Consider the following 57671-nt stretch of genomic DNA (forward strand, 5'->3'; position numbering starts at 1 on the left):
CCAGTTAATCACTAATAAATAATCACTAATGAAATGAAAATGAAGCGTGAAACTTGGAAGACAATCATTCAGATCTTGTTGTCAATCGTAACGGCAGTAGCCGCATCGCTCGGAGTAACGAGCTGCATGTAATAGCAGTAATGTGCTGCATGTAATAGCAGTAATGTGCTGCATGTAATAGCAGTAACGAACTGCATGTAAATTTTGGTTCTTAATATCCTCTCCATTCTGAAAGCCCTCTCCTGTTTCCCCATGTTCAGGAGAGGGCTTTTGCAGGGGCAAACGAAAAAATATCATTTCCTTTTAAGGTATGCCGTGATGGCAAACCAGATATAGGCTACCAATAATACATAGCCGATATAATATAAAGTAAGCACACTGAAGATGATGTAATCCATGGCGCAGACACTAGCCAATCCGCCCAGATACAAGACTCCTTCGCCCCATGGCAACCGATGATACACCTCATCTACGCAAGCCAGTCCTACTATGACAACAGCCCATACAGCAGCAAGGAAGACTCCCAGGATGCGGGGTACGGCAAAAGGATTGAGCGTGGGATGGAAATAGAAATGTCGCCATGTTTCCGGTTCGAAGGTCTGAATGGTGGCATAGAATGCAGCTGAGATTGCTACCAGTATGACCAGTGCCGTAGGATATGGAGAATCTATATCATTGTAATGCACTATATAGATGTTGCTGCAGCTCACCTTGCGTATCAGGTAAGCTATGGCTATCACAACTATAATGACCATGAAAATCAGTAAATGCTCATTACTGAATGTCATGATAAACTCAGATATCGGGTCGGCAGGAACAACCTGTTGCAGCATTTTCGATTCCCGTGTCCAGCCGAATGTATTATCTTCTGTTGCAAGCTGAACCCATACGGAATCGATGGAATCCTTTGGAACCATACGGATATCCGTTACTACCAACAGCATGTCTTTCTTTACTGCAAAAGAATCTACCGGCAATTCACTCATCAGTTCCTCAGGCTGTTGCTTGACAAGTACGAGTGAATCCTTGAATACCATAAAGTTGAATTTATTGGTATAATGGTGCGTCGTAGAAAAGGAAATGGAATCCAGCTGCTTGTTGCTATATTCAATGAGTGCAGCATGCTGCTGATGAGAATTATAACGATGATAGCAGCTACTGAGCATCATTGTGATGCCCAGTAACAGTAAGATGTATATGTGTTTCATTCTCATCATTTTCTATCGTTTATGAATTTAGTCAGAATATATGTTCATCTGACAAACGTTGCACGCAAATTCCAGTCTGAACCTTCTGCCATCGCCCAACTCCAGATAAAGCGGTTCTTTCCATATTGGCTTCCTGCCACCACGCTTTACGCAATAGCCAAGGGAGTAGCGGATGCAATGGCGACACTGCATGATGAGGCAATCATCGGTCTTCGTGCCTTGAATGGAGGTCTTGCTTAATTCGAAGGCTTTCTCCGTATGATTCAGCCCATGCTGCTTGTAAAACTCATGTGCACTCTTGTTGGCAATGTTGTAGAGATAACCATATTTGCCATATTCCCTCTGCCAGACTTTCACTTTGTTATCTCCTTCCGCATTACTCAGATGGCAGGAAACAGTCTTTGCTTCTGATGAAATATCAGCATTCTTTTCGATGTCTTCCATCAGATTTCTGCGCAACTCAGTCAGTACGCTGCTCGGAATGAAATAGTTGTCAGCCTGGTTCTTTATCTCCACTTTCCTGCACTCATAGATGGTACCGCCAAGCTTACTGAGCTGTCTGACGATATTATCATGCTGAGGCTTTTGAGCCGGATTGTGTCCAAAAGCCACAATACCCTTGCCCAGATAGTTGGAATCATCAGAACCCCATCCTATTCCCTGTTCTCTGACATATTGCGCTTCGGCAGAGAATCCGCAGTGACCATCCTCATCATACAGACTGAACGTAATCCTGACAGGAATCTTTCTTTCTGCCGTTTTTCCTGCGAGAATCTTTTCAAAAGCCTGGTCATTGTTACGGTACAAGCCCATTCCCGGACGTAAGTTCATCGGCATTTTCAATGGGTACAGACGGTTGCCCTGTGCACGGTTCACGCGGAAACCTTCCAATTCGTGCTCATCATTGATGAAGCACAAGCCATCACCATTGGTAAAACTGGCGATACTGGCTACATTGAAACTGTTGCCACGGATTTCCTTGACCTTGCCTACAAACTCGCCGATTGCCTTCGGAGTATCGAAACTTGCAATATCCGGCTGGCGTCCTTTCAGGAAATAGTTTGTAAAACCACGATTGAATGTCTTCTTTAAATTGGCTTCAAATTCATATCGTGGACGTCCAAAAGACGGGCGTGCATACTTCTGGGGATGTTTCCTGCAGATTTCATCAAGGCGCTGGCTATAGGCTGAAACAACGTTCTTGACATAACCTGCATCCTTCAATCTTCCTTCTATCTTGAATGAGCAGGCACCCGCATCAGCCAAAGCCTCCAGATTGTCGATTTGGCACATATCCTTTAAGGAAAGGAGATGACGCTGATGTTCTATTTCCTTGTTGTCCGCATCCAGCAAGTTGAACTTCATGCGGCAGAACTGGGCGCATTCGCCACGGTTGGCTGAGCGGCCAAAGCACCTCTCGGAAGCATAGCATACGCCGGAATAGCTTACGCATAATGCACCGTGAACAAACACCTCCAGGTCCATATCCGGAACAGCCTGATGTATGTCGGAGATTTCCTTAACGGACAGTTCTCTTGCCAGGACAGCACGGTTGAATCCCAGAGCCTGAAGCCATTTTACCTTTTCAGCACTTCGCGTATCGCATTGTGTACTAGAGTGTAATTCCCTTGTCCAGGTGAAGTCTACAGCTGAAGGACCCTTACCCTGCAATGCATACAATACTCCCATGTCCTGCAACAGGAGAGCATCAACGCCAGCCTCCTGCAAGTCACGGATCATATCCAGCGTATCATTGAGCTCAGAATCATAAATGATGGTATTGACAGTAACATGCACCCTTGCCTGATATTGATGGGCATAGCGGCATAGCTGTCTGATATCATCCAGAGAATTGCCGGCTGCAGCACGTGCGCCAAATCTTGGTGCACCGATATAAACAGCATCTGCACCATGGTCAATGGCTGCAATTCCACATTCAAGATTCCTGGCAGGTGCCAAAAGTTCCAGTGTTCTCATTATCTATATCTTCTTAAACTTTAGCTTACTTGATATCATCAATATTGTATGGTGTCTCCTGGTAAACGTAATAGTTGATCCAATTGCTGTAAAAGAGATTGGCATGGGCACGCCATGTTACCAATGGTGCCTGCATCGGGTCATCATTATAATAATAATTCTTCGGCAAGTCAACATCATCACGTTTTCCCATATCCCGTTTATACTCCTTGTCAAGCGTATTTGGGGCATATTCCAGATGACCGGTAACAAAAAACTCTCTTCCACCTCGTGCCATCACGATACTGACTCCACTTTCCTGTGATTCAGCAATAATATCGAGTCCCGGAACCTTGATGATATCCTCACGGCGCACTTCAGTATGGCGACTATGCGGCATGTTGAAATAATCATCGAATCCGCGGAAAATAGGAAGAGTAGAATCAAGCGGCTTCTGTGGAAATATACCAAACATCTTTTTATCCAGCTGATATTTTGGAACTCCATAGAAATGGTATAATCCAGCCTGAGCGCCCCAACAGATATACAATGTTGATGTAACGTGGGTGCGTGCCCAATCGAATATTTCCGTGATTTCCTTCCAATACTGCACATCTTCATACTCCATGGTCTCGATAGGTGCACCAGTTACAATCATGCCATCAAACTTCTGTTTAGACAATTCCTGGAAGTCCTTATAGAACATCATCATGTGTTCTATAGGTGTATTCTTTGGAGTATGACTCTTCAGTTTCATGAAATAAACTTCCAACTGGAGTGGCGTATTGGAGAGCAGACGTACAAGGTCTGTTTCCGTTGTAATCTTAAGTGGCATCAAATTGAGCACACAAATCTTCAATGGACGAATTTCCTGGCTATGAGCACGGCTTTCATCCATGACAAATATATTTTCATGCTTCAGCAATTCTATTGCAGGAAGCTTATCTGGTAGTCTTAATGGCATATTCTGTTTTTCCCTTTCTTTTTAATTTGGTGCAAAGTTACTAATTTTAGGCGATTTAAACAAAAAAAGGATGCTAAATTTCTATAGCATCCTTTAATTAATTACGATTTATTCATTTTACCAAAGTTCCAGACGCTCATTCTTAGGAATGAACATCTTGTCGCCCTGCTTTACACCGAATGCCTCATACCAGGCATCAATGTGAGGAAGAGCACCATCTACACGCCACTTGCCAAGCGCATGAGGATCGTTCTTCACACGGTTGCGAATCTCCTTCTCGGTGATGTTCTGACCCCATACACCTGCGTAAGCAAGGAAGAAGCGCTGATCAGCAGTAAAGCCATCCTTGTTCTTCAAAGGCTTCTTGGCTGTCGCATTCTTGAATGCATTGAAAGATACCATCAAACCACCGTGGTCGGCAAGGTTCTCACCCAATGTAAAGCGACCGTTGGCATTCAGGTCTGGCAATACCTTGATGTTGCTGAAGAAATCAGCATACATATCGGCACGCTTGTTGAAGCCCTCTGCATCAGCAGCGGTCCACCAATCCTTCAAGTTACCGCTGGCATCATACTGGCGACCCTGATCGTCGAATCCGTGAGTCATCTCATGACCAATCACTACACCAATAGCACCATAGTTGAATGCCGCGTCTGCCTTGGCATCAAAGAATGGATACTGAAGGATACCTGCAGGGAAGCAGATCTCATTGGTGGTAGGATTATAGTAAGCATTCACAGTCTGTGGAGTCATATACCACTCATCTCTGTTGACTGGCTTACCAGCCTTCTCAGCAATCTCCTTATTGTTGCGGAACTGACGGCAGGCCATCACGTTCTCATAGAAACTCTTGGATGGGTCGATGGTAAGCTTGCTATAGTCGGTCCACTGGTTAGGATAACCAATCTTGACATAGAACTTATCGAGCTTATTGTGGGCAGCAGCCTTGGTCTCTGCACTCATCCACTTCTGAGCATCGATACGCTGACCGAGACTCACCTGGAGATTCTTGACCAAAGTCTCCATCATCTTCTTGGATGACTCAGGGAAGAACTTCTTGCAGTAGATTCTGCCGAGTGCCTCACCCATCTGAGCATCTACCTGAGAGGTAGCACGCTTCCACAATGGATGGTCTTCCTTTCTGCCACTCATGGTCTTGCCGAAGAAATCGAAGTTTGCCTCACGGATCTCATCGGTGAGATAAGCAGAAGAACTGCCGATGACACTCCACTCCATCAATGCCTTCAAGGTCTCAGCATCCTCAGCAGCAGTAATCTTGTCGTAACCAGCCATGAATGCAGGCTGACCCACAATCATCTCCTGGATATATTCACTCTTGATGCCCTCGCCGTTAGCCAATGCCTCGAGAGGGATGTTTGGATAATTCTCCTTGAACTGCTTCAGGCTCATCTTGTTGTAGTTAGCCTGTGGGTCACGGAGTTCGGTACGGCTCTTGGAGATAGTAGCAAGACTGGTCTCGTGGAGGAATACCTTCTGTGCCTTCTTGGCTGCATCGGCAGCAGAGAAGCCATAGAGCTGGAACATCTTTGCCACGTAGGTCTTGAAAGCCTCACGGATAGCTACGGTAGCAGCATCGTTGTTGAGGTAATAATCCTTGGAACCGAGAGTCAAGCCACCCTGCATCACATTGTAGATGTTCATGGTAACGTTCTTCTCGTCAGCACCGAAACCGGTACCGAAACCTACGCCCAAGCCCTGCATGGCATACTTCACCTGCAGTTTCTGGAGCTCAGCCTTGTTCTTGGCAGCTGCAATCTCGTCGAGGAGAGGCTTTACAGGAGCAATGCCCTCCTTGTTGCGGCGGTCGATATCGAGCGCCAACTTGTAGAAGTCGGAAAGCTTCTGCTCGATGGTTCCAGCCTTGTAGGTCTTCTTCTTGAGCTCATCAAGGATAGAGTTGATACGCTTGTTGCTGTTCTCAGCCAACTGATCGAAACTACCATAACGGCTGTAGGCAGCAGGCAGCGGATTGTTCTTCTGCCAGCCACCGGTAGCAAACTGATAGAAATCATCAGCAGGCTTTGCTGTCTTGTCAAGATTGCTCAAGACAAGTCCCGACTTGTTCTGGGCATCAGCAGCCAAAGGCATGGCTGCGAGCATCATCATCGGAAGGATAAACTTCATTTTCATTTTCTCGTTATTTATTATTGATTTAATTATTCAAGTTTTGAAAGTTCAGGAGTTAAAGAAGTTAAAGGAGTTATCGCTCCCTACGGTTGCTGAGGAGTTAAGACATTAGTCTTTTTGGCGTAGTTTTTAAGCTGCAAGACATACGTCTTAACTCCTTAACTTCCTTAACTCCTTTAACTTCCTGATATGCGAATGTTCAGTTAACTATAAATTCTTGATTTCCTCCAGCTCTTCTGAAAGCATCATCCAGTTCTCGTTTTCCTCATCCAGGCTCTTCATCAGCTCGGTATATTCGGTAACGAGTTCCATATTCGTAGCGTTCTCAGGCTTCATCAGGAGGGCATCAATCTCAGCCTTGCGGGTTTCGAGCTTTTCAATCTTCGTCTCGCATTCCTTCACCGCCTTCTCAGCCTTGCGAATCTTCTTCTGCTGCTCCTTGTGCTCGGCATAGCTGAGCTTGCCGGAGGATGCCTCGGAAGAATCTGCAGATGATGATGAAGATGAAGAAGATGGAGATCCGGCAGATGACATATTCTGACTTACGCCCTGACTGGCCAGCGCCTGACTGATGCTCTCGGCATTGTGGGCACGGAGATAATCGTAGATACCGCCCAGATGCTCACGTACCTTTCCACCGGCAAACTCATATACCTTATCTACCAGTCCGTCGAGGAACTCACGGTCGTGGCTCACGATGATAGCGGTGCCGTCGAATGCCTTGATGGCTTCCTTCAACACATCCTTCGACTGCATGTCGAGATGGTTGGTAGGCTCATCGAGAATCAGGAGATTCACCGGTTCGAGCAGGAGCTTGATCATCGCCAGACGACTGCGCTCTCCTCCACTCAACACCTTGACATATTTCTCGGAAGTTTCGCCACCAAACATAAAGGCACCCAGCAGATCGTTCACCTTGAGACGCATCTCGCCGGTAGCCACATTGTCGATGGTCTGGAAGATGGTAAGGTTCTCATCTAGCAGCTGAGCCTGGTTCTGTGCAAAATAACCAATCTGCACGTTATGACCTATCTTGAGATTGCCCGTAAAAGGAATCTCGCCCATGATACACTTCACCAGAGTAGATTTACCCTCGCCGTTCTTACCTACGAATGCCACTTTCTCGCCACGCTTGATGGTAAGGGTCACATGGTCGAAGACGGTATGATCGCCATAATCCTTTCTCACCTCATCGCAGATGACAGGATAATCGCCGCTGCGGAGACAAGGAGGGAACTTGAGATGCATCTGCTTGGTATCCACCTCGTCCACCTCGATAGGAACGATTTTCTCCAACTGCTTGATGCGGCTCTGCACCTGTACAGCCTTGGTTGGCTTATAGCGGAATCGCTCGATGAAGTCCTTGATATCGGCTATTTCCTTCTGCTGGTTTTCGTAAGCGCGGAGCTGCTGCTCACGGCGCTCGGCACGAAGAACCACATACTCATCGTATTTCACCTTGTAATCCTCTACCCTTCCGCAGGTAATCTCCAGGGTGCGGTTGGTTACATTATTGATAAAGGCACGGTCGTGACTTACCAGCACCACCGCCTTGGCACTCTGAGCCAGGAACTGCTCCAGCCACTGGATACTCTCGATATCAAGATGGTTGGTAGGCTCATCGAGGAGGAGTACATCAGGCTTCTGGAGCAGAATCTTTGCCAGCTCGATACGCATACGCCATCCACCGGAGAACTCCCGGGTAGGACGGTCGAAATCTTCACGGGTGAAACCCAGACCGCTCAGGGTTCGCTCAATCTCAGCCTCGTAGTTTTCGCCGCCCATCATCATGTAGCGCTCGTGCTCCTGGGTGAACTTCTCCACCAGCTGGGCATAGCTCTCGCTCTCGTAGTCGGTGCGGTCGGCCATTTCCTGCTGCATCTTGTCGAGGCGCGCCTTCATCTCGGTATTGTGGGCAAAAGCCTTGCGGGTTTCCTGCTTCACGGTGGTATCATCCTGCAGTTTCATCACCTGAGGAAGATAGCCGATAGAGGTTTCATTAGGGATAGCCACCACACCGGAGGTTGGCTTCTGCAAGCCACAGAGAATCTTCAGCATCGTAGATTTGCCGGCACCGTTTTTACCTACCAGGGCAATGCGGTCGCGGTCGTTGATTACGAAGCTTACATCATTGAAAAGTGGCTTTACGCCAAACTCTACTTTCAGTCCTTCTACTGAAATCATACTATTTTACTTTGAACTTTGAATTTTGAACTTTGAACTTTATGATTAGCAGTTCTGTTATTGCTCTGACTTCTTCTCCTTACGGAATGAGCAAGGAGGAATCTCCGTAGCTCAGGAAGCGGAAATCATGAGAGAGGGCATAATCATATACCTTCTTCCAATCACCATGCAGGAAGGCACTCACCAGGAGAAGAAGGGTGCTCTGAGGCTGATGGAAATTGGTTACCAGCATCTTCACAATCTTATAGGTATAACCCGGAGCGATGATGATCTGCGTGCTGGAGTGAAGGGCTTCCAATCCGTTGCGGTCGAGGTAATCGACGATTGCCTGGATAGCCTGCACCGGAGTGATGTCATCCACCAGATTGCCATCTGCCGACAACTCGTATGGATCCCACTGTTTTACATGCAGGTCCTCTTCACTTGCCTCAGGATGCTTGATGAGATGCACGCCCATATAGTAGAGACTCTCGATGGTGCGCACACTGGTGGTTCCCACGGCGATAACCTGGCACTCGTGCTTGATGAGCTTCTCCAGACTGCGACGATGAACCACGATATATTCGGTATGCATCTGATGACCTTCTATCTCAAGACTCTTCACCGGCTTGAAGGTTCCCGCTCCTACATGAAGAGTTACCTCTTCACGGTCGATGCCATGCGCATCCAGGTCCTGGAGCACCGCATCGGTGAAATGCAGACCGGCTGTTGGGGCAGCCACGCTACCCTTGATCTTGGAATATACAGTCTGATAAGTGGTCTTGTCACTTTCTTCTGTCTTGCGGTTCAGATAAGGAGGGATAGGCAACTCTCCCACTACCTCGAGAATCTCGGCAAAGGAAACATGCTCGTTGTCCCAGTCGAAATCCACCCAATAGTTGGTGCCACCACCCTTGGCTACCATGTCTGAAGCCTCTACACTGAGGGCATCTCCACGGCGCATGGTAGCAGAGAGAGTAAGCTGATGACCCTTGATTTCGAAGTCTCGCTTCAGGCTTCCCTCTTTCCATTTCTTCAGGTTACCAATCATACAAAGCCATGAGCAGTGACCCGATGTCTGGAACATCAGCTCATAGTCGGTAGGTGCAGCAGGTTCCATCAGGAACACCTCGATGAGTGCTCCCGTCTCCTTGCGGAAATGCATGCGCGCCTGGATTACCTTGGTATTATTGAATACCATCATGGCACCCTTTGGCAGATAGTCGGGAAGATGGAAGAACACATCGTCGCTTACCTCGCCATGCTTATAGACCAGCAGTTTACTGTGGTCGCGCTGTGAGATAGGAAACTTGGCGATGCGCTCATCAGGCAAATCGTAATTATAATCGCTTATCTTAATATGTTTTGTATCCATTATGTTTTATTATCGAATTCTTTTATGTAGAGTTTGTTAAACGATACCAGCCATGACAACACTTCTTGTCACTACATATACTAATGTGAGCATTAAAATGACCATTGCCTTATCGATATCGTCATGATCATATCCTGTACTTGTATACTGGTTGGAGATATAATTAATCTTTGGAGAAATCCGAAGATAAATCTTGTAATAAAGCAGATAGACCAGAATGCCTACGATGATACCGATAATCATGCCGCAAAGAATATCTGAAGGGTAATGTACACCTAGATATAATCGCGTCCAACAGTTTATGAGAGACCATATTACCAGTGTTATCGTGAGCAATTTACTACGGATAAGTAAGGAGAAGAAAACAGCCAGCGACATCGTATTGGCAGCATGTGCAGAGCAGAAGCTATAACCCTTCAGACGGATATCGTCCACAACCTGCACCATATACTTGAATGTAGGATCATTTGAAGGTCTCCATCTCTCAGCCAGCTGTTTGATGATGCCGTCAACCAGTCCATCAGCAAATAGAACGCAGAAGATTGCGCTTCCCACCACCAGGGCTATCTGCCCCATCGTCTCATTGTTGCGCATAACAACAAAAAAGAGCATGACGTAGAGTGGTATCCACGTCAGGCCCGATGTTAATATCTGTACCATCTGGTCAAGCATGATGTTGTCGCTACCATTGAAGATGCTCAACACCTGCATGTCCATGTCTTGTATTTTACTGAAGTCCATTATATTTCTTCTATATGTTTGGTTTCTATCCAACCTTCTCTGCCATCAGCAACACGAATGCCTCGCCATCCATTTATTGTCTTGTCGGTAATATCCACCCGGGTTCCTTCATGCAGGACAAACAAGTCAGCACTTTGTTTGGCAGGTGTCTTCTTGATATTTACCGATGGTTCCATAATGATGGCACCCGTCCTGTTTATCAGAACCTGTTTCTGCTGATAGGCAAACAGATTACTTATCAGGAAGGAAATCAGGAAGAACAAGCCTCCGAAAAATCCTATCTTACGCATGAAGAGCTGAGGTCCAAAGAGATAAACCAATACGAGTATCAACGCCATGATGATACTGAAGATTCCAATCTTTGCCCAATTGTCTACACTCGTGTAGTTGACAAGCATCCTGTACCATGTGACGAAAAACATTTCTGATGCCGGTGTAATCTTGTCAATGGTCTTGCTTCTTGCAAACTGGAGATTGAAATTGATGTCCTCATCTCCCGGGTCGTATAAGTGAGCACGCTCATAGTTGAGCACAGCCTTCGTGATATTGTCTGTACGGAAATAAGCATTGCCGAGATTATAATAGATGGCAGCAGATGCCCTGGTCTTCAATATCTCCTCGTAATCACGAATAGCTTGCTGATAATTACCTTTCTGATACTCTGTATCTGCATTCTGTTTGGTGATGGCACCAGCCTCAAGAGTGAAGCCAAGCATCATTGCCAGAAGCATGATGAGGGAATATCCGTTGCGATTGGTCTTGCGCTTCTTACGTGCCATATTGATTGCATTCTCTATTTCCATGATTCCTGTTATTGCAGCATTGAATGTATGATTCATATTACCCACTGAATCGCCTGGTGCATAACGCTCGAATTCACACTCATCAATAGCAGTAGTAAACTTCTTGATGGTATCTTCGTCTACGTTGTGAGAAATCATTTTCTCGCGGATGTTCTCACGATTCAGCTTTTCTACAGGTATATTCAGTTTGTAACTGATATATCCCCATAAAGCACGTAATACTTCATCATAAAACTCTCCCTGTTTGTGCTTTACCATCAAGAGATGAGCTTTCTTCAAGCGCTTGGTTGCCATCTTCTTTGCCTTGTTGGAGCGCATCTTGACGATGTCGGCATTTTCCATAGCTCTGCGATGGAAGATGATAATCAATGCGATGAAAGCAAGCAGAGGAATCAACAGACAGATCCAATAGCTTGCGCTGCCATAAAACATGTCGTTGATGTTCTGGTGACAGTCTTTGCCGAGCTTCAGGGTATGAATGTCCTTGTCTTTGTTGAAATCAGCACCTTCATTGCTGTTACTTGAGCCGTCACCCTTATCAACCTTGATGGTGAATGGTTGAGTCTTGATGGTCTTATACCTGGATGATGATGTATCATAATAGGTAAATTCGATGGCTGGTATGGTATACTGACCTTGATTGCGAGGTACCGCAAGGAAGTCGTAAATCATATTGCCCTCCAGACCATTGGCAGTAAGTCGGGTTTTGTCTGTTATTTTTGCATCATACTGATCGAAGTCTTTCGGGAATTCGATAATAGGCTGTTTCAGCAGCTTCAGATTTCCGATACCTCCTACAACCACACGTATATTGATGGGGTCGCCGGCTTTTACTTCTTTCTTGTCTATAGTGGCAGAAATATTAAACTTACCTACTCCACCTGAGAAATCAGCAGGTCGTTGCGGTAATGGGTCAACCGAAATGGTAATACCCGGAGCCTTGATATCCTTGTGAACCTCAATATAACCGGAACCTCCATTAAAGAAAGCTTCCATAGGATCAATATTACGGTTTTGCTGGACAACGATTCCCTTGAAATTGATGGAAGGTATTTCCAGCTTTCCTGTCATCTGTGGATACATGACGTATTGACTCCAGGTCACGCATTTGTATGGTCGGCCGTTGACCATCTCTGTATGGAACTGCTTCTGTTGAGGAAGCGGAACTTCCTGAGTATGAAAACCTTTCAAATCAGGCATCTTACCCTCCAATTGGGTAAGTTCAACCAGAGTATAAACCTTATAAGTCAGCAAGATAGGTTCTTGTTCTGTGACATGTTTCTTGTTGGCAGAAACCTTGATGAAGAGGTCGCTGCCAGAAATGCTGGAACCAGCCTGTCGCATATGAGGTTCATCATTATCATTTCTTCCATGCATCTTGGTAGAACCATTAGGATTACGGGCAGCCTGTCCGGTAACATTAATCTTAACAGCGCGGGATGCCAGTTTCTTTCCCCCTACAAGGACCTGGGAAGAACCGATGGTGAAAACACCATTCTTGGCTGCATAAAGCGTATAAGTAATCGTTACGGAAGAAGATGATGATGTATGTCCGTTTATCATCTGATAACTGGACTGTTGCGATGTGTATGGACCAGCAATGACCTCCAGCCCGTTCGGCACGTTTCCCATGCGGAATTCCTCCACGTCGCATGCATTGATGGTATACGCAACACGGAAGTTTTCACCTGCCGCTACATGGGATGGAGCCGATACTTTCAGGTGTTGGGCAACAGCATTTATGCTGGCGCTCATCAGTATCATCAAGATGATAGTAAACCTACCTATATGTTTCATATTTATTATCTAATTACAAATTATATTCTTTATCTTACAAATGAATATCTAAAGAGACAGAGCTACCAGTTTTTGTCATATACCTTTCGGCGTGGCTGGCTCATTGCCTTCTGCATCTTGCGCTTCGTAGCTTTCTCTTGCTGGATAGCAGCGTTCAAGAGCTGTTCGGCATTGTCGCGACTCATTTTTTCCTGATTCTGCTTGTTCTTGTCAGAATTATTCTTGTCCTGATTCTTGTTTTGCTTATCTTTGTTTTGGTCGTTCTTATTTTGCCCGTCCTTATTTTTGTTCTTGTCGTTCTTCTTGTCCTTGTTTTTATCGTTTTTATTCTTGTCCTTATTGTTCTTGTTATTTTGATTCTGCTGGTTGTTCTTGAGCAACTTTTTGCAGAGGGCAAGATTATAACGAGTCTCATTGTCTTGAGGGTTGCATCTTAAAGCCATCTTGTAATACTCGATGGCCTGTGCATATTCCCGGTGGTTTTGCATCACTACTCCCATATTGTGATAGCTCTTGGAGCGGCGGAAGATATTGCTCTCCAATTGTGCAGCATTACCAAACTGAACCATTGCCAGTGAATCTTTCTGCTGCGCCAGCAAGGCACAGCCAAGGTTATATATCGCCTGTGGATTCTTCTGATTCTTGGAGATAGCCTTGCGATATTGGGTCTCAGCAGCTGCCCACTTCTGGGACTTGAAAGCCCTGTTTCCCTGGCGTATCAAGTTGCGGTCGGTTTGTGCGTCAGCGTTTGTCCCACCTACCAACAGAAAAGCTACCGTTACTATTATATAATGTATATAGTTCATATCTTATATCATTTCTTCAAATCTTTCTTAAAGAACTTGATGTTCCTAAGCATCGGATTCTTCACTTCCATCATGCAGACCTCAACGAGGAGCAAGAGTATAATCAAGATTCCTACAGCCTGGAACTGTTCGTCATAAGCACTGTAGATGACACTGGTCATATCCCCTTTCTGCAATTTTGCCAAGTCATCGTTGAGCGCTTTTTCTACATCGCTAGTATTATCTACATGGATATACTGTCCTTTGCCAGCCTGTGCCAATTCGCGGCACATCTGCTCATTCAAGGCGGTCATTACCGTATTGCCGGCATTATCTGTCAGATAAGAGCCGTCTCCCATAGGGATTGGAGCACCCTTGGCGTTACCGATACCCAGGATAAACACGTTGATGCCTTTCTTGTTGGCCATCTGGGCTGCATCCTGAGCACCCACCTCATGGTTCTCACCATCAGTTATCACGATGATAGCCCTACCGATGTTTTCCTGCTGGGTGAAACTCTTTGAGGCAAGACTGATAGCCTGGGCTATGTTGGTGCCTTGAGTTTGTATCAAGCTTGGCGAAATGTTCTGCAGGAACATCTTGGCAGAAACATAGTCGCTGGTGATAGGCAACTGCACGAAGGCATCGCCAGCAAAGACGATAAGACCAATCTTGTCGTTGCTGAAGTTATCTACCAGATTCTCTATCAGCATCTTGCTCTTGTCGAGACGGGATGGAGCCACATCTTCTGCCAGCATGGAATTGGAAATGTCCAGACAGATCATAGTCTCGATTCCGTTGCGCTTGTCGTGAGAAACCTTGCTACCCATCTGCGGTCGCGCCACCATCACGATAAGTAATGCCAGGGCTGCAAGCATCAGCACGAATTTCACCGTTGGGCGGTATTTGGATATGTCGGGCATCAGCTGTTTGAGCAACTCAGGGTCTCCCAGTCTTCTCAGTTTTGCCCTTCTTTTTCTCCAACCGATAAAGCGTACCAGTATGAGTACCGGGATTATCCATAGAAGCCAGAGAAATATAGGATCTTCAAATCTTAACATTGTTCTATATATTTATGGTATTCTTCTGAGCCAAGTAATGCGCAGCAAAATCTCCAGGAGCAATACCAGGAGTGCTGCCAAGGCAAAAGGCTGATAAGCCTCATAGCGTTTGGCATAATGCTTCACATTGAATTTTGACTTCTCCAGTTTGTCGATATCTTGATAAATCTTCTTCAACTCCGCATTGTTGGTAGCACGATAGAAGTTACCGTCTGTGGTTTGCGCAATGTCGCGCAGGGTCTGCGTGTCAATTTCTACTGGAATATTGACATATTGCACACCACCGGCTACTGGCATTGGGTATGGAGCCACCTTGTTGGTTCCCACGCCGATGGTATAAACACGGATGCCATAGCTCTTGGCAATTTCTGCAGCTGTCATAGGCGATATGTCGCCCATGTTGTTACTGCCATCCGTCAAGAGAATCACCACCTTGCTCTTAGACTTGGAATCCTTCAATCGGCTTACTGCATTTGCCAAACCCATACCTACAGCAGTACCATCATCGATGAGTCCGCGTGCGGCAATGTCAGTTCTTGTATCTTGCAACAGGCGCAGCAGACTGGCATGATCGGTAGTCATTGGACATTGGGTGAATGCTTCACCTGCAAAGATGGTCAAGCCGATATTGTCGGTAGGACGACCTGAGATAAACTCATTTGCCACATCCTTAGCCGCTTCCATTCGGTTTGGCTTCAGGTCTTCAGCAAGCATGGAGGTTGATACGTCCATAGCAAGCATGATGTCAATTCCCTCCACAGTCTTGTTGTCCCAAGAATGATGAGTCTGTGGGCGAGCCATGGCACACACAATGAGCACAAAGGCGATGCATCTCAGTACCATAGGCAGATGGATGAGTCGCACTCGAAGACTCTTTGGCGCATACTGATACATTCGGGTATCGCTCATGCGCATAGTTGGCTCACTTTTCTTTCTCCCAAGAAAATACCATAAGATATAAGGTATCAGCAACAGGAGTAGCAGAAAATATGCTTTACTTGCAAATTCCATTTCTTATAACATTTATAGTTTGCATCACTCTGATGATTTTGTCTATCAGTGATGGTTTTACATCAACAGCATGACAACTTGATAGATGATATAGCCTAAGATAGCAACAGCGCTGAAGCCTCCTATCCAAAGCAGCGTTTTGATGAGGCGGCGTTGCTGCTGAGACTTCTGGTCCTCGCTGCTGAGCGTAGGCACAATTTTCTCTTCCTTAGGCAGCTCATTGGTCTTTGTCTGGTCGATGAAGTTAATTGCATTTACCAGGTTAGCATCATTTTCATTCATCGGAATCTCGTATTTGGCGAACTTGACGAGGTCGGCTGTTGAGAAGAGCATTCTCAATTCGTCAATCATCTTCTGATCGCCAGAAGCACGCAGGTTCTCAATGATTTCAGTACTGGTCATCTCCATGGCATTGAAACCAAACCGATTTACTATATATTCACGCAGCGCATTGGTAAGGTGAGTATAGTACTCCTTCTGTGTTTCCTGGTTCGATGTACTGTGATGCTGTTTGATGTAGTTAATCTCTTTCAATGCCTTCTCATGGGCAGGCACACGTTTGATGATACGGATGCGGGCAATGATAGGCTTATTCTTCTTCAATCGGTTGCGCAGATAGAGCATTGCTCCACAGACGATTAACAGCAGAAAGCTCAACCAAAAGGCGAAGCTCCACTCACTCCAGAGGAAGGGATTCTCCTGCACCGTCTTGGGAGGATAGAACTGATTGGGATGAACCGTATCCACGGGTACTGTGAGCACCTTCAGCGCCAATGGGTTGCCGTGGCAGTTCTTACCGTCTATCTTCACATTGAGTGCCGGGATGGCATACACCTTCTCATCAAAAGATGTGATGGTATAGTCGCGGCTTACCACCATCTGGTTGTCACCTAGATGCATGGTGTCACCCTTGCTCTGCTCCACCACCTCAACACCTGGAACTATCTGGACCTGAGGCTTGAAGGATGGCATCACCACCTTGGCACCCTTTCGGGCTGTAGCCTTAAGGTGCAGGATGGTCTGCTGTCCGATAAGCATCTGCAAAGAATCGATGCGCTGTTCCACTGTCTGGCTGAAAGCCAAACCAGAACAGCCCATAAGAGCCATTGTCAATATGATATTCTTAATTTTCAACATTGTTGCTTTACTTTGAACTTTGAGCTTTGAACTTTAAACTTTATGATTAGTAAAGCCGTAGAATTCTTCACTCTTCACTCAATTTAACCTCTTTGTTTGAACAGTGCCAGGAGCGACTTCGAAAAGTCCTCATTGGTTGCGACTGATGTCCAATCCACCTTGCTTTTGGCAAAGAGCTGGCGCAGGTTGTCCTGGCGTCGGAACCAGTTCTGTGCATGAGCCACTCTCAACTTTTTGGAACTGGTGTCGATATACATCTCATGCCCTGTCTCTGCATCCATTACTTTCAGCAATCCTACGTCAGGCAACTGTTTGGCTCTCGGGTCATATACCTGAATGCCCACCACATCATGTTTCTGGTTGGCAATCTGCAAGGCATGCTGATAATCCTTCTGGTCGTAAAAGTCACTGATTAGGAAAGCCGTACAGTGGCGTTTCATCACGCGTGTGAAGTATTCCAAGGCACAGCCGATGTTGGTACGCTGGCTCTGAGGGTGGAAGTCGAGCATTTCTCTGATGATATAAAGAATATGCTTTCTACCCTTCTTAGGTGGAATATATTTCTCTATTCTGTCGGAAAAGAAGATGACACCTATCTTGTCGTTGTTCTGGATGGCACTGAAAGCCAAGGTGGCAGCTATCTCGGTTGCAAGGTCGCGCTTCATCTGGCGCATCGTACCAAAGTCGAGCGAGCCACTCACATCCACCATCAACATCACGGTAAGCTCTCGTTCCTCTTCGAACACCTTGACGAAAGGACGATGAAAACGTGCCGTGACATTCCAGTCGATATCTCTCACGTCGTCACCATACTGGTATTCGCGCACCTCGGCAAAGGCCATACCCCTGCCCTTGAAGGCAGAATGGTACTGACCGGCAAAGATGTTCTGGCTCAATCCGCGAGTCTTGATCTCAATCTTCCGAACTTTCTTTAAGATATCTTGTGTATCCAACTTATTACTTTGAACTTATTTACTTTGAACTTTGAACTCCTTTACATTGAGCTTTGAACTTTGAACTTTGAACTTTATGATTAGCTAAGCAAATGAATTCTTCACTCTTCGTTCTTCACTCTTCACTTACTTCATCAAGGCACTTCCACCTTGTTGATGATACGGCTTACGATTTCCTCGCTGGTCACTTCGCTAGCCTCAGCCTCGTAAGAAAGACCGATACGATGGCGGAGCACATCGTGAGCCACAGCACGAACATCTTCAGGAATCACGTAACCACGGTGCTTGATGAAAGCATAGGCGCGAGCAGCCTTGGCAAGGGAAATGCTGGCACGAGGACTACCGCCGAAGGTAATCATGTCCTTCAGGTCGCCCAAACCATAACGGTCAGGATAACGGGTAGCGAAGACGATGTCGGCTATATACTGCTCAATCTTCTCATCGATATACACCTCGTTCACGATGCTGCGGGCCTTCAGGATTTCTTCTGCTGTAGTTACAGGAGTAACCGTTGGCAGACCGCCCTGAATATTTTCACGGATGATGAGCTTTTCTTCCTCGATAGTTGGATAGTCAATGATGACCTTGAGAAGGAAACGGTCCACCTGAGCTTCAGGAAGCTGATAGGTTCCCTCCTGTTCTACCGGGTTCTGTGTTGCCATTACCAGGAACGGATTTGGCAATTTAAATGTCTGTTCGCCGATAGTAACCTGATGTTCCTGCATTGCCTCGAGCAAAGCACTCTGTACTTTGGCTGGAGCACGGTTGATTTCATCAGCCAGAACAAAGTTGGCGAACACCGGACCACGCTTTACATGGAAGGCTTCGTCTTTCTGAGAATAAATCTGTGTTCCCACCACGTCGGCAGGCAACAAATCTGGTGTAAACTGTATGCGGCTATAGTCTGCACTTACTAACTGTGACAATGTTTTGATTGCGAGAGTCTTCGCCAAACCAGGCACACCTTCAAGCAAGATGTGGCCGTCAGAGAGAAGACCGATGAGAAGACAGTCAACAAGGTGCTTCTGACCTACGATGACCTTGTTCATGCCCATTACCAAATTGGTAACAAACTGACTCTGTTGTTCAATCCGGATGTTCAACTCACGGATATCAATAGCTTCTGCCATAATTCTTATAATATTATTTTACGTTTTATTCTACTTTTTACGATGAATTAGGGTGCATATCTACACCCTCCCTCTTAAATCAAACGCAAAAGTACTGAATTATGGGGACAAAAGCGAATAATGCTAACTAAATAATATTAAAAATGTTTCACAAAAGCTATTTTTAGAAACTTTTAATGAAACCCTTCCTATATATGGAATCTTTCTTTCAATAAAATGTCATATTTAGGAAGGGCTGGATGATATAAGAAACCTTAGCGATTACGATGTTTCATATACCAGGGATGTACGACGAAATTATACAGGACAAGTGACAGACCTGTAAATATCATGCCTGGAATAAGCACTTCGTGAACGGTTGGGTTGAAGATGACGTTATTGACGCCCGGAACTTGCTTGTAAGCATTTTCCAAAAACATAAAACCTATCGCAATACCTAATGATAGCCCAAATTCCCATGCCAGAAAGAAGGAACTGGTACTGGTGCCGCGCTGACAATGCTTGGCCAGCTTGATGTAGAAAAGCAGAAATCTGCTACCGATCACACCTATTCCCATACCTAGCAGCAAAGGCACAAGCACCTCTACGGCAAAGTCCTGGTCGTTTAATGAAACGAACTCGGCTGCTCCCATTAATACCAAGCCCACGAGAGCCTGACTCTTCAAGTCGGCATCGGCAAAGACATATTTCTCTGCAACAATAGCCATCAGCAGTCCTAACAGAAACATCAGGTAAACCGTCTGGTTATGAGGAATGGCAAAATACATTCCTGCGCCTATCAATATGAGTACAATATTGATGAACAGCGGGATGCCTTGTGGCAGGAAGAAACGATCGTAACTGAAAAGCGGCAAGTGCTCAGAGGGAGCCTTGAAGGGGAACTTTACCAGCGATACAAGTACGAAAGCTCCAAGAGCCAACAGGGAAGCTACCGGAAAGATAAGGTGCATGTCTGAAAAATCATCAACAAGCCAAGCGATAATTGGTCCCGTGGCAATAGATAGTCGGGCGAACCAGGAGGTGATATAATTCGCCTCGGTGCGCTGGAAAGACTCGCAAGTGTCAATTACCAACGTGCTGGTCAGGGCCATTTGTGCCAGTCCTAAGAATGCGCCCTGTACTACTCGTGCTGCTACAAGAACTCCAAAGCCGAACTTGATGTTCCAGAAGGTCTCCAGATAATAGAGTGCAACGAGACTGATTGCCACGCAACAGATAGAAACCAGACATACTCTGTTACGGCGATAGCGTTGCAGGAGATAGGAACAGAAGCCACCCAGAAGGAATAAACCAAATCCGTAAGCACCTACTACAACTCCTATCTGCCAGTGACGATAACCTTCAATGGTCATAAAATAAGGTATGCCGATGATGAGCATGCAGACACTCGTCATCAGAAGCAGGTTGGCAAAACAGAGTCTCCAGAAGTCCCGATGCCATAATTTAATATGTATGGGCGTGTTTTGTGTATCCATAACCAAAAACTTTATGAACTATATGACGCTAAAATGTAGAGAGGAGGCTTAATAGCTCTCCTCTATGCTTGGATATTCTGTACTCTTAACGGCGTCGATGTATGCCTTCACACCCTTCTGCATCTCCTCGCCTACCTGGGCAAAGTGGCGCAGGAACTTTGGCTTGAAGCCTTGGGTCATACCAAGAGCATCAGCATAGACCAGAACCTGTCCGTTGCAACCGTTGCCGGCTCCGATACCGATAGTTACGGCTTTCACCTGTCGTGTTACTTCAGCCGCCAATTTAGCTGGAACCTTTTCCAGGACAATGGCGAATACGCCAGCCTTATCAAGAGCGATAGCATCGCTGATGAGCTTCTGAGCCTCAGCCTCATCCTTGGCACGGATACCATAACCACCAAACTTGTTGACGCTCTGTGGAGTGAGTCCAAGATGACCATGCACAGGAATACCGGCGTCTACCAGAGCCTTGACAATATCAGCAATTTCGATGCCGCCCTCCAGCTTGAGTGCGTCTACTCCTGTCTCCTTCATCATGCGGCAAGCATTGCGAAGAGCCTCTTCCTTGCTGATCTGATAGCTGCCGAAAGGCATATCGCATACCACGAAGGCATGCTTGCAGGCACGAGCCACGCTGCGGGCATGGTAAATCATCTGGTCAACAGTAATTGGCAAAGTATCTGCATTTCCAGCCATTACATTGCTGGCAGAATCGCCAATCAGGATGCTGTCGATGCCAGCGGCATCCAGAATGCCTGCAGTCGTAAAGTCGTAAGCTGTAAGCATTGTAACCTTCTCGCCTGCTGCTTTCATTTCAGCAAACGTCTTGGTTGTAATTTTCTTTTTGTCAGTAGATAAATATCCCATGATTATTATATTATCTTTTTCTGTATTTATTACTTCTTGATTACTTCTTGTTTTCTTCTACAACTTTCACTAAGTCGGCAAATGTAAAGCCAGAGTAATCGGCAATTACATAGTCGCTATATGGCTCAATCGACTCCTTGGAATTGGTAGTGGAAAGTCCGAGGGTGAATGCACCTGCAGCACGTACAGCCTTCAAGCCGTTGAAGCTGTCTTCCAGTCCTACGCACTCTTCCGGCTTGGCATCAAAGCATGCTGCGCCCTTCAGGTAGCAGTCCGGATCCGGTTTGCTCTTGGCGAAGTCTTCGCTGGTCAATACACGGTCAAAGTAGCCTTTGAATTCCGGGTGCTGTCTGTAGACATTCTGCATCTTCTGAACGTTGCTACTCGTTACTACAGCGCACTTTACACCATTCTGCTTCAAGTCTTTGATGAAGTCTTCGAAGCCAGTGATGTAAGGGTACGACATATTCTTCTCAAATTCATTGAGACGAGTAGTAATCTTATCCTGTTCTGACTTTGCATCGGTATAACCTTTGATATGAGCAAAAACAGAATCTTCAGAGAAGTACTTATCATAAATCTGTACTAATGTCTGTCCTTTGATGCGGTACTCGAAATCTGGGATTTCCGGATGATATTCACGTCCAATCATACCCCAGAAGATGGAATACTGTGATTCGGTTTCGAACACTACGCCATCCAGGTCAAATAATGCAGCCTTTATCATATTAACTATTCTATAATATCTGTTATGTTTTACTATCTAATTGAGTCGAACAAGCAGTTTTATGCATTTTTCTGCTCTACAACATCTTTTTTTCGGGTGCAAAGGTACACATTTTTTTAATAAGTTGGGACCAAAATCTAAATAAATATATAAAAAAAGCTATATAATTTTGTTTTGTCCACTAATTGCGTTAACTTTGCACCTTAATATATTAAAAGATTCACTTAAATAAGTAATATAAACGAAAGATAATAGAAGGATGAACATCATAGAGAAATATTTCACCCATCTTACTGATGAGCAGAAAAAGCAGATAGCAGCGCTCGATGAGCTGTATCGCGACTGGAACAACAAGATCAATGTCATCAGCCGTAAGGATATTGACAACCTTTATGAGCACCATGTGCTTCATTCCATGGCAATAGCCAAGGCCATCAATTTCCGTCCTGGTACAGAGATTCTTGACTTCGGATGTGGTGGCGGTTTCCCGGGTATTCCGCTTGCCATTCTCTTCCCAGAATGCCAATTCAAGCTCATCGATGGAACCGGCAAGAAGATTCGCGTGTGCAATGAGGTGGCTTCTGCCATCGGCTTGAAAAATCTTGTGGCTGAGCACTTGCGTGGTGAGGATGAGAAAGGAAAGTATGATTTCGTGGTAAGCCGTGCTGTGATGCAGTTGCCTGACCTGATGAAAATCATCAAGAAGAATTTCAAGAAGAAGGGGCAGAACGCTCTGCCTAATGGCTTGATTTGCCTGAAGGGCGGCAATCTGCAGGAAGAGCTCAAGGATTACCGCAATGTGGCAGAAATCACTCCGCTCAGCACCTTCTTCGAGGAAGAATGGTTCAAGCAAGACAAGCAGCTTATCTATGTTCCGGCGTAGAAGTGAAGAGTGAAGAACGAAGAGTTGTGAAGAGTGAAGGATTCAATAGCCTTTACTAATCATAAAGTTCAATGTTCAAAGCGCAAAGTTCAAAGTAAAGGAGCTCAAAGTTCAAAATAAAGGAATTCAATGTTCAAAGTAAATAAAGTAAAATGTTACATATAGAAAGATTTCAAGTCAACATGTTGCAGGAGAACTGCTATGTTGTAAGTGATGAGACCAAGGAATGCGTCATCATCGACTGTGGAGCGTTCTATCCTGAAGAGCGCAATGCCATCACCCAATATATCCGTAAGAACGAACTGAAGCCGGTTCATCTGCTCGTTACCCATGGCCATCTTGACCACAACTTCGGCAACGACACCATCTATAAGGAGTTTGGCTTGAAGCCGGAAGTGGCTCAGGGCGATGAGAAGCTGATGAAGGGGCTGGCCCATCAGGCAGAGACCTTCTATCAGATGCAGCTGGATACGAAGTTCCCTCCTATCGGTCATTTCTTCGAGGAAGATGAAATCATCAAGTTCGGCAGCCATGAGTTCAAGGTTATTGAGACTCCTGGTCATAGCAACGGTTCCGTCACTTTCTATTGCGAGGCTGAGCATGTTGCGTTTACCGGCGATACCCTCTTCAAGAGTTCTATCGGCCGTACCGATTTCCCTGGTGGCAGTATGTTCCGAATCATCAACAGCCTGCGCCATCTGGGTATGCTCCCTGATGAAACCAAGGTGCTTCCTGGTCATGGCGATGCTACCAGCATTGGAGAGGAACTGGCGCACAATCCTTACATGGACCGATAATTTTAACCAGAGAATCAGAAATTGAAAAAGAATAATACAGAGAAGATCATTCTTGGAATTGACCCGGGAACCAACGTGATGGGCTATGGTGTGATACGCATCATGGGCAATAAGGCTGAGTTGGTGGTGATGGGTGTCATCGACATGCGCAAGGAGAAAGATCCCTATCTGCGACTCGGCAAGATATTCGAGCGGGTTACAGGCATCATCGATTCTTATCTCCCTGACGAGATGGCGATTGAGGCTCCCTTCTTTGGAAAGAACGTGCAGTCGATGCTCAAACTTGGTAGAGCTCAGGGAGTTGCCATCGCTGCTGCCATCCATCACGATGTGCCCATCCATGAATATGCTCCTCTGAAAATCAAGATGGCAATTACCGGACAGGGACAGGCATCCAAGGAACAGGTGGCTGCGATGCTGCAACGCATGCTCAACATCAAGGAGGATGAAATGCCGAAGTTCATGGATGCTACCGATGCACTGGGCGCTGCCTACTGCCATTTCCTGCAAATGGGCAGACCGGAGATCAGCGACAAGCATTATAGCAGCTGGAAGGACTTTGCACAGAAAAACCAGTCGCACATTGGCGGCACCAACGGCATGACTGGGCCACAAGCCAAACTTCTGGCTGCCATCAATCGCACAACACATAAATAAAAATATAAGAGAGATGCAAAAGATTATTAGCATTAAGGATGGCGTGACTCGTATGCCGGAATGGCGTATGGCCGAGCCTGTAAACTTTGAGTCCTGCGAAGGTGAACATATCGCCATCGTTGGACCAAATGGTGGTGGAAAGTCGATGTTTGTTGACATCATTGTCGGCAGACACCCTCTGTTAATGCACGACCCTGATTATGATTTCTCACCTAGCACCAAAAAGATGGTGAGCGACAACATCAAGTATATCACCTTCCGTGATACCTATGGTGGCGACAACGACCGCACATATTTCCTCCAGCAGAGATGGAACCAGCTGGAAATAGATGAGAACACTCCGATTGTGAAGGATAAGCTGGAAGAGGCCTACAACATGGCGGGCGAAGATACTCCGGAGCGACGCAATTTGCAGAAGCATATCTATGAACTCTTCCACATGGAGCATCTGCTCGACAAATACACTATCCTCCTGAGCAGCGGCGAGCTGCGCAAGTTCAAGCTGGCTTCTACCCTCTTCTCAGAACCACGCGTCCTCATCATGGACAATCCGTTCATCGGACTCGATGCCGATACCCGCGACCAGCTGAAGGAACTCCTCAAGACTTTGGCACAGGAGCATGCCCTGCAGATTATCCTCGTATTGAGCAAGAGCGATGACATTCCTGACTTTATCACCCACGTAGTGGAAGTAAAGGACTTGAAGGTTATGCCGAAGTTGGGCAAGGAAGAGTATCTGGCTCAGCGCACTCCAGTCCCAAGCCGGATGTTGAGTGATGAGCTAGAACAGGAAATCATCAATCTGCCGTATAGTGACCGTGAGTATAAGAGCCAGGAAGTGGTCAAGATGAACAAGGTTCGCATTCAATATGGCGAGCGCATCATCTTGAAGGATCTGGACTGGACCGTGAACAATGGTGAGCGTTGGGCGCTGAGCGGACAAAACGGAGCCGGAAAGAGTACCTTGCTGAGTCTGGTATGTGCAGACAACCCTCAGAGTTATGCCTGCAACATCGCCCTCTTCGGTAATCCTCGTGGCAGCGGCGAGAGTATCTGGGACATCAAGAAGCATATCGGTTATGTTTCTCCTGAGCTCCACCGCTCATACCAGCGCGACCTCCCTGCCATCAGAATCGTGGCAAGTGGCTTGATGGATTCCGTAGGACTTTACGTAAAGCCGAAGGATGAAGATATGGATAAGTGCCGCTTCTGGATGAAGGTGTTTGGACTGGAAGGATTGGAGGAGCGTGGCTTCCTTAAACTCTCAAGCGGTGAGCAGCGTCTGGTTCTTCTGGCTCGTGCCTTCGTGAAAGATCCGGAACTTCTTATCCTCGACGAACCTTTGCACGGTCTTGATAATTACAATCGCCGTCTGATTAAGGACGTCATCGAAGCTTTTTGCAAGCGAAACAATAAGACCATGATCATGGTTACGCATTACAAGGAAGAACTTCCTGCATGCATCGACCATAGCATTTTCCTCATTCGTCATGCATGATGAATATCCACTTCTGTGCTCTTGCCTATACGGGTAAGAGCGCAGAAGGCATATAATGAGGACTTGGCATTACACCTTATTATATTAATAAACGAGTTTCTTTCCGTTAATGAAAGTTAACTTTAACAAAGTATTCGGTAATATTTTTCTATGTTCGGAAAATATTCATTACCTTTGCAGATAATTAAGAAAAGAGTTATGCCATGATGGCTCAGTTGGTAGAGCAACGCATTCGTAATGCGTGGGTCGCGGGTTCGAGTCCCGCTCGTGGCTCTCTTGTCATTATGTACGATAAGCTAATTCAAGCGAGATTAGCACATCGGTAGTGCACGGGCTTCCCAAGCCTGTGAGGCGGGTTCGACTCCCGTATCTCGCTCGTTCATCTTTCCAGAAGTTATGGAAAGATTTTTTTGTAAAGTTTCGTAAACCTTTACGCACGTTTTTTCAACATTTCCGATATAATGTACCGATTTTTTTTATACCTTTGCATCAGATTTCAGAAAGATAACAATATTGATTAAAGAAATAGATATGACATCTGGGATGGAACTAATAGTAAAACGAATAACAAACATAATAACAAATCATGAAAGAGCTTAAAGCATTAAACAAGCGCACTGCTCCTAAGAGCGTCGCTCCAGAGACAATTATTCAGTTTGGTGAAGGTAACTTCCTCCGTGCATTCGTTGATTGGATTGTATGGAATATGAATAAGAAAACTGACTTCAACGGTTCTGTTGTTGTCGTTCAGCCATTGCCTGGCGGTATGGTAGACTGGTTGAACGGTCAGGATTGCCTCTATCACGTGAACCTTCAGGGCAAAGAGAACGGTCAGGCTGTCAACACATTGGAGCGTATCGACGTTATCAGCCGTGCATTGAACCCATATTCTCAGAACCAGGCTTTCATGGCTTTGGCTGAGCAGCCAGAGATGCGTTTCATCATCTCTAACACAACTGAGGCTGGTATTGCATTCGATGATTCCTGCAAGTTCACAGATGCTCCAGCTGCTTCTTACCCAGGTAAGTTGGTTCAGTTGCTGTTCCACCGCTACAAGTTCTTCGAGGGCGACCCAACCAAGGGTATGATTTTGATGCCTTGCGAGCTGATCTTCTTGAACGGTCACCACTTGAAGGAGTGCATCTATCAGTATATCGAGCTTTGGAAGGAAGACATGGGTGCTGACTACGAGGGCTTCAAGGAGTGGTTCACCAACCACTGCTATGTTTGCGCTACACTCGTAGACCGTATCGTTCCTGGCTTCCCACGCGACACCATCAAGGAAATCCAGCAGAAGGTTTGCTACAAGGATAACCTCGTAGTAAAGGCTGAGAGCTTCCACCTCTGGGTAATCGAGAAGGCTGAGAACATGACTGTAGAGCAGATGCAGGAAGAGTTCCCTGCTCACAAGGCTGGTCTCCACGTTCTCATCACAGACAACGAGAAGCCATACCACGAGCGTAAGGTTACTCTCCTGAATGGCCCTCACACAGTATTGAGCCCTGTGACATACCTCAGCGGTGTGAACATCGTTCGCGATGCTTGCGAGCACCCAGTATTGGGCAAGTACATCCACAAGGTACAGTTCGAAGAATTGATGCAGACATTGAACCTCCCTATGGACGAGCTTCAGAAGTTCGCTTCTGACGTATTGGAGCGCTTCGAAAACCCATTCGTTGACCACCAGGTAACCAGCATCATGCTGAACTCATTCCCTAAGTTCGAGACTCGCGACCTCCCAGGCGTAAAGATCTACTTGGAGCGTAAGGGTGAGTTGCCACAGGGATTGGTATTCGGTCTTGCTGCCATCATCACTTACTATAAGGGTGGTGTTCGTGAGGACGGTGCTCCTATCCAGCCAAACGACGACCAGAAGATCATGGACAAGCTCACAGAGCTTTGGGCTACTGGCGACACCCAGAAGGTAGCAGAAGGCGTACTCGGCTTCGACTACATCTGGCATGAGAACCTGAACGAGACAGTTCCAGGCTTGACAGAGTTGGTTAAAAAGGACCTCGACCTCATTCAGGAGAAGGGTATGTTGGAGGCTGTGAAGACTATCCTCTAATCTTCAATTGACTAATATAAGGTAAAAAGATATGTAATAGAGTCCGGTAAGATGAAGTGATGCTTCATTCTTGCCGGACTTATTTTGTTGAAGGTGAAAAAGTCACTCGTCACTCGTCACTTTTAATTTTTTGAGATATTGTCTTATTGTTAAAAAGAAGATATCATATTAATATATATATTATATTTCTTGTATAATAATGTACGCGCGAACATTAATATATATATAATTATTATAATCTTTTATTCTTAAGGCTTATCAACCTACTTTTGGAAAAAGAGGAAAAAACAAAAAGTGACGAGTGACGAGTGACTTTATCACTTTTTGTGGAAGAAGGATACTGCTCATCTGCCAGCTGCCGATGGAGCTGAAAATACGTGGCGACGCAGCCGGAACTACATCGGGACGTAGAGGTTGCTACGTCGGGACGCAGTTGAGACCACGTCAGGACGTATTTTTGTCTATCTCTCCATGCTGTTGGACAAGGCATGAAAGACCCGTTGATTTACGACAGATACAGCCAGTAAATAGCAAAGAGAACGGCAATCATGATGACGCCTACTGCCATTTTAATCATGCAGGTGGCTACCTTTTTCAGAATAAACAGGCCCACCACCAGGACTACTAGCGCAAAAGCATAATAAAGGAAATTATCCATTGCGTCCCTCCTTTCTGAATGGTTTGTGGTTTGCATGATTTGGCTTATTGCCAGCATCATAAGGCTTATTGTCTTCCTTCATTGCTCTGATGAACTCATTAGGAATTGGAGTTTCAAACTCCATTGGCTGATGAGTCACCGGATGATAGAAGCAGAGCACATAAGCATGCAGGCAAAGACGGCCGCATGGGTCATCACCGTTTCCGTACTTGATGTCGCCACAGATAGGATGGCCCATATCTGCTGTATGTACACGAATCTGGTTCTTTCTACCCGTCTCCAGCTTATATTCTACCAGGGAATGCTCGGTAGTGCGCTGCAATGTATGAAAGTGGGTTACTGCATATTTGCCGCCATTGTCTGTTTCGCTGGCATAAGTAATATATGCCTTGTTGTCCTTCAACCAGTTGGCAACGGTTCCCTCGTCTTCCTCCATCTCTCCGGAAACCAGGGCAACGTATCGGCGGTCGTATACGTTGTGGTGCCAGTCATCCTCCAGCGCAAGCTCGGTCTGCTTGTCCTTGGCGTAAATCATCAATCCCGAAGTGTCACGGTCAAGACGGTGAACTACGTGAGCCTGACAGTTCTGGCGGGTCTTGTGGAAGTAATCATCCAGTACGGTCTTTACGTTGAGCGTAGAATGTCCGGCAGCCATACTGAGGATGCCCACGTTCTTTTCAACCACGATGACGTAGCGGTCTTCATAAACAATCTTGATGTATCTGCTCTTGAAAACCTCCTGGTTCTTCTTGGTCTTGCTTACGCTCACCTTCATGCCAGGTTTCAGAGCATAGTCGAACTGGGTGATGGTCTTGCCATCCACCTTGATTCCTCTACCCTGCAGCGTCTGCTTCACCTTGGTCTTGCTGGGACCCTTTACGTTCTCCATCAGCCATTCCAACAACTGCGCCGGCTTCTCCACCTTGTAGTGGTCATATTCATTCGGATTGCCATAGCCGTAAGCATTGTTGGTATGCTTATTAAAATAGCCTTTATTATTTTGTTGTTTCATTTTCAATTTGCTGTTTCGTGTTATTTATATCTATTTGTTCTTAACACATATTCAACGGTATTGGGATATCGTTGATGCCTTTTAGCATGCAAAAGTAAGACTTTTCTGCAAAATGACAAAGAAGAGCTGTGTTTTTAACTAAAAAAAAGCAACTTTTACCAATAAATCATTGATATACAAATATTTTTTCGTAACTTTGCACACAAATTAAAGATAAATTCAGAAAAAGATATTTAGTAAACAAGAATGATAACAGTACAAAATCTTGCAATTCAATTCGGTAAGCGAGTGCTTTACAAAGATGTAAACCTCAAGTTCACACATGGTAATATTTATGGCGTAATCGGTGCCAACGGTGCTGGTAAGTCTACCCTCCTCCGTGCCATCAGTGGCGATTTGGAGCCAAACAAGGGTACAGTAGAAATGGGACCAGGAGAGCGTCTTTCCGTTTTGGAGCAGGACCACTTCAAGTATGACGAGTTCCGCGTGATGGACACCGTTCTGATGGGTCATCAGCCATTGTGGGAGAACATGAAGGAGCGCGAGCGCCTCTATGCAAAACCAGAGATGACAGAAGAGGATGGTAACCTCGCTGCTGAGCTGGAACTTAAGTTCGCTGAGATGAACGGTTGGGAAGCTGAGAGTAATGCTGCCCAGTTGCTTCAGAACCTCGGCGTGAAGGAAGATCGTCACGATAAGCTCGTTGGTGAGCTTTCTAATACAGAGAAGGTACGCGTGATGCTGGCGAAGGCTCTCTTCGGTAATCCTGACAACCTCCTCCTCGATGAGCCTACCAACGACCTCGACCTCGACACCGTAGAGTGGTTGGAGGAATATCTCAGCAACATCGAGCAGACAGTTCTCGTGGTTTCTCACGACCGTCACTTCCTCGATGCTGTCAGCACACAGACCGTGGATATCGACTTCGGTAAGGTAACCATGTTTGCCGGCAACTACTCTTTCTGGTACGAGAGTTCTCAGTTGGCTCTCCGTCAGGCTCAGAACCAGAAGATGAAGGCTGAGGAGAAGAAGAAGCAGTTGGAGGAGTTCATCCGCCGATTCTCTGCCAATGTAGCTAAGAGTAAGCAGACCACATCCCGCAAGAAGATGCTGGAGAAGCTGAACGTAGAGGAGATTCGTCCTTCTAGCCGTAAGTATCCAGGAATCATCTTCCAAATGGATCGTGAACCAGGTAACCAGATTCTGGAGGTTGAAGGCCTGAAGGCTTGCGATGAGGACGGAACAGTTCTCTTCGACAATGTAAACTTCAACATCGAGAAGGGCGAGAAGGTGGTATTCCTCTCTCACAACCCTAAGGCTATGACCGCTCTCTTCGAGATTATCAACGGCAACCGCAAGGCTGACGCAGGTGATTACAAGTGGGGCGTTACCATCACAACAGCTTATCTCCCACTCGACAACACCGAGTTCTTCCAGAGCGACATGAACCTCGTAGACTGGTTGAGCCAGTATGGTCCTGGCAATGAGGTGGCAATGAAGGGTTATTTGGGAAGAATGCTCTTCAGCGGCGAGGAAGTACTGAAGAAGGTAAACGTACTCTCCGGAGGTGAGAAGATGAGATGTATGATTGCCCGCATGCAGTTGCAGAATGCAAACTGTCTGATTCTCGATACTCCAACCAACCACTTGGACTTGGAGAGTATCCAGGCATTCAACAACAACCTGGTAGGTTTCAAGGGCAATATCCTTTTTGCCAGCCACGACCATGAGTTCATCAATACCGTGGCTAACCGTATTATCGAGCTCACCCCATCAGGAACCATCGATAAGCTGATGTCTTACGATGAGTACATCTATGATGAGGCTATCAAGGAGCAGAAAGCTAAGATGTACGGTCTGCAGTAATAGAAAATACACCTAAATGAGATAAGTGCCAATTCGATGAGAGTCGAGTTGGCACGCTTTTTGTCAAAACAACCATAAAAAGGAATAATCATGTTTAAAAAATTTAAGACTATGTCAAAAGAAAAGAAGATTAATATAGAGGACGGTAACGCTAAGGAACAGGTTCTCAACGAGAATGCTGAGCAGAACGATACTCAGAATAATGAAGAGCCTAAGGCTGAAGAGACAAATACAGAGGATGCTGACAATAAGGCGGCAGATGCTGACAGTAAGACAGACAATACTGACAATGCGGCAGAATCTGAAGAAGCAGATCCATTGGCAAAGGCTCAGCAGGAAGTAGAAGAATTGAAAAAGCAACTGCTCTATAAGACTGCAGAATTTGAGAATTACCGCAAGCGCACCCTGAAAGAGAAGGCTGATCTGATTCTCAACGGTGGTGAGAAGACTATTGCTGCCATTCTTCCAATTCTTGATGACTTCGAGCGTGCAATCGCAGACAAGAGCGAGGATCCTAAGGCTATCAAGGAAGGTGTTCAGATGATTTTCAACAAGTTCATCAAGACTCTTGAAGGTCTCGGAGTAAAGAAGATTGAGACTGCTGACAAGGATTTCGACGTAGATTTCCATGAGGCAATCGCTATGGTGCCAGGAATGGGTGACGACAAGAAGGGCAAGGTTATCGACTGCGTGCAGACCGGCTATACCCTCAACGACAAGGTAATCCGTCACGCTAAGGTTGCTGTAGGCCAATAAGTCTAATGAAGAATTACGATCAGGAATAAAGAAATAAAAATCCATATTTAACAAATGGCAAAGAGAGACTATTACGAGGTGCTTGGCGTTGATAAGCAGGCATCTGAAGACGAAATAAAGAAGGCTTACCGCAAGATAGCCATCAAATATCATCCAGACCGCAACCCTGGAAACAAGGAGGCTGAAGAAAAGTTCAAGGAGGCTGCAGAGGCATACGAGGTTCTTCATGATCCTCAGAAGCGTCAGCAGTATGATCAGTTCGGATTCGACGGTCCGCAAGGCGGTTTCGGTGGATTCGGTGGTGGAGCCAGCATGGATATGAATGACATCTTCTCTATGTTCGGCGATATCTTTGGAGGTCACGGTGGATTCGGTGGCGGATTCGGCGGTTTTGGCGGCAGCGCCCAGCCACAGCAGTACCAGGGAAGAGATTTGCGAGTACAGGCAAAGCTTACATTGGAAGAGGCTTTTGCGGGTTGCACCAAGAAGTTCAAGATTCGTAAAGACGTAACATGTTCTGCTTGCCATGGCACAGGATGCGAAGGCGGCTCACAGCAGGAGACTTGTCCTACCTGTCATGGTACGGGTTACACAGTCCGTACCGTGCGCTCTATGTTTGGAACCATGCAGACTCAGGCTGCATGTCCTACATGTGGCGGCGAGGGTCACGTGATCAAAAACAAGTGTAAGGCTTGTGGTGGTGAAGGCATTGTTGCTGGCGAAGAAGTTGTAGAAATCAATATTCCTGCAGGTGTGGATGACGGAATGGTCGTTACCGTACCAGGTAAGGGAGGCGCCGGTAAGCACAATGGCGTCAACGGCGACCTTCAGGTTATCGTACGCGTAGAAAAGAGCGATGTCTTCGAACGTAAAGACAAGGACCTCTACTATAATCTCGTACTCGACTTCTCTACAGCTGTTCTTGGCGGTGAAGTGGAAATCCCTACATTGGAGGGAAAGACTACCATCAAGATAGAACCAGGAACCCAGCCAGGTAAGCAGGTTCGCCTGCGTGGTAAAGGTATGCCTGCCATCAAGGGATATGGTTATGGACGAGGCGACATCATCGTGAACATTACCGTCTACATTCCTAAGACCCTCAACAAGGAAGAGAAGGAATTGGTGAAGAAGTTCAAGGAATGCGAGAACTTCCAGGCAGACAATGCCACCAAGAAGTCAATCTTTGACAGCATCAAGAATCTGTTCAACAAATAGATTCCTGAAGATTCTATGGATGAAATCTCATAAAAGATAAAAGTAACAGGCAATCCTGATTATTGGCTCAATGCCAGTATTGGGATTGCCACTTTTTGTACCTACACATTTATAATATATAAGAAATGAATTATCAAGAAACGACAGAATATCTCTTCAATAGTACTCCGGTGTTTGAAAAAATTGGTGCCAAGGCATATAAGCCTGGTCTGCAGACTACCCATGAGCTGGACGAGCACTTCGGTCATCCTCATCGTCAATATAAGACTATACATATTGCCGGTACCAACGGCAAGGGTTCCTGCTCTCATACGATAGCAGCCATCCTTCAAAGCCAGGGTTACAAGGTGGGATTATACACATCCCCTCATCTTGTTGATTTCCGCGAGCGCATCCGTGTGAACGGAGAATGCCTGCCGGAACAGTATGTCATCGACTTTGTAGAAGAGAACCGTGCTTTCTTCGAACCTCTTCATCCGTCTTTCTTCGAGCTGACCACGGCCATGGCATTCAAGTACTTTGCCGAGCAGAAAGTAGACTATGCGGTAATCGAAGTAGGACTTGGAGGAAGACTTGACTGTACCAATATCATCACTCCGGTTCTTTCTGTCATTACCAATATCAGTTTTGACCATACCCAGTTTCTGGGAAACACCCTAGCAAAGATAGCTGGCGAGAAGGCAGGAATCATAAAGCCTGACGTGCCTGTAGTTATCGGTGAATACATCGAAGAGACCCGTCCTGTTTTTGAGAAGGTTGCCGGAGAACGCCATTCTCCTATTCTCTTTGCACAGGATGAAGACACGGCTATGGAGGTAGATATGGAACTGAAAGGTTCCTATCAAGAACGTAACAGAAAGACCATTCTTGCAGCACTCAACGTCTTGCGACAGACGATGACCATCAGCGACGAAGCAATCAGAAACGGTTTCGGGCATGTATGTGAGCTGACAGGGTTGCGAGGTAGATGGGAGAAGCTGGGAGAAGCACCGCTTGTCATCTGTGATACGGGTCACAATCTTGCGGGATGGAAGTATCTTGCCACACAGATTAATGATGTTGACGCTCAGGTCAAGCACATCGTTTTTGGAATGGTGGACGACAAAGATGTTGAGCACGTATTACAACTTCTGAGGGATAAGCTCAAAAATGGGGTAAAATTCTATTGGACGCAGCCTTCTACCAAAAGAGCCATTCCTGTGGAGAAATTGCGAGACACTGCATTAAAGTATAACTTGCATGGTAAGATGTATCATTCTGTAAAAGAAGCATATATGACAGCGAAAGCAAATGCAAAAAATGATGATTTTGTCTTCGTTGGAGGTTCAAGTTATGTAGTCGCTGATTTGCTCTCCTAAAAATTTTTAGTTTTTTTAAATCAAATAATTGCTAAATATTTTGTCATATTCATTTTTTTTTAGTTACTTTGCAGTAGATTACTTTAGAACATAAAGTAGAGTAACTAAAAAAAGATATATTATGAATACAGAACCAGTTAACAAGTGTGGTTTGAAAAGAGAAGATTTTCAGACCACAGTAAATGGAAAGAAGACTGATCTCTTCGTGTTGAGAAACAATCAGGGCAATGAGATTGCAGTGACTAACTACGGTGGTGCTGTTGTTGCTATCATGATGCCAGATAAGGACGGCAACTATGCTAACCTCATCGAGGGTCACGACAACATACAGGATGTCATCAACTCACCTGAGCCTTTCTTGAGCGTCCTCATCGGTCGTTACGGAAATCGTATCAAGGAGGGTAGATTTACCCTTCATGGCAAGGAGTATCAGTTGGCATGCAACGATGGAAAGAACCATTTGCATGGTGGTCCTACCGGATTCCACGCCCACGTTTGGGATGCAACCCGTATGAGTGACAATGCAGTTGTCTTGAAGTACACCAGCCCATACGGCGAGGAAGGCTTCTCTGGAGAATTGACTGTTTGGGTAGCTTACACCTTGACAGACGACAATGAGTTCGTCATCAAGTATCAGGCTACAACTAACAAGATGACCATCTGCAACTTGACTCATCACGCATTCTTCGCAATCCAGGGTATTGCAAATCCTACCCCAACTATTGACAACATCATCTGTGAGGTGAATGCAGACTACTACCTCCCTATCGATAAGGAGTCTATTCCAACAGGTGAAATCCTGAAGGTAGAGGGTACACCTTTCGATTTCCGCACTCCAAAGCCAATCGGCCAGGACATTGATGCCGACAACGAGCAGATCAAGAATGGTCAGGGTTACGATCACAACTATGTTTTAAACAAGAAGGAAGAGGGCGAGTTGAGCTTTGCTGCCCGCATTAAGGACCCTGTTAGCTGCCGTACCATGGAGGTTTATACCACAGAACCAGGTTTGCAGATGTATACAGGTAACTTCCTGGCAGGCATCAAGGGTCAGCATGGTGCAACATTCCCACGCCGCAGCGCAGTTTGCTTCGAGGCACAGAAGTTCCCAGACACACCAAATCATCCATACTTCCCAAGTTGCAGATTGAACCCTGGTGAGACATACACACAGAAGACAATCTATAAGTTTGGCGTAGACAAATAAAATCAGATTAAACCATATAGGAGTTGCTGCCTCTAAGTGCACAATGCTGGGGCAGCCGCTCCTTTTTGCGGTTAAATTAACCAGTGAACAATCATATGGTAACAACCAGCAATACAAGCAAATAACAAATATAACAATAACAAATATCAACTATCAAGATTAAACAATGGAACAAAAAAGTGTAAATAACAACGGTCGTGTCATTGCCATCATCACGATGTGTTTTATCTTTGCAATGATCTCGTTTGTAACTAACATGGGAGCACCTTTTGGCAACATCTGGGGCTTCAAGTACTCTTGGGCAGCCATGATGGGTAACTTCATGAACTTTGCCGCTTACCTCTTCATGGGTATTCCTGCCGGCAAGATGATTGAAAGCAAGGGTTACAAGAAGACAGCATTGATCGCACTCGCTGTCGGTACAATCGGTTTGATGATTCAGTACTTGTCAAGTATCTTTGGTGACGACATTCCAGTATTTAACCTCAGCTCTGGTGCCGTTTGCCTCAACCTTATCATTTATCTGTTGGGTGCTTTCATCTGCGGTTTCTGCGTATGTATGCTTAACACCGTGGTAAACCCAATGTTGAACTTGCTCGGTGGCGGTGGTAACCGCGGTAACCAGCTCATTCAGATTGGTGGTACATTAAACTCTTTGAGTGGTACTCTTACCCCATTGTTGGCAGGTGTACTCGTAGGTACAGTTACAGCTAACACAAGTATGAGCGACGTTGCTCCTCTCCTCTTCATCGGTATGGCGGTGTTCATTGCAGCCTTCTTCATCATCTGGTTTGTTGCTATTCCTGAGCCAAACATCAAGAAGGAGAACGTACAGTACGATCACAGTCCTTGGTCATTCCGTCACTGCGTACTCGGTGTCATCGGTATTTTCTTCTATGTAGGTGTTGAGATTGGTATTCCTGCTCAGCTTATTTTCTACATCAGTAGCATGGACTTCACAGGTGCTGCTTCTGTAGGTGGTGCTTTCGCAGCAGTTTACTGGTTGCTCATGATGTGCGGCCGATTCCTCAGCTCATTTATCAGCGGTGCAGTTTCTACCAAGACACAGATGACAATAGTATCAACAGTAGCTATACTCCTGTTGCTCACAGCCATCTTCTTGCCAGAAACCAACACATTGAACTTCTCTTTGGCTGGTGATTCTGAGATTGCAAACCTTCTCAAGCTCGACGACCACGGTACTGGTCTTGTAGCATTTACTATCCCTACCAAGTGCGTACTCATCGCTATCTGCGGTTTGTGTACTTCTATCATGTGGGGTGGAATCTTCAACCTTGCTGTTGAGGGTCTCGGCAAATACACAGCTCAGGCATCAGGTATCTTCATGATGATGGTAGTTGGTGGTGGCGTAATGCCTCTCATCCAGGACGCTGTTGCTAAGGCTGCTGGTCCTATCGCATCTTATTGGGTTATCATCGCCATGATTGCATACATTCTCTTCTACGCCCTCGTTGGTTGCAAGAATGTAAACAAGGACATTCCAGTAGAGTAATAATGAAACATCTTATTCCCGGGTGAAGCAAAACTTGATTTATCCGGGAACAACTAGTTTATAATCAGATCTTTAATAATAACTTTTAAACAACAACTATTATGGATATCGAAAAAGTAAGAAGCCGTTTCATCAAGCACTTTGATGGCAAAACAGGTAACATCTATATGTCACCAGGTCGTATTAACCTGATTGGCGAGCACACTGATTATAATGGTGGATTCGTATTCCCAGGTGCAGTAGATAAGGGTATTATGGCTGAGATCCGTCCTAACGGAACAGAGACAGTGATGCTCTACTCTATCGACTTGAAGGACCGTGTAGAGTTCAAGGTAAACGACCCAGAGGGTCCTCGCGCATCTTGGGCACGCTACATCTACGGTATCTGCCAGGAGATGAAGGCGCTGGGTGTTGATGTAAAGGGCTTCAATGCAGCATTCTATGGCGATGTGCCTCTCGGTGCAGGTATGTCTTCTTCAGCTGCTCTTGAGAGCTGCTTCGCTTTCGCCTTGAACGATCTCTTCGGTGACAACAAGGTTTCTAAGTGGGATCTCGTTCTCGCTGGTCAGGCTACTGAGCACAAGTACGTAGGTGTTAACTGCGGTATTATGGACCAGTTTGCTTCTGTATTCGGCAAGGAGGGCAAGTTGATGCGTCTCGACTGCAACAGCCGTGAGTTTGAGTACTTCCCATTCGAGCCTAAGGGCTACAAGCTCTGTCTGGTTAACTCTAAGGTTAAGCACGAGTTGGCTGGTTCACCATACAACGACCGTCGTAACTCTTGCGAGAACGTGGTTAAGCACATCGCTGCCAAGCACCCAGAGGCAAAGTTCGAGACTCTCCGCGATTGCACATGGGAGCAGCTGGAAGAGGTTCGCGCAGAGGTAGGCGAAGAGGATTACAGCCGCGCTCACTTCGTATTGGGCGAGAAGGACCGCGTATTGGCAGTCTGCGATGCTCTTGAGAAGGGTGACTACGAGACTGTAGGCCAGAAGATGTATGAGACCCACCACGGTTTGAGCAAGGAATACGAGGTAAGCTGCGAGGAGCTCGACTTCTTGAACGATGTTGCCAAGGAGAACGGTGTTACTGGTAGCCGTATCATGGGTGGTGGCTTCGGTGGCTGCACCATCAACTTGGTTAAGGACGACATCTATGACAAGTTCGTAGAGGATGTTACAGCTAAGTTCACAGCTAAGTATGGTCATGCTCCTGAAATTTACCCAGTAGTTATCTCTGAGGGTTCTCACAAGGTTTGCTAATATACATATTATATAATATAAAGGAACTGCAGTTAGTGTTGGCTAGCTGCAGTTTTTTTTTGCCCAAATTTAGCCAAAAGCAGGCGTAATCATGCAAATAGTGTTAAAAACACACTTTAGAATGAAAAAAGTTAGGGAAAACTATTGCCGTTTCAAAATAAAATTGTAATTTTACACCCAAAATAAAGTAAACAATTAAAAACAGCCTAAAAATGAGTACATTTAAGACCCTTTTCATGGGAGTAGGTTTTGCGGCAATCGCTACCCTCTCTGCTTGTTCATCAAGCAGCAACGCTAGTCTTACACAGTCTGGTTTGAATCCTGCAGATTTCGATTCAACCGTATTGGGAAAGAAGACTGAGTTAGTAACCCTCAAGAATGCCAACGGCATGGAGGTATGTCTCACCAACTATGGTGGGCGTGTGGTTTCAATCTCTGTCCCAGACAAGGACGGCAAGCCAACTGATGTAGTTCTTGGTTATGACAATATCCATCAGTATGCAGATACGCTTAACTCTCCTTCTGATTATGGTTCATCAGTAGGTCGTTACGCTAACCGCATCAAGGATGCCAAGCTTTCACTTGCAGGTTCTACCTATCAGTTGAAGGCAAATGATAATGGCAACTGCCTGCATGGTGGTGGTGCTACAGGATGGTTGAACCAGGTTTACGACATTACAGAGAAGAACGACTCATCCGTTACCTTCACTATCAATGCGAAGGATGGCGAGAATGGTTTCCCTGGCAACGTAACAGCAACAGCTAAATATACAGTCAAGAGTGACAACACACTCGACATCGAGTTTGGCGCTACAACAGACAAAGAGACCGTTGTCAATATGACCAACCACAGTTACTTCAACTTGAATGGCGATCCATCTAAGGAAGGTTTCGATCAGGTAATGTACATCAATGCAGATAAGTTCACTCCTGCAGATTCACTTTACATCCCAACTGGTGAAATCAAGAGTGTCGAGGGAACCCCTATGGATTTCCGTAAACCTGCAGAAATCGGCAAGAAGGTAGATTATAACTTTGACCAGATTAAGAATGCCACAGGTTACGACCACAACTGGTGTTTGAACACATATAAGAATGGTAAGGGCGATGACAAAACAGTTTGCGCAAGCCTCTACTCACCAAAGAGCGGTATCCTTCTTGAAGTATTTACCAACGAGCCAGGCATTCAGGTTTACACCGGTAACTTCCAAGGCACAGGTATTGCCTGCAAGCATGGCATCAAGTATCCTAAACACGTAAGCGTTTGCTTCGAGAGCCAGAAATATCCTGATTCTCCAACCAAGATTGCTCAGGGTGTAAAGGATTGGACAGATGCCACATTGAAGCCAGGAGAGAAATACAATTCTCACCTCGCTTACAAATTCAGCGTTAAAAAGTAAGCGTAAGTTAGTTTAAAAGTTAGCGAACCGGCGGATAAAGTCCGCTGGAACAGCTAACATCCAACAAGAAGTTTTCGCAATGACAAAAAAACGAAATGTGCTGGATAAGAAACTAACATAATAAGCATCCAATAAAAGAAAAGAATAAACAAATAATAATAAACAAACAATCTTATAGTAATTATGAATTGGAATTCAACAGAATTCGTATGGCTTGATTGGGCTATACTCGCCATTGGTGTTATCGGCGTAATTTGGGCTGTTTGGCACGCAATCGTGAAAGACAGAAAGGCTCAGAAAGGTGAAGACTCTTCTGCCTACCTCTTCGGTAAGGGTGAGCCATGGTATGTAATCGGTATGGCTATCTTTGCTGCCAACATTGGTTCTGAGCACCTCGTTGGTTTGGCTGGTACAGGTGCCAAGAGTGGTGTCGGTATGGCACACTGGGAGATGCAGGGCTGGATGATCCTCATCTTGGGTTGGCTGTTCGTACCTTTCTACCAGTTGCTCATCAACAAGATGGGTAAGATCATCACCATGCCTGACTTCCTGAAGTTCCGCTATACCCAGCGCACAGGTTCATGGCTCTCTATCATCACCCTCGTAGCTTACATCCTTACAAAGGTGAGCGTTACAGCCCTTACAGGTGGTATCTTCTTCGAATATCTTTGGGGCTTGAACTTCTGGGCTGGTGCTATCGGTCTGATTATCCTCACCACCATCTTCACCGTATTCGGTGGTATGAAGGGTGTGATGACATTGTCAACTATCCAGACACCTATCCTCGTCATCGGTTCTTTCCTCGTACTCTTCCTCGGTCTCTCTACCCTCGGCGGTGGCAGCATCGCTGCTGGTTGGGCCGACATGATGGATTACTGCGGCAAGTTGAACAACGGCTACGGTACAACCCACATGTTCCACTGGGAGGCAGGTGATTCTATGTATCAGGAGTATCCTGGTTTCGTAGTATTGATCGGTGCAACCATCATCGGTTTCTGGTACTGGTGTACTGACCAGCACATCGTTCAGCGTGTACTCGGTCAGGTTCCTGGCGAGAGTAACGTAGAGGTTATGAAGCGTGCCCGCCGCGGTACTATCGCAGCCGGTTTCTTCAAGGTACTCCCTTGCTTCATGTTCCTCATCCCAGGTATGATTGCAGCAGCCTTGGCTCAGAAGGGTGCCATCCAGATGAACGAGACTGATGCAGCCTTCGCCATCATGGTAAAGACCGTTCTTCCTGCAGGTATCAAGGGTATCGTAACCATCGGTTTCATCTGCGCACTCGTTGCTTCATTGGCAGCATTCTTCAATAGCTGTGCTACCCTCTTCACCGAGGACTTCTACAAGCCATTGAAGAAGGGCATGTCTGAGGCTCACTACGTACTCGTTGGCCGTATCGCTACCGTAGTAGTTGTAGTTCTCGGTTTCGCATGGTTGCCAATCATGATGAAGATGGATACATTGTACAATTATCTCCAGGGTATACAGTCACTTCTGGCTCCAGCCATGGTAGCCGTATTTGCAATGGGTATCTTCTTCAAGAAGATTACTCCAAAGGCAGGTGAATATACCATGATTACAGGTTTCCTCATCGGTATGCTCCGCCTCGTTACCAACGTCATCACTGATACAGGTAAGGCTACAATGGATGGTGCATTCTGGGATTACACCGCATGGTTCTGGCAGACCAACTGGCTCGTATTCGAGTGCTGGTTGCTCGTATTCCTCATCATCTTCATGGTAGTAGTAAGCTGCTTCACTCCAGCTCCAAGCAAGGAGCAGGTAGAGGCAATCACCTTCACATCAGACTTCAAGAAGTCTATCCGTGAGAGTTGGAGTGCCTTCGATATTATCGGTACCCTCGTCGTAATCGGCCTCTGCGCAGCATTCTACGCATACTTCTGGTAAAATATTATTCACGTCAGGAGCAAGAAGTGAGGAGTCTGGAATTTTCTCGAAGATCAGACAAAACTGTTTCTGTTGAAAAAATCCGCGATCCTTTCTTCTCCTTCTTACTCCTTGATTTTCCTCTCGAACCTGCTCTATGAAGAGCAAGCAAAAGAACACAACTATACATACATTGAATCATTACATCAAAACAGCAGAAAGACCATGACCCAGTTTTATAATGAATACTCCAAAGTATTAGTATCCGTCGATTGTATCATTTTCGGTTTCGACGGTAGTAACCTCCAGGTACTGATAGGCAAACGCAAGATGGACCCGGGAAGAGGCGAATGGTCACTCTATGGTGGTTTCGTTGGCGCAACAGAAAATCTCGAAGATGCTGCCAACAGAGTCATCCTGGAACTTACTGGAATGAAAAACCTCTATATAAGACAAGTAGGAGCTTTCGGCCGCATCGACCGTGACCCAGGTGAGCGAGTTATCTCTATCGCCTATTGCACTCTCATCAATGTGAAAGACTATGATGACAGCCTCCGTGTAGAACACGGATTGGAATGGGTTAGTCTGAACGAACTTCCAGAACTTTACTCAGACCACAAACTCATGATCCGCAACGCTATCGCACAGATACGCCGCCGCATCAATCATGAGCCATTAAGCTTCAAACTCCTCCCAGACCTCTTTACGCTGACACAGCTTCAGCATGTATTCGAGGCAGTAATAGGCGAAGAGATTGATAAGCGCAACTTCCGCAAACGCGTGAAGGATATCGACTTCATCGAGAAAACAGAACTCATCGATAAAGTCAACTCGAAACGAGGCGCCGCCCTCTACCGCTTCAACAAGAAAGCATACGAGGAAGACCCATCGTTCAACTTGAAATAGAATAAACAACTTAAAACAAAAGATATTATGTTAGAAGAATTAAAAGAAAAAGTGTTCAAGGCAAACCTTGATCTCGTTAAGCACAACCTCGTGCTCTTTACATGGGGTAATGTGAGTGGTATCGACCGCGAGAAAGGTCTGGTTGTCATCAAACCATCAGGCGTCGATTATGACACCATGAAGGCTAGCGATATGGTAGTAGTAGACTTGGAAACAGGTAAGGTAGTAGAAGGCGATCTGAATCCATCATCTGATACACCAACCCACTTGGTTCTCTACCGCGCATTCCCAGAGTTGGGTGGCGTAGTTCATACTCACTCTACTTATGCTACCGCTTGGGCACAGGCTGGCTTGGACATCCCTAATATTGGTACAACTCATGCTGATTACTTCCACGATTGCATCCCTTGCACTGATGCGATGACAGAGGATATGATGGCAGAATATGAGCACAACACAGGTGTTGTCATCGTTGACCGTTTCAAGAAAGATAACATCAACCCAGTTCATACTCCTGGCGTATTGGTTAAGAACCATGGTCCTTTTACATGGGGTAAGGATGCTGACCAGGCTGTTTATCACGCAGTAGTAGCTGAACAGGTGGCCAAGATGGCTTTCATCTCATTCTCTGTGAATCCAAACACCACCATGAACCCATTGCTCGTAGAGAAGCACTTCAACCGCAAGCACGGTCCTAACGCTTACTACGGACAGAAAAAGCACTAATTAAAGGTTTTTCAAATAAAGATATCAGATCACATTAACAATAACAATTAATACAACAAACAATCATGATTAAAGCATTTGAAAATTTAGAGGTATGGTTTGTAACTGGTGCACAGCTTCTTTACGGAGGCGAAACAGTTAAGATAGTTGATGGTCACTCAAAGGACATGGTAGATGGTCTGAACAACAGTGGCATCATCCCAATCAAGGTAGTTTACAAGGGCACAGCTAACTCTTCTGCAGAAGTAGAGGCCGTCATGAAGGCTGCCAACAACGATAAGAAGTGCGTAGGTATCATCACATGGATGCACACCTTCTCTCCAGCTAAGATGTGGATCAAGGGCTTGCAGGCTCTCGAGAAGCCTCTCCTCCACTTTCATACTCAGTACAACGCAGAACTCCCTTGGGATTCTATCGATATGGACTTCATGAACCTCAACCAGTCAGCTCACGGCGACATCGAGTTCGGTCACATCTGCACCCGCATGCGCATCCCTAGAAAGGTTGTTGTAGGTTACTGGAAGAGCGAAGAGGCTCAGAAGCAGATTGCTACATGGGCTCGCGTAGCTGCAGGTGTTGCTGATGCTCACAACGTACGCTGCTTGATGTTCGGTATGAACATGAACAACGTAGCCGTAACAGATGGCGACCGCGTAGAGTTCGAGCAGCGCTTGGGTTACCATGTAGATTACTACCCAGTATCTTCACTCATGGAGTACTACAAGAAGGTAACAGATGCTGAGGCTGATGCTCTCGTTGAGGAGTACAAGAAGGAGTACACCATCAAGATTGATGAGTCTGGCGAGGAAGTTTACTGGGAGAAGGTGAAGAACGCAGCTAAGGCTGAGATTGCTCTCCGTCGCGTATTGAAGGATGAGAACGCAGTAGCATTCACAACCAACTTCGATGACCTCGGCGATGCTGACATCGACGATCCAAACTTCTGCGGTTTCGACCAGATTCCTGGTTTGGCTTCACAGCGCCTGATGGCAGAGGGTTATGGTTTCGGTGCTGAGGGTGACTGGAAGACAGCTTGCCTCTACCGCACACTCTGGGTAATGAACCAGGGCTTGGAGAAGGGTTGCTCATTCCTCGAGGACTACACACTCAACTTCGCTGCCGACCGTACATCTAGCCTCCAGAGCCACATGCTCGAGGTTTGCCCATTGATTGCTTCAGACAAGCCAAAGCTCGAGGTTCACTTCCTAGGCATCGGTATCCGCAAGCAGCAGACAGCTCGTTTGGTATTCACATCTAAGACAGGTAAGGGTGTTAAGGCAACTGTAGTTGATCTCGGCAACCGTTTCCGTCTCATTGCAAGTGAGGTAGAGTGCATCGAACCAAAGGCAATGCCTAAGCTCCCTGTAGCTTCAGCTCTCTGGGTTCCACAGCCAACCTTCGAGATTGGTGCAGGTGCTTGGATCCTCGCTGGTGGTACACACCACAGTGCATTCTCTTACGACATCACTGCTGAGTACTGGGAAGACTTCTGCGAGATCCTGGGTATTGAGTTCGTCAACATCGACAAGAACACAACTATCAGCAGCTTCAAGCAGCAGCTCCGCAACAACGAGATTTACTACATGCTCAACAAGGCGTTGAGATAATTTAAGTGAAGAGTGAAGAACGAAGAGTGAAGAATTCCATTGCTTTTCTCTTTGTTCCTTACATTAAAGAAAGAATCAATAATGAGCGCAAAAACTATTATAGAATCAGGTAAGGCCATTCTCGGTATCGAGTTTGGCTCTACCAGAATCAAGGCTGTCTTGATCGACACCGACAACAACCCTATCGCACAGGGTAGCTTTGAGTGGGAAAACCAGTTGGTTGATGGTCTCTGGACTTACAGCATCGACACAATCTGGAAAGGTTTGCAGGATTGTTATGCCGACCTCCGCAAGAACGTGAAGGCTGAGTACGACTGCGAAATCAAGCAGTTGGCTGCCATCGGTATTTCTGCGATGATGCACGGCTACATGGCTTTCGGTAAGGATGAAAACATTCTCGTTCCTTTCCGCACATGGCGTAACACCAATACAGCCAAGGCCGCAGCTGAACTTTCAGAGCTCTTCCACTTCAACATCCCATTGCGTTGGAGTATCTCTCACGTATATCAGGCTATCCTGAATGGTGAGGACCACATCAACAAGATTGACTTCCTTACCACTCTCGCCGGTTATATCCACTGGCAGCTCACAGGCAAGAAGGTTTTGGGCGTAGGCGATGCATCAGGTATGCTCCCTATCGACTCTAACACCGGCAACTACGATGCAGAGATGGTAGCTAAGTTCGATAAGCTCATCGAGCCTAAGAACCTGGGCTGGAAGATTCTCGACATTCTCCCAGAGGTACTGAACGCAGGCGAAGATGCTGGCGTATTGACCGAGGAAGGTGCAAAGAAGCTCGACCCATCAGGCACACTCCAGGCAGGCACCCCACTCTGTCCTCCAGAAGGTGATGCAGGTACTGGTATGGTAGCTACCAACGCTGTACGTCAGCGTACAGGTAACGTCAGTGCAGGTACATCTTCTTTCTCTATGATTGTATTGGAGAAAGCCTTGAGCCAACCTTACGAAGTCATTGATATGGTGACTACTCCTGATGGTAGCCCTGTAGCAATGGTTCACTGCAACAACTGTACTTCCGACCTCAATGCATGGGTAGGTTTGTTCAAGCAATATCAGGAGTTGCTCGGTGTACCTGTGGATATGAACGAGGTATTCGGCAAACTCTACAACCACGCTCTCGAAGGCGATGCTGATTGCGGTGGTTTGATTGCTTACAACTATATCTCTGGTGAGCCTGTAACCGGTTTGGCAGAAGGTCGCCCAATGTTCGTACGTTCAGCCAACGACCACTTTAACCTCGCCAACTTCATGCGCGCCAACCTCTATGCTTCAGTAGCTGTATTGAAGATTGGTAACGATGTCTTGTTCAAGAACGAGAAGGTACAGGTAGACCGCATCACCGGTCATGGCGGTTTGTTCAAGACCAAGGGAGTAGGTCAGCGCATCCTCGCTGCAGCCATCAACTCCCCAATCTCTGTGATGGAGACAGCAGGCGAAGGTGGTGCATGGGGTATTGCCCTGCTCGCAGGCTATCTCGTAAACAATGCAGAGAAGCTGAGCCTGGCTGATTACCTCGACAAGAAGGTATTTGCCGGCAATACTGGTGTTGAAATCGCGCCTACTGCAGAAGAAGTAGCTGGTTTCGACAAGTATATTGAGACCTACAAGGCAGGTCTTGCCATTGAAAAGGCAGCTGTTGAAAACAAAAACTAACAAAATATCAATACGTTTGTGGGGAATCAGTCTCCACAAACGTATTCTTATAAAAGAACAACAAAAATAAAACTTATAAGATAATGAAGAAACTTTTCGCAACCACATTGCTTTCTGCAGCAGTTGCATTCACCGCACAGGCTCAGAATGTAACCGGAACAATTCATGCCAACCAAGGCAAGCAGAAAATTAATAAAGAGATTTACGGACAGTTTGCCGAGCATCTCGGTAGCTGCATCTATGGTGGACTCTGGGTAGGTCCTGATTCCAAGATTCCTAACACACAAGGTTACCGTAACGACGTGCTCCAAGCTCTCAAGGACTTGAAAGTGCCTGTATTAAGATGGCCTGGAGGATGTTTCGCAGACGAGTATCACTGGATGGACGGAATCGGGCCACGTGAAAATCGTCCTAAGATGCAGAACAACAACTGGGGTGGAACCATCGAAGACAATTCCTTCGGTACTCACGAGTTCCTGAATCTCTGCGAAATGTTGGGTTGCGAGCCTTACATCAGCGGAAACGTGGGTTCGGGAACTGTTGAGGAACTTGCCAAGTGGGTAGAATACATGACCAGCGACGGCGATACACCTATGGCTAAGCTCCGCCGACAGAACGGTCGCGACAAGGCTTGGAAGGTAAAGTACCTCGGTGTGGGCAATGAGAGCTGGGGCTGCGGTGGCAACATGCGCCCAGAATACTACTCTGACCTCTTCCGCCGTTACTCTGTTTATTGCCGCAACTATGATGGCAACGAACTCTACAAGGTTGCTTCCGGAGCCAGCGACTACGATTACAACTGGACCAAGGTGCTGATGGACCGTGTTGGTCATCGTGCCAACGGAATCTCCTTACATTATTATACAGTAACCGGCTGGGAAGGCAGCAAGGGTTCGGCTACCAAGTTCGACAACGACGATTACTACTGGACCATGGGCAAGTGCCTCGGCATTGAGGATGTCATCAAGAAGCACGAAGCCATCATGGACAAGGCTGACCCAAAGAAGCAGATTGGTCTTCTCGTAGATGAATGGGGAACCTGGTGGGATGAGGAACCAGGAACCATCAAGGGCCACCTCTATCAGCAGAACTCCATGCGCGATGCTTTCGTGGCAGCCCTCTCGCTCAATGTCTTCCATCGCCATGCTGACCGCATCAAGATGGCAAACATCGCTCAGGTGGTCAACGTGCTCCAGTCTATGATTCTCACCGACACCAAGGGAACCGGTCACATGGTTCTGACTCCTACCTATCATGTTTTCAACATGTACAAGGACTTCCAGGAGGCTACCTATCTCCCAATGGACGTGAAGTGCGACTCTATGGACGTTCGTGGCGACAGCCATGCGAAGGACGGCAGAAAGATTCCTCTGGTTTCTACATCTGCTGCCAAGAAGGCAGACGGAACCATCGTGGTTTCTCTTGCAAATGTTAGTCTTGACAAGGCTCAGGAAGTTGAGTTCAAACTGGATGGCGCAGCTGCTCCAAAGGCTGTAAACGGACAGATTCTTTCTTGCAAGAAGGTGACCGACTATAATGATTTTGAGCACCCTGAGGTAGTGAAGCCTGCCGTGTTCAAGGATGCAAAAGTCAAGAAAAATACCCTCAAGGTTAAAATTCCTGCAAAATCTATCGTAGTTTTGAAAATAAAGTAGTATATTTGTAGGGCAAAATCTAAATTTCATCAGCTCTTTTCATATAAGGAGCTGATGAACAAACAGTTCGACATTCTGAAACAGAATTGTCAAAGGAATATTTCAGCAGAAAACAATCAATAATAACAAAATAAAGTAATTTGTGTTATGAACGACATTAAAGTAATGAATCATGCAGCAGATAATATCCGTATCTTGGCTGCTTCAATGGTAGAAAAGGCAAACTCTGGTCACCCAGGTGGTGCTATGGGTGGTTCTGATTTCATCAACGTACTCTTCGCAGAGTACTTGGTTTATGATCCAGCAGATCCAACATGGACTGGTCGTGACCGCTTCTTCCTCGACCCAGGTCACATGAGCCCAATGCTCTATGCTGGTTTGGCTTTGCGTGGTTTCTTCTCAATGGAAGACCTCAAGCAGTTCCGCCAGTGGGGTTCAGTAACTCCAGGTCACCCAGAGCTCGACCTTGAGCGTGGTATTGAGAACTCATCAGGTCCTCTCGGTCAGGGTCATGCCCTCGCAGCTGGTGCAGCTGTTGCAGAGAAGTTCCTCGAGGCTCGTCTGGGTTCTACGATGATGCAGCACAAGATTTACGCATATATTTCTGATGGTGCTGTAGAGGAGGAAATCTCTCAGGGTGTTGGTCGTATCGCTGGTAACCTTGGTTTGAACAACCTTATCATGTTCTACGATTCTAACGACATCCAGCTCTCTACAGAGTGTGGCGTTGTAATGAACGAGGATACAGAGATGAAGTACAAGGCTTGGGGCTGGAATGTCATCAAGATCAATGGTAACGACGTGGCTCAGATTCGTGAGGCTCTCGATGCTGCCCAGAAGGAGCAGGATCGCCCTACCCTCATCATCGGTAAGACAGTAATGGGTAAGGGTGCTCTCCGCGCAGACGGCACAAGCTACGAGGCTTGCATCAATACTCACGGTGCTCCTCTCGGTGGCGACGCTTACGTAAATACAATCAAACACCTCGGTGGTGACCCTGAGAATGCATTCGTTATCTTCGACGATGTAAAGGAGATTTACGCAAAGCGTGCTGAGGAGTTGAAGAAGATCGTTGCTGAGCGCAAGGCTGCAGAGGCAGAGTGGCGCAAGGCTAACCCAGAGAAGGCCGCTCAGATGGATGAGTGGTTCAGCGGCAAGGCTCCTAAGGTAGACTGGAGCAAGGTTGAGCAGAAGGCTGGTTCAGCTACTCGTGCTGCTTCTGCTGCTTGTCTCGGTGTTTTGGCAGAGCAGGTTCCTAACATGATCTGTGCATCTGCTGACCTTTCTAACTCAGATAAGACAGATGGTTTCTTGAAGAAGACCAAGAGCATCGTTCGTGGTGACTTCTCAGGTGCTTTCTTCCAGGCAGGTGTTGCTGAGTTGACAATGGCTGATATGTGTATCGGTATGATGCTCCACGGTGGTGTGGTTGCAGCAATGGGTACATTCTTCGTATTCTCTGATTATATGAAGCCAGCTGTTCGTATCGCTGCCCTGATGCAGGTTCCTGTTAAGTTTATCTGGACTCACGATGCATTCCGCGTTGGTGAGGACGGACCTACTCACGAGCCAGTTGAGCAGGAGGCACAGATCCGCCTGATGGAGAAGTTGAAGAACCACGCTGGCAAGGACAGCGTTCGCGTATTCCGTCCTGCAGATGCTGACGAGACTACCGTTTGCTGGAAGCTTGCTATGGAGAACGTTGAGACTCCTACAGCTTTAATCTTCTCTCGCCAGGGCATCGCTAAGTTGCCAGAGGGAACAGACTATGAGCAGGCTGCCAAGGGTGCTTACATCGTAGCAGGCAGCGATGAGAATCCAGACGTTATCCTGGTAGCTAGCGGTTCTGAGGTTTCTACATTGGAGGCTGGTTGCGAGGCTTTGCGTGCTGACGGCATCAAGGTTCGCGTGGTAAGTGCTCCATCAGAGGGCTTGTTCCGCAGTCAGAGCAAGGAATATCAGGAGAGCGTATTGCCAAAGAACGCTAAGATCTTCGGTATGACTGCCGGTCTTCCTGTAACACTCCAGGGTCTCGTAGGTGCCAACGGTAAGGTTTGGGGTATGGAGAGCTTCGGTTTCTCAGCTCCTTACAAGGTACTTGATGAGAAGCTCGGTTACACAGGCGAGAACGTTTACAAGCAGGTAAAGGCTTTCTTGGCTGAAGCATAAAGTTAAGTGAAGAGTGAAGAACGAAGAGTGAAGAATTCAATGGTTTTATTTTCGGATAATCTTTTGAATCATCTTCAGCTATTCGCTCTTCACTCTCCTTTTCATATTTATCAAGTGGGGCATGTTTCGTGTTTCATGTAAGATGAATACAGAATCTTATCCCTTTAATATTTTATTAACCTGGTGAAGCGATGAAGCAGGTATGCGAGAGAAAAAGGATTTGAATTCTTCACTCTTCGTTCTTCACTTAAAAAACTTAAGTATTATGGAAGTAAAGACAGTTGGTATTGCATGCGACCATGCAGGTTTTCCATTGAAGCAGTTCGTTTTGGAATATTTGGAAAAGAAGGGTTATCCTGTTAAGGATTACGGTACTTATAGCGATGCTAGTGTAGACTATCCAGACTTTGGTCACGCTCTTGCTGAAGGCATTGAGAGCGGTGAGGTTTATCCTGGTATTGGTATTTGTGGCAGTGGTGAAGGTATTGCCATGACATTGAATAAGCATCAAGGTGTGCGTGCCGGTTTGGCATGGTGCAAGGAGATTGCTCATCTTGTTCGTCAGCATAATGATGCCAATGTTTTGGTTCTTCCTGGCCGTTTCGTTGACAACAAGACCGCTGAGACTATTCTCGACGAGTTCTTCAGCACCACATTCGAAGGTGGTCGTCATGAGCGCCGCGTTAAGAAAATCCCTGTTCAGCACTAATCCCAGTCTGAACTGAAAGGATTTTTAAAAAAGGTTTTCAAAAAAATATCGCCCTGAAATGAAACTCAACTCATTTCAGGGCGATTTGTATATATGGGGTAATTTAAAGCTTCTGCCCTTTCTGGTCGTGTGGGCTTTTTATTCCGTTACAAGAGTGAACTCAGCTCCGGAAGCATAGTCCTGACCGCTCTGTTCATTCAGTGCACGCAAACGGACGTAGCGTGCCTTGACAGGCTTTCCGAACATTACCTTCTGCAATTTGGCTGTCTTCTCGAAACTGCCCTTTGCAACAGGTTCTCCCCAAGTCTTGTTATCGTTGCTTACATAGATTTCGTAATCCTTGATGCAACCATTCAGCGAACCGTCCTGACGTGCCAGGTAAGTGAAGCCCTTGATTACCTTCTGCTTACCAGCATCGAAGTCAACCCAGTGAGGATACTTCGCCAAGGTGATGGAATACATCGTGTGCCAGATAGTTGAAGGGTCACCGTCTACCAGATAGGCAGCATCGCCCTCATCAGGCTCCTGGCTGGAAGCAAAGGCAATCTGCAAACCGGTGTTCTGCTGGTTCTGCTTCATCTGCTGCATGATGTCCTTCACCATCTTTCTGCCCGTAGCTGAAACCTTCACGAGATTTGGAAGCTCTGACTTCACGGCTGGACGGATGATGAATCCGAAGGTGGTTGGAGTGCTGCGAACCTGATCAGGAGTCAAAGGACCACCCTGTCCGCAACTTGCGCCACCCAGACCGGTAACCTTTGCATCCAGGTGCAGATGGGTTCCGCTGCTCTTTGGCAACTGATAAGGATGAGCAGCCAAGGTCAATTCCTGCTGACTCCAAGGGAGAGCCGAAGCCGACATGGTGCTGTCGGAGATGAACACCACGCCCTGCTGCTGGCTGTTGGTAACTGCGCACCAGCGAACCTCCTCGCGGTTGCCCTGTGCCTGAGGCTTAGGAAGCATAATGCCCTGCTCTGCCACCGGACTGTGGTACCAACCGATAAACTGGCTGGTTTTGCGGTCGTTATAGTTGTTCACCGGTCCACGGCCGTAGTAATCATACTGGTTCAGCTCGCTTGGCAATACCATAGAGTAACCGATGCGAGGCAGGATTACCTTAGAACGGTTGGCTCCGATGGCGCTCTGCATTTCGATGGAACCGTCCTTGTAGATGGTGTAGATCTGACGGGAAGTGAACTTCAAGTCAGCATCTGTCAGGGCGCGCTTGTTCTTCTCGAAATTGTAGCAAGACTCTGGGTCACGGTCACGGTTGCCATAGTTCACGTCGCAGCCTTCCTTGCCCAGGCTCTCCACGGTGAAGTCGAGCTTGTAGGTTCCATCCTTCTTGTTAGGAGTGCAGGTCCAGCTCTTCACCACGTGCTGCAGGTCATAGAGTCCGTTCTTGAACCATGCGTTGTGGTAACCGATTCCGGCATCGTTATCCGTAGGCGCACGGTAAGCATCCAGCTGAGGGCCATTGCCATCCTTGATGATTATCTGGTTGCCGTACTTCAGGCTGTAGATGGATCCGGTGTTCAGGTCGAAAGCCACCTGGAAGTTCTCGCCCGTGATGCTGGCACGTTTAGCAGCCTTATCCAGCTGATATTTCATCGCCTTTCCAGTCTTGGCAACTGCAGCGATAGAAGGTGCGGCAACATCAGCACCCTTCACTCTCAGCTGCTCTTCCATCTGCACATACCCCTTCTTGGCCCAAGGCATGTCCTTGCCCAGAAGGAACTGGACGGTCACGAAGTACTCGCTGTTAGCATCCAGACTTGCATAATCGTATGGCAAGGTGTAGATTCCCTTCTCGCGAGGACCTACGATGTTCTTGGCTCCCTGCAATGGCTGATTCTTTTTCACGCAGACTCCGTCCTTATAGAGCGACCATACTATCTGATAGTTCTTCAGAGGCTCGAAGTAGTTCTTGTTGAAGATTTCAATCTGTCCCTGCTTCATGTCGATTGCCTTAACGCCCACATTCTGGTAAACCTTCTTTACCTCGAAATACTGAGCCTTTGGAGTGAGGTCAGGGCGCATGATTCCGTTCATGCAGAACATTCCGTCGTTAGGCTTGTTGTCCTTTCCAAAGTCGCCTCCGTAAGCCCAGTAGGTCTTGCCGGTAGCAGGGTCCTGCTTGTCCAGAGCCTGGTCTACCCAGTCCCAGATGGCGCCACCCATGAAGAAGTTGGTGCTCTCGATAGCATCCCAGTAGTCGATGAGGTTTCCGCAGGCATTTCCCATGGAATGCGCATATTCTGAGATGTGGAACGGATACTTCAGCTTGTACTTGCCCTGAACGGCTCCCTGCACCCATGCGATGGATGGATACTGGTTGGAACCCATGTCCACGATATCGTTGTTGCGCTCATACTGAACCGGGCGACTGGTGTCGTAAGCCTTGATGGCATTGTAGCAGTCCACAAAGGTCTTGCCCGGACCAGCCTCGTTACCCAGACTCCAGATCACCACGGAAGGATGATTGACTGTAGCGTGAACCATCTCCATGTTTCTTGCGATGTGGGCGTTACGGAACTCCGGAACGTGAGAAAGACTCTGCTTGCCGTAGTAATACTCATGGCTCTCGATGTTTGCCTCGTCCTCCAGGTAAATGCCGTACTTGTCGCACAGATAGTACCAGTAAGGCGCATCCGGATAGTGGCAGTTGCGCACGTGGTTGATGTTGCCACGCTTCATCAGAAACACCTCGTGCTCCATCTGTTCGCGGCTCACGGTGTGGCCTGCCTTAACATTGTTCTCATGACGGTTCACGCCCTTCAGCTTGATAGGCTGACCGTTCAGATAATAGTATCTTCCCGCCAGTCCGAACTCATCCTTTTCTGCCGGAGTTTCCTTGATTTCCACCTTTCTGAAACCAACGAAGGTAGAGAAAGTCTGCACGGTTCTGCCCTTTCCGTCCTTCAGCTCGCCCACCAGCGTGTAGCGATGAGGTGCTTCTGCACTCCAGAGGTTCACCTTGTTGGCAGCATCCAGCGTAGCTTCGAGTTCGATTTCTCCCTTTGCGTTCAGCTTGCCAGCGAGCTTAGCCGATGCGGTTACACCGCTGAGCAGGGTGTTCTCATCAGAATAAAGGCGGTTGGCGTAGAGTGAATACTGGATAGTGTAGCCCTTGATAGCCTTCTTCGATAGATTCTGAAGCTGGGCTGTGATGTGGAGCTTGGCGTTGCTGTAGGTTTCGTCCAGGTCAGGAATTGCCTTGAAGTCTCTCACCTGCACCTGAGGCTTTGCCGTCAGCGCCACGGTACGGAAAATACCTGGCAGTCGGAACATGTCCTGGCTTTCGAGGAACGAACCGTCAGAATGGCGGTAAACCTCTACTGCCACCGTATTCTCTTCACCCTCCTTATTTAAATAAGGTGTAATATTGAATTCAGCCAGATTTCGGGAGTTCTTCGAGAATCCTACGTATTTGCCGTTGATGTAGAGATAGAAGAAGGAATCCACTCCGTCGAAGTTGAGATAGATTTCCTGTCCCTTCCAGTCGGCAGGCACGGTGAAGGTTCTGCGATAGGAGCCCACCTCGTTGCGGTTACGGTAGGTCATCCAGTCTTTTGGCGGTGTACGCATCACTCCACCCTTCCAGTCGTTCATCGGCTGCCAGGAGTGCTGGAAGATAACGCGCTGGTTGGAGTAAAGCGGATCTCCATACTTGTTCTTTCCGTCTCTCTGTAGTCCAGCCATGTTCCAGTTCATCGGCACCTTGATGTCGTCCCATTTCGAAACGTCATAGTCTGTACGGAAAAAGTCCTTTGGCCGTTCATCAGGATTCGGCGCCCAATGGAATTTCCACATTCCGTCGAGTGATTTCCAATAGGAACTGTTTTCCGGCAATACCTTTCTCGCCTCGTCAATATTTCTGAACGAGAAGAACCAGGCATGTGGCTGTAGCTTGTTAACTGCCACGGAATCAGGACTTTGCCATTCCCATCCCGTTGGTGCTTCCTGCTGTTGGTAGAAATATCCTCCCAGCACGTCGCCTGCCCAGGCAGGAGAGCAGCACAGTATTCCAGCGAATAGTATTAAATGAGTTCTTTTCATTTGTTGATTTTTGTATTAAGTTTTTCCTAGTTAGAAAGTTCCCCCATCGCCTGTATAAATCATGGCAATACGCCCTGAAAGGGCAGAAGCCCCTAGCCCAGGGCAACGCCCTGGGTATACGGGTATTCAATAAAAACGCCCTGTAAGGGCAAAAGCTTTTTAAATCGTCTGGCCTTTGAAGCTTTTGCCCTTACAGGGCGACAGGCTTGCGACCATAATTAACCCAGGGCGCTGCCCTGAGCTTAGGAGCTTCTGCCCTTTCAGGGCGTGTGGGGAAAAATGCGAAAGTTCTATAATCCTTATTTCTTGGCAACCATTGCCTTCTTTGCTGCAACTACCGCCTTCTTGTACTTGGCTGTTGCGCTCTTCACTGCCTTCGCATTGTTTGCCTTCTTGGCAGCAGCTACGGCGTCATAGAGCTTCCACAGATTATACTTGGCTGTTGCAGCCTTCTGAGCCTTGGTGTAAGCAGCGGCAGCTGCCTCGGTAGCAGCCTCGTCCTCAGGAGAAGCATACTGGTGCTTGTAACCCTGCACCTTGTTCCAGAAACCACGGGTGAAGTCTGGGAAGGCTACGGGTGCACAGTTGTTGTCCATTGAGATGGCTCCCAACTCTGCCAGTGAGCACCACTCAGCCAGGTCGTAAACGTCCATATCCAATGGCAAACCGTTCTGCAGACAGTAAACCAATCGAGAATCCATGATGAAGTCCATACCGCCGTGACCCATCTGACGGCCCAGCTCACCATACTTCTTGAGGATAGGATGATAATACTTCTTCACCAACGCTTCCTTCTGCTCCTTGTTCATGAATCCGTGAGCATTGAGGTTGTCCATCTGAGGAGCACCTGTACCCTTCAAAGCATCACCAGAGAGAGCAAACTCCTCGGTAGGATACTTGGTAGCATAACCCTTGGTTCCGGTCAACTTGAACAATCGGTTGTATGGCTGAGGAGTCATCACGTTGTGCTGAATCTCCACTACCTTACCCTTGGCTGTACGCATCAAGGTAGTAGTGTGGTCGCCATTGCGGAACTCCTTGCACTCCTTGCCGCTCTTCTTTGAAACCCAGTCCTTGCCTACGAATGATTCCGTATCCATTGCAACCAATGTTGTGAAGCGGTCGCCACGGTGGATGTTCAGACACTGAGCCACAGGACCCAAGCCGTGAGTAGGATAAACGTCACCACGGTTCTCCATGTTGTACTTCATGCGCCAGTGCAGATTGTCCTTGTCATTGTCATTAGGATCCTGCCAGTAAGCATTCCAGAAGTCCTCCAGGCAGTGGATGTAAGCACCCTCAGCACGGATGATGTTTCCGAAAACACCGTCCTGCGCCATAGCCAGGGCGTTCATCTCATAATAGTCATAGCAGCAGTTCTCCAGAATGAAGCAATGCTGACGTGTCTTCTCGCTGAGGTCAATCAGGCTCCAGCACTGTTCCAGGTTCATTGCACTAGGCACCTCGATGGCAGTATGCTTGCCGTTCTCCATCGCCATCTTAGCCACTGGGAAATGGTGATTCCAGTCGGCAGCGATGTAAACCAGGTCGATGTCCTTGCGCTTGCACAACTCCTCGTAGCCCTTGGCTCCGCTGTAGATGTCGGCAGGCTTCAATCCCTGCTTGCGGAGATACTCCTGAGATTTCTCGGCTCTAGCCTCTTCATAATCACAAAGGGCAACGATTTCTACACCAGGAATGTGGCAGAAACGCATCACAGCCCATGGACCACGCATTCCCAGACCCACAAAGCCCACACGTACTGTCTGCAACTTTGGAGCCTTCAAACCCAATACGTTCTCCTGTCCGGCAGGACGCTCAGGTGTGT

General features: G+C 46.8%; 42 protein-coding genes, 2 tRNA genes and 1 pseudogene (1 of these 45 running past the window's edge). 24 read left to right on the forward strand and 21 right to left on the reverse strand.

The features are described 5' to 3' along the window. Positions 1–39 precede the first annotated feature (39 nt). The gene (locus ACQRBJ_RS11495) at positions 40–132 is read left to right on the forward strand and encodes a smalltalk protein (protein WP_153121823.1); all 93 of its coding nucleotides are present in this window, start codon (positions 40–42) and stop codon (positions 130–132) included. Positions 133–293: 161 nt separating this feature from the next. On the opposite strand, the gene ACQRBJ_RS11500 is transcribed toward ACQRBJ_RS11495, so the two are convergent. From ACQRBJ_RS11500 to ACQRBJ_RS11580, 17 genes are all read right to left on the reverse strand, one after another. Further along, entirely contained in the window at positions 294–1208 is a 915-nt protein-coding gene (locus tag ACQRBJ_RS11500) for a zinc ribbon domain-containing protein (protein WP_445303686.1), read from the reverse strand. A 27-nt stretch (positions 1209–1235) separates the two neighbouring features. Then, positions 1236–3185, reverse strand: coding sequence for a peptidase U32 family protein (locus ACQRBJ_RS11505; protein ID WP_445303687.1), 1950 nt, complete (start codon positions 3183–3185; stop codon positions 1236–1238). Positions 3186–3210: 25 nt separating this feature from the next. Beyond that, positions 3211–4128 (reverse strand): homoserine O-acetyltransferase MetA, encoded by a 918-nt coding sequence (gene metA, locus ACQRBJ_RS11510; protein ID WP_293628777.1) that lies wholly within the window; start codon positions 4126–4128, stop codon positions 3211–3213. A 117-nt stretch (positions 4129–4245) separates the two neighbouring features. Then, a complete protein-coding gene (locus ACQRBJ_RS11515; RefSeq protein WP_294967619.1) occupies positions 4246–6279 on the reverse strand; it encodes a M13 family metallopeptidase in 2034 nt (677 codons plus the stop codon). A gap of 204 nt (positions 6280–6483) precedes the next feature. After that, positions 6484–8460, reverse strand: coding sequence for an ABC-F family ATP-binding cassette domain-containing protein (locus ACQRBJ_RS11520; RefSeq protein WP_445303688.1), 1977 nt, complete (start codon positions 8458–8460; stop codon positions 6484–6486). 79 nt (positions 8461–8539) lie between these two features. Continuing rightward, a complete protein-coding gene (locus ACQRBJ_RS11525; RefSeq protein WP_445303689.1) occupies positions 8540–9814 on the reverse strand; it encodes an S-adenosylmethionine:tRNA ribosyltransferase-isomerase in 1275 nt (424 codons plus the stop codon). Between the two features lie 36 nt (positions 9815–9850). After that, the gene (locus ACQRBJ_RS11530) at positions 9851–10555 is read right to left on the reverse strand and encodes a phosphatase PAP2 family protein (protein ID WP_294967614.1); all 705 of its coding nucleotides are present in this window, start codon (positions 10553–10555) and stop codon (positions 9851–9853) included. Beyond that, positions 10555–13155 (reverse strand): BatD family protein, encoded by a 2601-nt coding sequence (locus tag ACQRBJ_RS11535; RefSeq protein WP_445303690.1) that lies wholly within the window; start codon positions 13153–13155, stop codon positions 10555–10557. Before ACQRBJ_RS11535 ends, ACQRBJ_RS11530 begins: the two co-directional genes overlap by 1 nt. A 62-nt stretch (positions 13156–13217) precedes the next feature. Next, positions 13218–13961: a tetratricopeptide repeat protein gene (locus ACQRBJ_RS11540; protein WP_294967610.1), complete on the reverse strand. Its 744-nt coding sequence runs from the start codon at positions 13959–13961 to the stop codon at positions 13218–13220. 8 nt (positions 13962–13969) lie between these two features. Next, positions 13970–15001, reverse strand: a complete 1032-nt coding sequence (locus ACQRBJ_RS11545; protein ID WP_294967608.1) for a VWA domain-containing protein — start codon at positions 14999–15001, stop codon at positions 13970–13972. A gap of 12 nt (positions 15002–15013) precedes the next feature. After that, complete coding sequence (locus tag ACQRBJ_RS11550; protein WP_153121812.1) at positions 15014–16012, reverse strand: vWA domain-containing protein; 999 nt, start codon at positions 16010–16012, stop codon at positions 15014–15016. Positions 16013–16069: 57 nt separating this feature from the next. Continuing rightward, positions 16070–17149 carry a hypothetical protein gene (locus tag ACQRBJ_RS11555; RefSeq protein WP_441936645.1) on the reverse strand — a complete coding sequence of 360 codons (1080 nt, stop codon included), beginning with the start codon at positions 17147–17149 and terminating at the stop codon, positions 16070–16072. 83 nt (positions 17150–17232) lie between these two features. Then, positions 17233–18102: a DUF58 domain-containing protein gene (locus tag ACQRBJ_RS11560; protein ID WP_218416869.1), complete on the reverse strand. Its 870-nt coding sequence runs from the start codon at positions 18100–18102 to the stop codon at positions 17233–17235. A gap of 134 nt (positions 18103–18236) precedes the next feature. Next, positions 18237–19232, reverse strand: coding sequence for an AAA family ATPase (locus ACQRBJ_RS11565; RefSeq protein WP_153121809.1), 996 nt, complete (start codon positions 19230–19232; stop codon positions 18237–18239). Positions 19233–19486: 254 nt separating this feature from the next. After that, positions 19487–20707, reverse strand: a complete 1221-nt coding sequence (locus ACQRBJ_RS11570) for an MFS transporter (RefSeq protein ID WP_445303691.1) — start codon at positions 20705–20707, stop codon at positions 19487–19489. 48 nt (positions 20708–20755) lie between these two features. Beyond that, positions 20756–21574 carry a 3-methyl-2-oxobutanoate hydroxymethyltransferase gene (panB, locus tag ACQRBJ_RS11575; RefSeq protein WP_445303692.1) on the reverse strand — a complete coding sequence of 273 codons (819 nt, stop codon included), beginning with the start codon at positions 21572–21574 and terminating at the stop codon, positions 20756–20758. 40 nt (positions 21575–21614) lie between these two features. Further along, complete coding sequence (locus tag ACQRBJ_RS11580) at positions 21615–22301, reverse strand: HAD family hydrolase (RefSeq protein WP_217759788.1); 687 nt, start codon at positions 22299–22301, stop codon at positions 21615–21617. Between the two features lie 259 nt (positions 22302–22560). Here ACQRBJ_RS11580 and rsmG point away from each other — a divergent pair, with 259 nt between their 5' ends. The 7 genes from rsmG to ACQRBJ_RS11615 all read left to right on the forward strand — a co-directional run bounded on the left by rsmG (position 22561) and on the right by ACQRBJ_RS11615 (position 28204). Next, the gene (gene rsmG, locus ACQRBJ_RS11585; RefSeq protein ID WP_153121805.1) at positions 22561–23184 is read left to right on the forward strand and encodes a 16S rRNA (guanine(527)-N(7))-methyltransferase RsmG; all 624 of its coding nucleotides are present in this window, start codon (positions 22561–22563) and stop codon (positions 23182–23184) included. Between the two features lie 152 nt (positions 23185–23336). After that, the gene (locus tag ACQRBJ_RS11590; protein WP_153121804.1) at positions 23337–23981 is read left to right on the forward strand and encodes an MBL fold metallo-hydrolase; all 645 of its coding nucleotides are present in this window, start codon (positions 23337–23339) and stop codon (positions 23979–23981) included. Positions 23982–24002: 21 nt separating this feature from the next. Continuing rightward, on the forward strand, positions 24003–24638 hold the full coding sequence (gene ruvC, locus ACQRBJ_RS11595) for a crossover junction endodeoxyribonuclease RuvC (RefSeq protein WP_445303693.1): 636 nt from the start codon (positions 24003–24005) through the stop codon (positions 24636–24638). Between the two features lie 13 nt (positions 24639–24651). After that, positions 24652–26136: an ATP-binding cassette domain-containing protein gene (locus tag ACQRBJ_RS11600; RefSeq protein WP_445303694.1), complete on the forward strand. Its 1485-nt coding sequence runs from the start codon at positions 24652–24654 to the stop codon at positions 26134–26136. 200 nt (positions 26137–26336) lie between these two features. Further along, a tRNA-Thr gene (locus ACQRBJ_RS11605) sits at positions 26337–26409 on the forward strand. 32 nt (positions 26410–26441) lie between these two features. Next, positions 26442–26512 (forward strand) — tRNA-Gly (locus tag ACQRBJ_RS11610). Between the two features lie 210 nt (positions 26513–26722). Beyond that, positions 26723–28204, forward strand: a complete 1482-nt coding sequence (locus tag ACQRBJ_RS11615) for a tagaturonate reductase (RefSeq protein ID WP_445303695.1) — start codon at positions 26723–26725, stop codon at positions 28202–28204. Positions 28205–28709: 505 nt separating this feature from the next. On the opposite strand, the gene ACQRBJ_RS11620 is transcribed toward ACQRBJ_RS11615, so the two are convergent. After that, positions 28710–28862 (reverse strand): sulfate transporter, encoded by a 153-nt coding sequence (locus ACQRBJ_RS11620; protein ID WP_153121800.1) that lies wholly within the window; start codon positions 28860–28862, stop codon positions 28710–28712. Between the two features lie 76 nt (positions 28863–28938). After that, a pseudogene (locus ACQRBJ_RS11625) lies at positions 28939–29874 on the reverse strand (RluA family pseudouridine synthase); the annotation flags it as partial. 246 nt (positions 29875–30120) lie between these two features. Between ACQRBJ_RS11625 and ACQRBJ_RS11630 the strand changes: the two are divergent. The 16 genes from ACQRBJ_RS11630 (at position 30121) to rpiB (ending at position 51784) form a co-directional block, all read left to right on the forward strand. After that, a complete protein-coding gene (locus ACQRBJ_RS11630) occupies positions 30121–31740 on the forward strand; it encodes an ATP-binding cassette domain-containing protein (RefSeq protein ID WP_294967588.1) in 1620 nt (539 codons plus the stop codon). Positions 31741–31851: 111 nt separating this feature from the next. Then, on the forward strand, positions 31852–32496 hold the full coding sequence (locus tag ACQRBJ_RS11635) for a nucleotide exchange factor GrpE (RefSeq protein WP_294967587.1): 645 nt from the start codon (positions 31852–31854) through the stop codon (positions 32494–32496). A gap of 54 nt (positions 32497–32550) precedes the next feature. Beyond that, a complete protein-coding gene (gene dnaJ / locus ACQRBJ_RS11640; protein WP_294967585.1) occupies positions 32551–33711 on the forward strand; it encodes a molecular chaperone DnaJ in 1161 nt (386 codons plus the stop codon). A 125-nt stretch (positions 33712–33836) separates the two neighbouring features. Further along, complete coding sequence (locus ACQRBJ_RS11645) at positions 33837–35069, forward strand: bifunctional folylpolyglutamate synthase/dihydrofolate synthase (protein WP_294967583.1); 1233 nt, start codon at positions 33837–33839, stop codon at positions 35067–35069. A 121-nt stretch (positions 35070–35190) separates the two neighbouring features. Further along, the gene (locus ACQRBJ_RS11650; RefSeq protein WP_153121795.1) at positions 35191–36276 is read left to right on the forward strand and encodes an aldose epimerase family protein; all 1086 of its coding nucleotides are present in this window, start codon (positions 35191–35193) and stop codon (positions 36274–36276) included. 166 nt (positions 36277–36442) lie between these two features. Continuing rightward, entirely contained in the window at positions 36443–37789 is a 1347-nt protein-coding gene (locus ACQRBJ_RS11655) for an MFS transporter (RefSeq protein ID WP_153121794.1), read from the forward strand. Positions 37790–37890: 101 nt separating this feature from the next. Then, complete coding sequence (gene galK, locus ACQRBJ_RS11660) at positions 37891–39051, forward strand: galactokinase (RefSeq protein ID WP_153121793.1); 1161 nt, start codon at positions 37891–37893, stop codon at positions 39049–39051. 212 nt (positions 39052–39263) lie between these two features. Next, positions 39264–40451, forward strand: a complete 1188-nt coding sequence (locus ACQRBJ_RS11665; RefSeq protein ID WP_294967581.1) for an aldose epimerase family protein — start codon at positions 39264–39266, stop codon at positions 40449–40451. A 183-nt stretch (positions 40452–40634) separates the two neighbouring features. Beyond that, positions 40635–42359, forward strand: coding sequence for a sodium:solute symporter (locus ACQRBJ_RS11670; RefSeq protein WP_445303696.1), 1725 nt, complete (start codon positions 40635–40637; stop codon positions 42357–42359). Between the two features lie 204 nt (positions 42360–42563). Continuing rightward, positions 42564–43244: an NUDIX hydrolase gene (locus ACQRBJ_RS11675; protein WP_040552774.1), complete on the forward strand. Its 681-nt coding sequence runs from the start codon at positions 42564–42566 to the stop codon at positions 43242–43244. 27 nt (positions 43245–43271) lie between these two features. Continuing rightward, a complete protein-coding gene (locus ACQRBJ_RS11680) occupies positions 43272–43970 on the forward strand; it encodes an L-ribulose-5-phosphate 4-epimerase (protein ID WP_006846778.1) in 699 nt (232 codons plus the stop codon). Between the two features lie 65 nt (positions 43971–44035). Beyond that, a complete protein-coding gene (gene araA, locus ACQRBJ_RS11685; RefSeq protein ID WP_294967578.1) occupies positions 44036–45577 on the forward strand; it encodes an L-arabinose isomerase in 1542 nt (513 codons plus the stop codon). An 81-nt stretch (positions 45578–45658) separates the two neighbouring features. Beyond that, complete coding sequence (locus tag ACQRBJ_RS11690; protein WP_445303697.1) at positions 45659–47251, forward strand: xylulokinase; 1593 nt, start codon at positions 45659–45661, stop codon at positions 47249–47251. 83 nt (positions 47252–47334) lie between these two features. Further along, a complete protein-coding gene (locus tag ACQRBJ_RS11695) occupies positions 47335–48906 on the forward strand; it encodes an alpha-N-arabinofuranosidase (RefSeq protein WP_153121786.1) in 1572 nt (523 codons plus the stop codon). Between the two features lie 147 nt (positions 48907–49053). Then, entirely contained in the window at positions 49054–51075 is a 2022-nt protein-coding gene (locus tag ACQRBJ_RS11700; protein WP_445303698.1) for a transketolase family protein, read from the forward strand. A gap of 265 nt (positions 51076–51340) precedes the next feature. Next, positions 51341–51784 (forward strand): ribose 5-phosphate isomerase B, encoded by a 444-nt coding sequence (gene rpiB / locus ACQRBJ_RS11705; protein ID WP_153121784.1) that lies wholly within the window; start codon positions 51341–51343, stop codon positions 51782–51784. Between the two features lie 138 nt (positions 51785–51922). On the opposite strand, the gene ACQRBJ_RS11710 is transcribed toward rpiB, so the two are convergent. Then, positions 51923–55843, reverse strand: a complete 3921-nt coding sequence (locus ACQRBJ_RS11710) for a glycoside hydrolase family 2 TIM barrel-domain containing protein (RefSeq protein WP_445303699.1) — start codon at positions 55841–55843, stop codon at positions 51923–51925. Positions 55844–56142: 299 nt separating this feature from the next. After that, a protein-coding gene (locus tag ACQRBJ_RS11715; RefSeq protein WP_441936629.1) for a Gfo/Idh/MocA family protein crosses the window boundary here: on the reverse strand, positions 56143–57671 show its 3' portion. Its footprint extends 115 nt past the window's final position; the window shows 1529 of its 1644 coding nt (coding positions 116–1644); its start codon lies off the right edge, out of view — the gene reads right to left on this strand; it ends in the stop codon at positions 56143–56145.

Source organism: Prevotella sp. SGI.167, assembly GCF_050313615.1.
Classification (GTDB): domain Bacteria; phylum Bacteroidota; class Bacteroidia; order Bacteroidales; family Bacteroidaceae; genus Prevotella.

Excerpts from the sequence above, each read along its gene's own strand:
- ACQRBJ_RS11495 (WP_153121823.1), top strand. The coding sequence starts at position 40 with ATGAAGCGTGAAACTTGGAAGACAATCATTCAGATCTTGTTGTCAATC.
- ACQRBJ_RS11500 (WP_445303686.1), bottom strand. The coding sequence starts at position 1,208 with ATGAAACACATATACATCTTACTGTTACTGGGCATCACAATGATGCTC.
- ACQRBJ_RS11505 (WP_445303687.1), bottom strand. The coding sequence starts at position 3,185 with ATGAGAACACTGGAACTTTTGGCACCTGCCAGGAATCTTGAATGTGGA.
- metA (WP_293628777.1), bottom strand. The coding sequence starts at position 4,128 with ATGCCATTAAGACTACCAGATAAGCTTCCTGCAATAGAATTGCTGAAG.
- ACQRBJ_RS11515 (WP_294967619.1), bottom strand. The coding sequence starts at position 6,279 with ATGAAAATGAAGTTTATCCTTCCGATGATGATGCTCGCAGCCATGCCT.
- ACQRBJ_RS11520 (WP_445303688.1), bottom strand. The coding sequence starts at position 8,460 with ATGATTTCAGTAGAAGGACTGAAAGTAGAGTTTGGCGTAAAGCCACTT.
- ACQRBJ_RS11525 (WP_445303689.1), bottom strand. The coding sequence starts at position 9,814 with ATGGATACAAAACATATTAAGATAAGCGATTATAATTACGATTTGCCT.
- ACQRBJ_RS11530 (WP_294967614.1), bottom strand. The coding sequence starts at position 10,555 with ATGGACTTCAGTAAAATACAAGACATGGACATGCAGGTGTTGAGCATC.
- ACQRBJ_RS11535 (WP_445303690.1), bottom strand. The coding sequence starts at position 13,155 with ATGAAACATATAGGTAGGTTTACTATCATCTTGATGATACTGATGAGC.
- ACQRBJ_RS11540 (WP_294967610.1), bottom strand. The coding sequence starts at position 13,961 with ATGAACTATATACATTATATAATAGTAACGGTAGCTTTTCTGTTGGTA.
- ACQRBJ_RS11545 (WP_294967608.1), bottom strand. The coding sequence starts at position 15,001 with ATGTTAAGATTTGAAGATCCTATATTTCTCTGGCTTCTATGGATAATC.
- ACQRBJ_RS11550 (WP_153121812.1), bottom strand. The coding sequence starts at position 16,012 with ATGGAATTTGCAAGTAAAGCATATTTTCTGCTACTCCTGTTGCTGATA.
- ACQRBJ_RS11555 (WP_441936645.1), bottom strand. The coding sequence starts at position 17,149 with ATGTTGAAAATTAAGAATATCATATTGACAATGGCTCTTATGGGCTGT.
- ACQRBJ_RS11565 (WP_153121809.1), bottom strand. The coding sequence starts at position 19,232 with ATGGCAGAAGCTATTGATATCCGTGAGTTGAACATCCGGATTGAACAA.
- ACQRBJ_RS11570 (WP_445303691.1), bottom strand. The coding sequence starts at position 20,707 with ATGGATACACAAAACACGCCCATACATATTAAATTATGGCATCGGGAC.
- panB (WP_445303692.1), bottom strand. The coding sequence starts at position 21,574 with ATGGGATATTTATCTACTGACAAAAAGAAAATTACAACCAAGACGTTT.
- ACQRBJ_RS11580 (WP_217759788.1), bottom strand. The coding sequence starts at position 22,301 with ATGATAAAGGCTGCATTATTTGACCTGGATGGCGTAGTGTTCGAAACC.
- rsmG (WP_153121805.1), top strand. The coding sequence starts at position 22,561 with ATGAACATCATAGAGAAATATTTCACCCATCTTACTGATGAGCAGAAA.
- ACQRBJ_RS11590 (WP_153121804.1), top strand. The coding sequence starts at position 23,337 with ATGTTACATATAGAAAGATTTCAAGTCAACATGTTGCAGGAGAACTGC.
- ACQRBJ_RS11600 (WP_445303694.1), top strand. The coding sequence starts at position 24,652 with ATGCAAAAGATTATTAGCATTAAGGATGGCGTGACTCGTATGCCGGAA.
- ACQRBJ_RS11615 (WP_445303695.1), top strand. The coding sequence starts at position 26,723 with ATGAAAGAGCTTAAAGCATTAAACAAGCGCACTGCTCCTAAGAGCGTC.
- ACQRBJ_RS11620 (WP_153121800.1), bottom strand. The coding sequence starts at position 28,862 with ATGGATAATTTCCTTTATTATGCTTTTGCGCTAGTAGTCCTGGTGGTG.
- ACQRBJ_RS11630 (WP_294967588.1), top strand. The coding sequence starts at position 30,121 with ATGATAACAGTACAAAATCTTGCAATTCAATTCGGTAAGCGAGTGCTT.
- ACQRBJ_RS11635 (WP_294967587.1), top strand. The coding sequence starts at position 31,852 with ATGTCAAAAGAAAAGAAGATTAATATAGAGGACGGTAACGCTAAGGAA.
- dnaJ (WP_294967585.1), top strand. The coding sequence starts at position 32,551 with ATGGCAAAGAGAGACTATTACGAGGTGCTTGGCGTTGATAAGCAGGCA.
- ACQRBJ_RS11645 (WP_294967583.1), top strand. The coding sequence starts at position 33,837 with ATGAATTATCAAGAAACGACAGAATATCTCTTCAATAGTACTCCGGTG.
- ACQRBJ_RS11650 (WP_153121795.1), top strand. The coding sequence starts at position 35,191 with ATGAATACAGAACCAGTTAACAAGTGTGGTTTGAAAAGAGAAGATTTT.
- ACQRBJ_RS11655 (WP_153121794.1), top strand. The coding sequence starts at position 36,443 with ATGGAACAAAAAAGTGTAAATAACAACGGTCGTGTCATTGCCATCATC.
- galK (WP_153121793.1), top strand. The coding sequence starts at position 37,891 with ATGGATATCGAAAAAGTAAGAAGCCGTTTCATCAAGCACTTTGATGGC.
- ACQRBJ_RS11665 (WP_294967581.1), top strand. The coding sequence starts at position 39,264 with ATGAGTACATTTAAGACCCTTTTCATGGGAGTAGGTTTTGCGGCAATC.
- ACQRBJ_RS11670 (WP_445303696.1), top strand. The coding sequence starts at position 40,635 with ATGAATTGGAATTCAACAGAATTCGTATGGCTTGATTGGGCTATACTC.
- ACQRBJ_RS11675 (WP_040552774.1), top strand. The coding sequence starts at position 42,564 with ATGACCCAGTTTTATAATGAATACTCCAAAGTATTAGTATCCGTCGAT.
- ACQRBJ_RS11680 (WP_006846778.1), top strand. The coding sequence starts at position 43,272 with ATGTTAGAAGAATTAAAAGAAAAAGTGTTCAAGGCAAACCTTGATCTC.
- araA (WP_294967578.1), top strand. The coding sequence starts at position 44,036 with ATGATTAAAGCATTTGAAAATTTAGAGGTATGGTTTGTAACTGGTGCA.
- ACQRBJ_RS11690 (WP_445303697.1), top strand. The coding sequence starts at position 45,659 with ATGAGCGCAAAAACTATTATAGAATCAGGTAAGGCCATTCTCGGTATC.
- ACQRBJ_RS11695 (WP_153121786.1), top strand. The coding sequence starts at position 47,335 with ATGAAGAAACTTTTCGCAACCACATTGCTTTCTGCAGCAGTTGCATTC.
- ACQRBJ_RS11700 (WP_445303698.1), top strand. The coding sequence starts at position 49,054 with ATGAACGACATTAAAGTAATGAATCATGCAGCAGATAATATCCGTATC.
- rpiB (WP_153121784.1), top strand. The coding sequence starts at position 51,341 with ATGGAAGTAAAGACAGTTGGTATTGCATGCGACCATGCAGGTTTTCCA.
- ACQRBJ_RS11710 (WP_445303699.1), bottom strand. The coding sequence starts at position 55,843 with ATGAAAAGAACTCATTTAATACTATTCGCTGGAATACTGTGCTGCTCT.